Below are 57,671 nucleotides of genomic sequence, written 5' to 3'. Positions count from 1 at the left end.
GTTTACGCTGGTGGGGGCAACCACCCGTGCGGGCTTGCTGACCTCGCCATTACGGGATCGTTTTGGCATCGTGCAGCGGCTGGAGTTTTATAATATCGATGACCTTACCTCTATCGTTGAGCGCTCGGCAAGGTTGTCAGGAAGTGGTGTGGATCGCGAAGGCGCTATTGAGATAGCCCGTCGTTCCCGGGGGACTCCGCGAATTGCAAACCGGCTGTTACGCCGGGCCAGAGATTATGCGGAGGTGAAAGGCGATGGAAGAATTTCTCTGGAGATGGCAGACCTTGCATTGAATATGCTCAATGTTGATGAGCATGGTTTTGATCATATGGATCGACGGCTTCTGCTGGCGATGATAGAAAAATTTGGCGGTGGTCCGGTGGGGGTTGATAGCTTGGCGGCGGCCATCAGTGAAGAACGGGATACCATTGAAGATGTGCTGGAGCCCTATCTGATTCAGCAGGGGTTTATGATGCGTACACCGCGAGGCCGGGTGGTGACCGACAACGCTTATCGCCATTTTGGCCTTGATTTGCCTGACCGGGATCAATAGATAATTGATCAGCCAGTGATAACTGATTTATATCAAAGCAGAGTAATGGTTTAGGGGTTAACTTTTAAGTCGTGAACATAAAACAATAATGTTTAAGGCGCTAAAGTATGAACACTATGAAACTCTGTTGCCTGAATCAGTCGCAACTAAAAGGTCTCAAGCGAGAGTTGCAAATACTGCATGAGCAGTTACAGGCGGATCTGAAAGCGGAGCAGAGCGATCAGCAGGAAGAGCTTAGCCAGATAAGCTGTTCTGAAGTACATGATCGTTGTGAAGCGGCGGCAGCTACCGAACTCAATCAAACCAGCATATCGCATATCAAACAGCTCGAAGAGGAGATTCGCGAGTGTCAGAGTGCTTTGCAGCGGATAGAGAACGGTGGTTATGGATGCTGTGAAAAATGTGGCGAAGAGATCGAACTTAACCGTCTGATGGCTAACCCCGCAGCTGTTTTGTGTGTTGGCTGTCAGTCCAGAGATGAACTGCACCGGGTCCGGGACAGCGGGGCAGCTTTCTGAGTGGTTTTTCTGTTTGTTTTTGGCCGCCTGTTGAGGCGGCTTTTTTATGTCTGCAGCTTGCCCGGGTTGAACTTTTATCGCCTCCCGGCATCCAACCGTCGGCTGCTGTTCAGGTGCGGTTTATCAAACTCAGGATAAAGTACTGAATCAGGGTAAATATGTTTTTTTGTCAGAAAAAGAGCAGATTTTAAACGCTGATCTCGCTACTATCAGAGCCAGTTTTTCAGATTTCTACAGAAGGGGTTATAAACGTGCCGGATAAAATGTCGATCTGGAGTCTGGTAGCTAATGCCAGTTTTGTTGTCCAGTTGGTAATGTTACTGCTACTGCTGGCATCAGTGCTTTCCTGGGTTATGATTTTTCAGCGTCATTTTGTTTTGCGCCAGGCGCAGCGCAAGTTAAGGGCTTTTGAAGATCGCTTCTGGTCCGGGGTGGATCTCAGCCAGCTGTTTCGTGAAGTGAACTCCGATCCGGATAGCAGTAACGGTGCTGAGAATGTTTTCCGTGCAGGACTGAAAGAGTTCAGTCGGCTCAGTCAGCAGTCGGGCGCGGACCGGGATGCCATTATGGATGGGGCGCAACGCAGCATGCGTGTGGCGCTGGCCCGGGAGGAGGAAAAGCTTGAGATGCACCTGCCATTTCTGGCAACGGTGGGGTCAACCAGTCCCTATGTCGGTTTGTTTGGCACTGTTTGGGGCATAATGAACTCATTCCGGGGGCTGGCAAATGTCCATCAGGCGACGCTGGCTTCGGTTGCCCCGGGGATATCTGAAGCGCTGATTGCAACAGCTATCGGCCTGTTTGCCGCGATTCCCGCGGTTATTGCCTACAACCGTTTTTCAGCAAAAACCGAATCGCTGATGAACAGTTATGAAACCTTTGCCGATGAATTCTCCAGTGTATTACATCGCCGTGTGCACACCTCAAGCTGATCTGTAACAGGCTGGTATTATGATTCGCAGAGTGAAAAAAAGACGCAAGCTGAACGCTGAGATCAACGTTGTTCCCTATATTGATGTGATGATGGTGCTGTTGGTTATCTTTATGATTACCGCGCCCATGCTGACTCAGGGGGTTGATGTTCAGTTGCCAAAGGCTGGTTCCGATCCCGTTGATACCGAGGACAGTGAGCCGCTGATTGTGACTGTCGATAAAGAGGGACTTTATTACATTGATGTCGGCGGTGATCCGCTGAAAGCGGTCACGGGTGATGTTGTCGAGGAGCGGGTGAGTAAAGTTCTGAGTAACAATCCGAAGAAGTTGCTGCTGGTGAGAGGAGATAAGGGCGTCGATTACGATCATGTCATACAGCTGATGACGCTGTTGCAGCAGGCCGGTGCTGAAACGGTCGGACTGGTAACAGAGTAGTTTGATTGTGAATTTGAGAAGTTACCTGTTTCCCGCGCTATTGGCCCTGATTCTTCATTCAGTGATTCTCAGTGCGTTGTTTTATAGCTGGTTTGGTTATGCAGAGGATCAAAAACACCTGACGCCCCGGCATGTAAAGGCGCAGATGGTTGATCTTAAGTCCCAGCTGAAAGCTCATCAGCAGGATAAGCAGGCTGAGGCGCGGCGCAAAGAGGAGGCCCGTCGACAAGCTGAGCGTAAAGAGGAAGCCCGTAAAGAACAGGCCCGTAAAGAACAGGCCCGGAAGGAAGAAGCGCGTAAGAAAGCCGCGGAAGCAAAGAAGAAAGAGGCGCTGAAGCAGGCTGAAGCGAAGCGTCAGGCCGAGGAGAAGAGAAAGGCTGACGCGCGTAAGAAGGAAGCACTCAAACAGGAGGCTTTGAAAAAAGAGGCCGCCCGGAAGAAAGCTGAAGCGTTGAAGCAGCAGGCAGCAGAGGCTGCGAAGAAAAAGCAGCAGGAGGAGGCGCGGCGTAAAGCTGAAGCGCAAAAGGAAGCGCAGCGTAAACAGCAGGAACAGCAGCGTCTTGAGCGCGAACGGCAGGAGCAGAAGCGTCGTGAGGCCGAGCTGGCTGCCGCGATGGCCGCCGAAGAGCGTGAGATGCAGGCGCTGGCCGACCAGCAGGCAACTGCGGGTTATCTTGAATATATCGCCTCAGAAATTGAGAATAACTGGAGTCGTCCACCCAGTGCCCGTAACGGTATGAAGGTTATTTTGTCTCTTCATCTGCTGCCTACTGGCGAGGTGGATAATGTTTATGTGGTTCAGAGTAGTGGTGACAGCCATTTTGACGATAGTGCGATCCGCGCTGTTAAGCGGGTAGGGCGTTTCCCCGAACTGCAAAAAATGGACCCGGTCCTGTTTGACAGGAATTTTAGAAAGTTAAATCTTGAATATAAACCGTCAGATCTTCGCAGGTAATCAGTCATGCAGCGTACCTTATGTTTCCTATTTTTATTCTTTTTCAGTGTGCTGGCTCGGGCCGAACTGACGGTTGAAATTACTCAGGGGGTTGATGAGCCCACACCCGTTGCGGTGGTTCCATTTTCCTGGAGTGGCGTTCAGGCATTGCCTGAAGATGTCGCTAAGGTCGTTGGCGATGACCTGTACCGCAGCGGCATGTTCAAAATTATGCCGCGGGAAAATATGCTCAGTTTCCCCTCCGACCGAAGCTCACTCTATTTCCGCGACTGGCGGATCAGCGGCAGCGATTTTATTGTTATTGGCCGGATCAGCGAAGCGGAAGGTCAGCTAACGGTTGCTTTTGAACTCTACGATATCCTCAAAGAGGAGCGCATACTGGGTGAAGAGATCAAAGCAAACCGAACTAACCTGCGAGCAGTGGGGCACTATATCAGTGATAAGGTGTTTGAGGCGCTGACCGGAGTTCGTGGTGCGTTTTCGACCCGAATTGTTTATGTCACCGCTAAACAGCTGGCGCCATCGAAACATCGTTATCGCCTGATGCTGGCAGATTCTGATGGCCATAACCCCCGTACTATTCTTGAATCAAAAGAGCCGATTATGTCTCCGGCCTGGTCCCGTGATGGCAGTAAGCTGGCGTATGTCTCATTTGAATCGGGCCGGCCGGCGGTTTACATCCAGTATCTGGCTACCGGTAAGCGTGAGAAGGTCCAATCATTCCGGGGCTTGAATGGTGCACCGTCCTGGTCGCCGGATGGTCGTCAACTGGCGCTGGTGCTCTCTAAAGATGGTAATCCTGAGATCTATGTGCTGGATCTGCAGCAGCGACGTCTGACCCGCATAACTCACCACTTCGGCATCGATACCGAACCGTCCTGGTCACCGGATGGTCAATCGCTGATCTTTACTTCGGACCGCGGTGGTCAGCCACAGATCTATTCAATCTATCTGCCAACCCGTGATGTCACGCGACTGACATTTGAAGGGCAGTATAATGCCCGCGGACGTCTGACCCAGGATGGTCGTTTTCTGGCCATGGTGCATCAGAGTAATGGATCGTTTCATATTGCGGTGCAGGATCTGCGCACCGGCCGGGTAGATCTTCTGACTGAAACCTTTATGGATGAATCCCCCACGATTGCACCGAATGGCAGTATTATCCTGTATGCCACTCAGGAAGGTGTGCGGGGTGTATTGTCAGCGGTGTCGCTTGATGGTCGGGTGAAGTTCCGTTTGCCGTCATCGGATGGCGATGTCCGTGAACCGGCCTGGTCGCCCTTCCAGTAAGGTTTTTTGCAGGCTTTTTAGTGGCCAGTGACTGCACTGAGTGACAAGTTGACTGCACAAAGGTACAAAGTTAAATCAATTAGTTAGAAAAGTCGCTGGATTGCCTCGCGGCTCTTGCAATCATGCTTAGCAAGCTTTACTTTAGGCAGGATTGAGGTTTTATTCGCACATAATTGGCTAAAAATTAGGAGTGTTCGATGCGTGCTATGAATATTGGCAAAGCGACTGCTTTGGCGTTAACTGTCGTTTGGGCAGCAGGCTGTAGTACAACAAATACAACAGACACTGATACGATGGGCAGTGACACCACTGCTCCGGCGACTACGACTCAGGCTGTTTCTGATTCTTCTATGTCCGGTACTACTATGGCCGATGTGAAGAATCTGGCAACTGTGTTCTACTTTGATTTCGACCAGACTCAGGTTAAGCCTGAAGCGGTTGCAGCTCTGCGTGGTCACGCTAAATACCTGGCAGACAACCCATCTGCTTCTGTTGTTCTGGAAGGTCATGCTGATGAGCGTGGAACCCGTGAATACAACATGGCTCTGGGTGAGCGTCGTGCACAGGCTATCGCTCGTGTTCTGACCGTTAATGGTGTTTCCAGCAGCCAGATTGAACTGGTGAGCTTTGGTGAAGAAAAACCGGTGGTTATGGGTCATAACGAAAGTTCATGGGCTCAGAACCGTCGCGTAGAACTGAAATACTAATCACCTGTCAGGTTGTTAGTTTCAATGCGCAAAGCATATAGTTTGACTGCCGCACTGGTGCTATGCAGCACCGGTGCTTTAGCGGCAGATCCTGTTCAGGTGATTGAGTTGCAGGTCGATGATGGGACTACAAACCGGTCATCGGTTAATAGGCCTGCGGGCCAGTTTGTCGGTAACGGCAGTAACGATACAGTAATGTTGTTACAGCAGTTACAGGATGAGGTCCGCTCCCTTCGGGGGATGGTTGAGCAGCAGCAATATCAGATTCGTCAGATGGAGCAGCAGCAACGGGATCGTTATCGCGATCTTGATCGGCGAATTGTCGCGCTTCAGGGGTCGGGTTCCACCCGGCAGCCTGTCGACGGCTCTGATCAGCCTTCTGCAGCTGTAGCGCCGATGCCTTTACCCGCAGGGGATAGTACGCCTACGGATGCACAGGCCTATCAGCAGGCTTTTGGGTTGGTGCGACAAAAGGATTTTCCAGCGGCACTGGATGCCTTCGATAAGTTTATCGAGCTGTATCCGGACAGTGCGAGATTGCCTAATGCCTACTACTGGGTGGGTGAGGTGAATCTGGCGGAGCAAAAGCTGGAACCAGCTAAAGCCGCATTTGAGAAAGTCCTGCAAACGTTTCCCGAGCACAGAAAAGCGGCAGATGCCTCATACAAGCTTGGTGTGATCTATCATCAGATGGGTGATCAGACTAAAGCAAATGATATGTTTAATGACACTATCTCACGTTATCCTGACAGTTCTGCCGCCGGTCTGGCGCGCGATTACCTGAAAAGATAACGACTGAAACTCCTTAAGGTTGTGTAATGAGTACTCCCTCCAACAATGCTGTTGTATTGTTATCCGGTGGTCTTGATTCGGCTACTGCGCTGGCGATGGCGGTTGAGCGTGGTTTTAACTGCTATGTATTGAGCTTTGATTATGGCCAGCGGTCACAAACGGAGTTGCTGGCAGCTAAAAAAATTACCCGGGATCTGGATGTAAAAGAGCACCGGGTGGTGCGGCTTCATCTTGAGGACTTTGGGGGATCTGCGCTGACCGATAATAGCATTGATGTTCCCGACCATGAGGAAGAGGGCATCCCGGTCACCTATGTGCCTGCACGCAACACCGTTTTTATGTCGCTGGCGCTGGCCTGGGCAGAGGTGCTTCATGCGCAGCATATCTTTATTGGGGTTAACGCTGTCGACTACTCAGGATATCCCGATTGCCGGCCAGAATATATCGCTGCTTTTGAGCAGATGGCCAATCTGGCGACTAAAACCGGCGTGGAGGGGGAACGGCTGACGATTGAGACCCCGCTGATCGATCTGACTAAGGCTGAGATTATCAGAGAGGGTACCCGTCTGGGGGTTAACTATGGTTTGACTGTTTCCTGTTACCAGGCGGATGATGATGGTCGGGCCTGTGGTGTATGTGACAGTTGTCGATTGCGGGCTAAAGGGTTTGAGGATGCGGGTGTGGCCGATCCAACCCGTTATATTACTGCCTGAGGTTTCTGTTATCGTCTGCAGATGGGGCGGTCACCGATGCAAGTATCTTAAACAGGGAGCCGCAAGGCTCCTTTTTCGTTACTTTTGCCTGAGGGAGGCAGAGAATTAGCATTTTCTGCATTGCAGTGGTGGTATAATATTTATAGGTTTAAAATCCGTTACTGTTTAATTACCTAATTAAGAATATTTGTAAATGTTGAATAAACAAGAGCTTTCAGACCGTATTCTGGTTCAGGAACACTTTGCTAAAGAGCATCTTCCCGGTGCACTTGATCTGCAAAAGCAGGAAGAATACAAGAGCCGTATCAGGCAGCTTCTTATCGAGAAGGATGCCTGCCTTGTGGCGCACTACTACACCGATGAAGTACTTCAGCAACTGGCTGATGAGACCGGTGGTTGTGTCTCTGACTCTCTTGAAATGGCGCGTTTTGGTAACAACCATCCTGCCAAAACCCTGATTGTTGCAGGCGTTAAGTTCATGGGCGAGACGGCGAAGATTCTGAATCCTGAAAAACGGGTATTGATGCCAACGCTTGAAGCAACCTGTTCACTGGATATCGGTTGTCCGGCGGATGAGTTTACCGCCTTTTGTGATGCGCATCCCGACCATGAAGTGGTGGTTTACGCGAATACCTCGGCCGCCGTTAAGGCACGCGCTGACTGGGTGGTTACCTCTGGTATCGCACTGAAAGTTGTTGAGCATCTTGCGGATCAGGGTAAGAAGATTATCTGGGCTCCGGATAAGCATCTGGGCGAATATGTGCAGAAGCAAACCGGTATCGAGATGCTGATGTGGGATGCTGCCTGTATCGTCCATGAGGAGTTTAAGGCACAGCGTTTGCTGGATCTTAAAAAAGTCTATCCTGAAGCGGCAGTGCTGGTGCATCCAGAGTCTCCGGATCCGGTGGTAGAGCTGGCCGATGTGGTAGGGTCCACTACTCAGATTATCAATGCTGCCCGTGATCTGCCGAATAAGCAGTTTATTGTTGCTACTGACAGAGCAATATTTTACAAGATGCGTCAGGCAGCGCCGGATAAAGAGTTTATTGAAGCGCCTACCGGCGGATCAGGTGCAGCCTGTCGAAGCTGTGCGCATTGTCCCTGGATGGCGATGAACGGTCTGGAGAATGTGCTTCAGGCGCTGGAGCAGGGCAGTGATGAAATTTTTGTCGATGAGTCGCTGATTGATGATGCCCGGCGACCCCTTCAGCGGATGCTGGATTTCTCTGCACAAAACGGTTGAGTTGCTGCACAACTAAAAAAGCCTGCTCAATTGAGCAGGCTTTTTTGTATTCCGGATAAAGCGATTTGTCATCGTGCAGCTTAAGCCGGACGTTTATCAACCATAAAAATACCATAGCCGGTTGCCACCAGCTTGTCACCCACATGTACGTCGGTACGCATTTTGACCCGACGGCGCTTCGTATCTATCTCTTCAACTGTACCGGTTGCTTTAGCCGTATCGCCAATATACACCGGTGCTTTGAACTGGATCGACTGGTCGATATAGATCGCGCCAGGTCCGGGCAGCCGGGTGCCAGCCACCGTTGAGATCAGTGCTGCTGAGAACATACCGTGAACAATACGGTTTTTGAATTGAGTGGTGGCTGCGTATTCGCTGTTGATGTGAATAGGGTTGTTGTCACCGGAAATGCCTGCAAACATATACACATCGGCCTCGGAGATCGTCTTGGCATAGGACGCGCTCATCCCCACTTCCAGATCTTCCAGGTAGTAACCGTGCAGTTCATCCATTAGTAATTCCTCTCTGTATCGCCATGGCCTGCTGGCCATGGCTGCTTTTCGGGTGGTCGCATAAGCGCCGGGCTGATGCGTGATAATTGTTTACCTGAATAGGCATAAACCCTAACCTAGTCTGGTTGCTGTTTCAATGAAGTATTCGGACAGACACTTAGTAAAACAGGTTTTTGTTGCAGTGCGAAGGCATTCCTTATCGACCCGGCTCTGCAATGCCCTGAAATGGTTGGATTAAAGTGAGAGCAGTCAGAAAGTGGCGCAACTTTATCGCCACAATTACCGCCACAAATAGTGGCCATCGGTACTGTCTGACTATTGCAGTTTAAGCCGGGCTATGGAGAATGGAACCCCTTTGCACAGCGGACAGGCTAACCCGGTTATGGTAACAAAAGTATTACTGACACTGTTGGTGATTGTGGTGGCATATATCTATCTCAGGCGCCGGGTAAACGCCAGTCAGTCGAAGCCCCGGTCTGTGACAGTCACACCTAAAGCGGGGGATGCTCCGATCAGAATGATTGCCGTGCTGTTTCTGCTAATCTCGTTCAGCCTTACCGTGGGATTCTTCGTATACCGCTGGATCGATGGCAATCAGTTGCTCAGGATAACGCTGACCTCGCCGCAAAGCCCTGAGCCGGTCTATTATCAGGTGCACAAATCGGAGCTGCAGGAGCGGAGTTTCACTACCACCGACGGTCAGATAATCCGCATCGGTACTCAGGACCGGTTGGTGATTGAGTCGATCCCTGACTGATTCCGTTTTCGCAGATGCTTTTAAAGTGCAAATCGCTATAATGGCAGCTGCAGCAGCTTACACCTGAATATTGCCAGTTTTGTTCCCCCTTTTTCTGAATCAGACACGCATCGCCGCCGGGTTATCAATATTAAGCTGCGATGATCAGTGTTACAGGGATTTTTTATGTTCCAGCGTACCAGTCTTCATAGCCATAAAACACTACCATCAAGTATCAACAGCGATGGTGCTCACCGACAGCTGGCCAGTTCAGGTTATCAGTTGCCGTTGTGCTGGTTGATGCTGTTTCATGAGAGCGATCTGCAGCAACAGAAAGTGTATAGCCATGAAGGCGAGCAAACCTGCGAATACACCACACTGATCTGTACTAAAGCGGATGCGCTGCAACGCTATCAGCATGCTGCTGAGCGATTTAAAGGCTTGCTGAGAAACCGCTGCGACAGCTATTTTGACTACTGGCAACAGTATCTGGAATATAACGCCGAGGAGTATCTGCACCTTGATGCGACCGCGTTGTGGATGACCGGTGAAGAGCAGGCCTATATTGATAACCTGCGTCTCAGTCTCAGTGGTATCAGTTGGGTCGGCTCAGATAGCTGTCGCTGGCAGCGAAGCCGGTTGGAGTCGCTGCCATTTCTGGGGCGGAAGTTTGACCCCCTTGAGGGGGCACTAAAACATGAAGGGGTACGTCATCTGCTGATCCAGAGCGGGGTGCTGGATGCCGATGGGGGTATCTTTATCGATAAATCGGTGCTGCAGGGAAAAATCTGATCAAGCAGCGGCGTCATAACGCCTGATGAATGATTTCCTGGCGGGTTGAATTAAATCAGTATGATAACGAACGGCTTACAAGGGGATGGTATGAAGCAGATCGAAACTGGACGAACGGACTCATTATGAATATTACTGTTGTTTTACTCTCCCTGTGCCAGGCGTTACTGACCACTGGTAATGTACTGCTTATCTCGGTTAATGCTCTGATAGGCCAGCAGCTGGCGCCTTCTCCGGAGCTGATTACCGTTCCGGTAGCGATGCAGTTTGTCGGTCTGATGTGTGCGACGATCCCAGCCTCGCTGGTGATGGCACGGATAGGCAGAAAAAATGGCTTTTATCTGGGAAACAGTGTCGGTATCAGCGGTGCCCTGTGCTGTATCCTGGCCTTGCAACAGGGGGCTTTTTCGCTGTTCTGTTTCGGTACTTTTTTGCTGGGGATCGGTATAGGCTTTGGTACTCTGTACCGCTTCGCTGCGATTGAAGCCTGCCCAGATGCTCAGAAAAGCCGGGCTATCTCACTGGTGATGGCGGGTGGGGTGTTGGCGGCCGTTCTGGGTCCTAATCTGGCGATCAGTAGCCGCAGCTGGGTGGATGACGGTGTTTTTACTGGCGCCTTTATCGGCCTGTTACTGCTATATATTACCGCCCTGGTGTTGCTCTCTTTCGTGCGTATGCCGGGGCAGGGAGAGGCACTACAGACGCAGCAGAGTAGTCGGCCAGTGTTTCAAATTATGTTACAGCCAGTATTTATTGTCGCTGTGACAATCGGCATGGTGAGCTATGCAGTCATGAATCTGATTATGACAGTAACGCCCGTGGCGATGGCGCGCTGTGGTTTTGATTTCAATACCTCGGCCTGGGTGATTGAGTGGCATGTGCTGGGGATGTTTTTACCCTCATTTATCACTCCCCGACTGATCGGACGCCTGGGCTTGTTGCCGGTGATGTTGCTCGGTGTGGTGCTGATGTTACTCTGCATCGCGCTGAACCTGCACGGAGTCAGTCAGTGGCATTTCTGGGCGGCCCTGGCGCTGTTGGGTGTTGGCTGGAATTTTATGTTTATCGGTGCCACTCAACTGGTGACCTCGGCCTATCTGCCAACTGAAAAAGCCAAGAGTCAGGCAGCCAATGAATTTTTGGTGTTTGGCATGGTGACACTGTCTGCATTCAGTTCAGGCTGGCTTGAATCGACTCTGGGATGGCAGATGTTAAATACCCTGATGATTCCGGTGTTACTCTGGGTCATGCTGGTGGTGTTTGTCTATCGCAAGCCGGTTGGGCGACATCTGGCGACACTATAAAACCGGCCGGGCCTCGCTGGTTAAAGCCGGCTCAGTAAAAAAAAGGGCCACAGACGCTCGCCTGTGGCCCAACATATGTTGATGAATACATGTTGATGAGTTTACTTTACGTTACTGGGGAATCCCCACTATTGAAACGGTCTTCTTTTCAATAAGTTTATAGCAACAACTCTCCCTGACTTGCCAGCACAGGCTAACGGACTAACCTGCTGCATTACTTTCCAAAGGGTGCTTCATTAGCAGGGAGTTTCAGTATTGGTCCGGATTCTGAATCCGTCAAGAAAATTTCTGCATATTCGGGCAGATCGGTTTGTGGGGCTTGTGTCCGTCAGCAAAGTGTAGTGCAATGCACCCCATAACGGATGTTGGATAAAGTCGATGAAAAGTTACCTCTTTACAACTGATACGGATCGCGGTGGCGTGATGCTGTGCGAAATTGATGACTTTGATACGGCGGTTGAATATCTTTGCAACCGCTTTGATGGAGTTGTGAAAATCGAGTCCTCCGAACAGGTATGGCAGCTACCAGAAGCAGATAAACCGGCCTCAGAGGCTGTTGAGACGGAACCTCAGTCAGACCTGTCTGCAGTTGCTACAGCGCCCCAGCCGGTCGTCAGTGAGTCCGCTGATCTGTTTGGCTGAGTGTTACCGCCGCTTCATCCTCATCCCCGCATGAGGTATTCTTATAGTCCGTAAAATCAATGGATTACACAGGGCGGGCTGAATGTTTCAGATCTACCATTCCAATAAGCTTGATCTGCAAAAGGATCTGTTGGTCCAGCTGATTAGCCGACACCCGCTACACGATCCCTTTCAACCGGAAACGATTCTGGTACAAAGCCCGGGCATGGCGCAATGGCTCAAACTGGAGCTGGCTGAAACCCTGCAGATCGCCGCGAATATCGACTTCCCATTGCCAGCCAGTTTTCTCTGGAGCAGTTTTACGGCTGTGCTGGATAATGTTCCAACCCGTTCTGCGTTTAATAAAGAGGCGCTCACCTGGGGGTTGATGGAGCTGCTGCCCCAGCAACTGAGTCTGCCGGAGTTTGCCCCCTTGCAGCGTTATCTGGACCAGGATGTGGGCCAGTATAAGCTGTATCAGCTTTGCGGCAAGATTGCCGATATTTTTGACCAGTATCTGGTATACCGGCCGGAGTGGATTGCCAGTTGGGAAGCGGGCGATGATCTGCCGGAAATCAGCCGGTCTCAACCCTGGCAACCGATCCTCTGGCGTACCCTGCAGCAACATATTCTCGGGCTTGGTTTATCCCACTGGCACCGCGGCAATATGTTTAACGGTTTTGTCGCAGCGCTGAACGCTGGCCGGTTTGATCTTTCTCAGCTACCGGCCCGCTTGTTTGTCTTTGGTATCTCAGCGCTGCCGCAAAATTTCGTCGAAGCGTTACAGGCGCTGGGGCAGCGGATCGATGTGCATCTGATGGTATGCAACCCCTGCCGATATTACTGGGGGGATATTGTCGATCCAAAATACCTCGCCCGGATCAATCAGCGCTGGTTAGCCAAGCCAGGTATGAGTGTTGAAAGCCTGACAGAGAACTATCACTCTCATGGTAATCCGTTGCTGGCATCGATGGGGAAGCTGGGGCGGGATTATCTGCATCAGATACAGGATCTGGGGGCTCCCGAGATCGAACTGTTTGAAGACAATCACCGCTTATCCCTGCTGCAATCGGTGCAGCAGGATATTCTCGAACTGGATGACCCCTCATCTGCAGGAGTACTGGAAGCTGAGCAGAAAAGGCTGCTGCCAGGTGCCGACCGGTCGCTTCAGTTACACAGTACTCACAGCCCACTGCGGGAGGTTGAGGTGCTCTATGATCAGCTGTTGGCGATGCTGGATGAGCAAAGCGATCTGTCCCCCCGGGATATTATTATCATGATGCCCGATGTGGCGGCTTATGCGCCCTATATTGAGGCGGTGTTTGGTAATGCCCCAACTGATCGTTATATCCCTTTCTCTATCTCAGACCGTACCCTGCAGCAGGAGAGTCCGCTGCTGCAGAGTTTTCTGCGTTTGCTGGGGCTGCCGGAAAGCCGGGTAACGGTGTCAGAGGTTCTGGAGATTCTTGAGGTACCTGCCGTATTGCGACAGTTCAGTCTGGACGGTGACCGTTTTGAACGTATCTGTCGCTGGATCGAAGCCTGTCAGATCCGCTGGGGGATCGATGCCCAGCAACGGGTTAATCAGGGGTTGCCTGAATTTGAACAGAACAGCTGGCGCTTTGGTCTGCGTCGCATGCTGGCCGGGTTCGCCATGGGCCAGAGTGATAGCCTGTGGCATGGTATAGACCCCTATGCCGAAATTGAGGGGCTGGAGGCTGAGGATCTGGGACAACTGGCGGAGTTTGTCGAACTGCTCGAAAGCTGTTGTGACCGGTTGCAGCAGGAGAAGCCGGTGTCCGCTTGGTTTGAGGTGATCAATGATATTCTGCTGCGGGCCTATCAGCCGGACGAGCAGGATGAAATTCTGCTCAGCCAGATCCGTCAGGTGTTGGAGCAGCTACAGCAGCAACTCAGCGATAGCCATTATCAGCAGCCGCTCAGCTGGGCAATTATACGGGACTATCTGACCGTTGAACTGGGTAACAGCCGCGCTGGCCAGCGCTTTATGGTTGGTGCGGTTAATTTTTGTACCCTGATGCCGATGCGGTCAATTCCATTCCGGGTAGTCTGTTTACTGGGGATGAATGATGGCGTATATCCCCGCACCATCCCCCCGATGGGGTTCGACCTGATGGCGGAACACCCCCGCCGGGGTGACCGCTCCCGCAGGGATGACGACCGCTATCTGTTTCTGGAAGCCCTGTTGTCCGCCCGGCAGACCCTGTATATCAGCTATGTCGGGCGCAGTGTGCAGGACAATAGCCCGAAAGTGCCCTCGGTGCTGGTGAGCGAACTGATCGAATACTGTCAGCAAAACTATCGCTTCGAGACCGGCGAGCTGAAACAGCAGTTGCTGACAGAGCATCCGTTGCAACCCTTCAGCTCACACTATTTTACTTCGCAATCGACACTGTTCAGTTATGCTGATGAGTGGTTGCCACTGTTGCGCCGGCAGGGTAATACAGAACAGAGCTTCATCGCCCGGCCACTGGCTGCCGAACCCCTGGAGGAACTCGAACTGGCAGACCTGCTCGCGTTCGCCCGCAATCCGGTCAGGCACTTCTTCCAGCGACGTCTGAAAGTTTTTTTCAATAGCTCTTCGGTTGAGTTGCAGGATGAAGAGCCATTCCAGCTTGATGGTCTGACCCTCTATCAGTTGAAACAGCGCTTGCTGGATGCCGCTATCAATGAGCAGCAGAGTCAATATTTTGAACGGATCAGCGCGTCCGGACTGTTGCCGGTGGGTATTGCGGCTGAGTTGCAAACCCGAAAACTGCGCCAGGACTGCCAGGAGATGGCGGATAAAATCCGGCCCCATATCGATCAGCCCGGTCGGATTGAGTGCCAGCTGGATATCGCTGGTGTCGCACTGAATGGCTGGCTAACGGCAGTGCACTCAGGCGGTCTGGTGCGTTACCGGGCGGCGAACGCCAAGGGGCGCGATATCGTGCAGTTATGGCTTGAGCATCTGGTGTTATCGGCCAGCGGCTATCCGCTGCAATCATACTTTTTCGGACTTAATGGTCGCCACTGGTTTGATCCTCTTGATCAGGGGAACGCACTGGATTATCTGCAGGAGTGGCTGAACGCCTATCGTCAGGGGTTTTGTGAGCCTTTGCCACTGCCCGCGGATACTTCCTGGATACTGGAGTCGAAGCGTCTGGAAAAGGATGAGGAGCGCGCTGTGATGGAAGCGCAGAAGTGTTTCAATATCGACCCTTATACGCAGATGGGGGAATCCCGTGACCTCTATATTAACCGGGTCTACCCCGATTACAGCGCACTGGGGCCCCGTTTTGTGGCGCTGGCAGAGTTACTCTACCAGCCAGTAGCACAGGCTTTACAGCAGGGTGACAGGGAGGCTGATGATGAGTGAGGTGACGATTCTTGATCCTATCCGCTTCCCGCTGTCGGGGCGGCGTCTCATCGAGGCCAGCGCGGGTACCGGTAAAACCTATACCATTACCGCGCTATATCTGCGCTTACTGCTGGGCAGTGATGAGGCAGAATCGGCGCTGCGGGTTGATCAGATCCTGGTGGTAACTTTTACCGAAGCGGCAACTGAGGAGTTACGGGACCGGATTCGCAGCCGTATCCAGGAGGCTTATCTGGTGTTCCGCGGCGCAGAAACCCGCGATCCTTTTTTACAGCAGTTGGCTGAGCAGCAGAGCGATCTGCAGCGTTCCGCCCGGTTGCTAGAGTATGCCAGCCGACAGATGGATGAAGCGGCTATCTTTACCATCCATGGTTTTTGTCAGCGGATGCTGCGCCAGCATGCATTTGAGAGTGGCAGTCTGTTTGAAACTGAACTGATCACCGACACCGGCCCATTGTTGCGCCAGGCACTGCTGGATTGCTGGCGTGAGCTGATCTACCCCGCAGATAATGAACTGAGTGAAGCGATTCAGCAGCTCTGGCCCGGGCCGGATAAACTGCAGGGCGAGCTCCGGCCGCTGTTAGGACGGCCGGAACTGCAACTGATCCCCGTGCTTGATACCGCTAACCTGCAGCAGCAATGGCAGCAAAGTCAGCGCTGGCTAGCGGATTTCCGTCAGCAGTGGCTGGACCATCTGGAACGTGCTGATGTCGATCTGGCGGAGCTGATTCAGGCCTCCGGGGTTAATAAAAACAGCTATCGCAAAGCCTCAGTGCCCAACTGGCTTGATGCGATCTATAGCTATGCCCGCGGCGAAACCCGCAATGTGCCGGAAACCGAGATCAGTAAGTTTTGTCAATCGCGTCTGGCGGAAAAAACAGCGGCGGGTAAAGCGGTCCCTGAACACCCTCTGTTCGCCCTGTGTGACGCGTTTTTTGAACACCGTCTGCCGCTGCGAGAGCTACTGCTAACCTTTATCCGGCAACAGATAGAGACCCGGTTTCATAAGCTCAAGCAGGATTACCGGCTGCTCTCATTTGACGATCTGCTGAGTCAGCTGGATGCCGCTTTACAGCAGGACCATAGCGGTCTGTTGGCGGCCGCGATCAGCAAACAGTTTCCGGTAGCGATGATCGATGAGTTTCAGGATACCGATCTGCTGCAGTACCGTATTTTCAGCACGCTCTATCCGCCGGGCCCGGACAATGGCTTGTTTATGATTGGTGATCCTAAACAGGCGATCTATGGTTTCCGCGGGGCTGATATTTTCACCTATATTAAAGCACGCAGAGAAGTGGCAGATCACTACACACTGGAGACCAACTGGCGTTCATCCAAAGCGATGATCGCCTCGGTCAATCAGCTGTTCAGCCACTGTGATTCCCCCTTTATCTATAACGATGATATCCCCTTTCTGCCGGTTAAAGAGGCGGGCAGGGCGGATAAAACCCCTTTCACTCTCCATGGCCGACAACCGGCGGCGTTGCAGTTCTGGTATTCCGGCGAAGCCTTTGTCTCCAGGCAGGACTATCTGCAACAGATGGCGCAAGGCTGTGCCTGCGATGTTGATGATAAATTGCGGGCCGCCGCAGAGGGGGCTGCACTGATTGGGGATCAACCTCTGCAAGCCCGCGATATCGCTATTCTGGTGCGTAACCGGGGTGAGGCGTCGGCGGTTATGGAGGCGTTGTCAGACCGGGGTATCAACAGTGTCTATCTGAGTGGCCGGGACAGTGTATTCAGCAGCCGTGAAGCGTTTGATCTGCTACTGCTGTTACAAGCGGTGGCAGAACCACAGGATGAGAGCTGTTTACGCGCTGCGCTGGCGACTTCGTTGCTCAACTATCCGGCCAGTTGGCTGGACCAGTTAAGTACCGATGAACAGCAGTGGGAGCAACTGATCGACGAGTTCAGCGATTACCGTGACAAGTGGTTGCAACTGGGTGTGTTGCCGATGTTGCGGCGCCTGATGCGTCAGCGTCAACTGGCTGAAACCCTGCAGCAGCAACCTCAGGGAGAGCGCCGTCTGACCGATCTTCTGCATCTGGGGGAGATTCTGCAGCGGGCGAGTATGGAGCAGGAAGGTATCGCGGCATTGTTGCGCTGGTACAGTGATCAGTTGAGCAACCCCAACGGTGAAAGTGAGGAGCAGCGGCTGCGACTGGAAAGTGATTCGGGGCTGGTGACAGTGATTACGGTGCACAAAAGTAAGGGGTTGGAATACCCGCTGGTCTATCTGCCCTTTGCCTGCACCTTTAAGAAAGCCCGTGAGCCTCTGTTCCATGATCAGAATGATCGCCTCTGTTTCAATCTGCAGCCAAAAGACCCGGATAGCCTGGCGCTGGCGGATAAGGAGAGGCTGGCTGAAGATCTGCGGTTACTCTATGTCGCCCTGACCCGTTCGGTGTATGGCTGCTATATCGGACTGGCCAGTATTGCTGATGGACAGTCCCGCAAAAGTGGTTTGCACCGCACGGCGCTGGGGTATCTGTTACTCAGGGGGGCGGATAACGATAATGATCTGCAGGAACGGTTGCAACAGCTCTGTAATGATAAGCAGATCAGTGTTGCTACGCCTCCGGATGGTGAGCAGCAGCGGGGACTGTTCGATCTGCCCGAGGCGCCTGTACCTCATTGTGAGGCGCGCCGTTTTTCACGTCGTCTCAAACGGGACTGGCGGATCTCCAGTTACTCCGCGCTGGTGAGTCATCATAGCAGTGCACCGCCGCTGCCCGGACTGGATCTGGAGGTGATCGATGAGAAAAATGTTCCCGAAGCTGAGCCGGTTGAAGCGGTTGATGATATTTTCAGTTTTCCCAAAGGCGCGCAGGCGGGTACCTTCCTGCACGAGCTGTTTGAATCGATCGATTTTACCGACCACCGCAACGGTTTAGAGGCACTGCTGGAACAGAAGTGCCAGATAGCCGGGTATGAGCAGCGCTGGATACCGGTGTTACAACAGTTGCTGGATGATGTGCTCTACACACCACTGGCAGATAGCGATCTGAATAGTGATCAGCCTGCGCCCCGGCTGGCCGATATTGGCAACCGCCAGCGGCTGGTGGAGATGGAGTTTATGCTGCCCAGCAAAGGTCTGGATGCGGTCCGGCTGAATCAGATTATCCGGGAGTATGATCCACTCTCCCGCCAGGCGGGCGCTTTAGCATTTGAAACCCTTCAGGGGATGCTGAAAGGCTTTATCGATCTGGTCTTTGAATATCAGGGGCGCTATTACATTCTTGATTATAAATCCAACCATCTGGGAAACCGGCCAGAACTGTACAGTGGTCAGGCATTGGGCAGCGCGATGATCGATCACCGTTACGATCTGCAATACCAGCTCTATACGCTGGCGCTGCACCGCCTGTTGCAAAGCCGCAAACCCGACTACCGTTACGAGCAGCATTTTGGCGGGGTGTTTTATCTGTTTTTGCGGGGTATGCGAGCGGGAACTCCCGACAGTGGCGTATTTCATTGTCGTCCAGCGGTTGAGCTGGTGGAACAGTTGGACCGGTTGTTCAGGGAGGGCCTGTGATGGCGTTGTTACAGCAGTTACGTCAGTTACAGTTAATCAGACCGCTGGATCTTCAGTTTGGGCGTTTCATCCGGGATGAAGAACGGCAGGATAATCCTGACAGTCATAGTAGTGAACAGCTGGCGCTGCTGGCTGTTCTGGTCAGTCTTCAATTAGGGCGGGGCGAAGTCTGTCTGCCTCTGGATAACTGTGCCACGCTGACAGAGAGCTGGCCGGTTTCCTTAAGGGAGCACGCCAAAGGGCTGTTAGGGGATTTGTCGGCAGAACATTTACTGTCGTTTGCGGTGATCTCCGATGGTCAGAATGAAACGCCACTGGTGTACAACAACGGTCGTCTCTATCTGTATCGCTACTGGCACTATGAGACCCAGGTGGCCAGACGGATTCAAACACTGACGCAGCCGGTTACTTTCGACCGCGTTGCAATCGATACCATCAGCACCGCTTTGCAGCGATTGTTCAATGCCTCCGCGGCGGGTGAGACCGACTGGCAGCAGGTTGCCGTTGCTGTAGCGCTGAGCCGTCGATTCAGTGTTATCAGCGGTGGCCCTGGAACCGGCAAAACGACAACGGTAGCGCGTTTACTCTGTCTCTATGCAGAGCTATTCAGTGCCCGGCAGGGGCGTGCTCCCCTGATTCGCCTGGCGGCACCCACCGGAAAAGCCGCGGCGCGGCTGAGTGAGTCTCTTGGGCGTGCCCAGCAGGGGTTACCTGTCACTGAGGCGGTGCGGGCGATGCTCCCGGATCAGGCGGTTACGCTGCATCGCCTGCTGGGGTCGCGGCCTGACAGTAAAAATTTCCGTCATAACCGGGACAACCCGTTGCATCTTGATCTGCTGGTGGTGGATGAGGCGTCAATGATCGATCTGCCGATGATCTATCGTCTGCTGGATGCGCTGCCTGAGCACGCTCAACTGGTTATGATCGGTGACCGGGATCAGTTGGCATCGGTCGAGGCGGGCAGTGTGCTGGGAGATATCTGTGCCTGGCAACAGCAGGAGGGGTCTAGTGAGCTCTGCTACAGCCCGGTGCAACTGAGCTATCTGCAACAGGTGTGCTCGCTCTCCACGCCTCCCTCCGCTGCGGGAAACAATCCGGTTGCCGATGCGCTGGCGCTGCTGCGAAAAAGTTATCGTTTTGATGAACACAGCGGTATTGGTCAGCTAGCCCGGGCCGTTAACCGCGGAGAAGCAGAGGCGGCGGTCCGTTTGTTCAGTGAAAACTGGCAGGATATCGGCTTTGTACCTCTGTCTGAAGATGGTTATCAGCAGATGGTGGCTGAGGTTGCCAGTGGCTACTCCGATTATCTGAAACGAATGCAGGGTGGTGAACCGCCGCAGCAACTGCTGCAAGCGTTTAATCAGATCCAGTTGCTGGCGGTGGTGCGTCAGGGAGTATACGGTGTGGAGGGGCTCAACCAGGCGATAGAAGCGCAACTGCAGCGACAGAACCTGATCAGCGTGACGGGAGCCTGGTACGCTGGGCGTCCGGTGATGATCAGCCGTAATGACTATCAACTGGGGCTGTATAATGGTGATATTGGTATTACCGTTGCAGACCCGGATGGCAAACTCAGAGTCTGGTTTGAGCTGCCTGATGGGTCGATGAAGGGGGTACTTCCCGGACGCTTACCCAAGCATGAGACGGTATATGCTATGACCGTACATAAGAGTCAGGGGTCAGAGTTCGAAACGGTGGTAATGATACTGCCTGCGGAGGAAACGCCGTTATTAACCCGCGAGCTGATCTATACGGGTATTACCAGGGCTAAAGCGAAGTTTGTGTTACATGCGACAACGGACGCGCTGATGAAGGGAAGTCACCGGCGGACAGAGAGAGCCAGCGGTTTAAGCTGGCGTCTTTGGCGGTCCCCCGGGACTTACGGGTGCTAGTTTCAGGCCTTGGCTTCCTGCTCATCAACGAACGCTGCAAACTCGGTAAAACCACCGATATGCTCCTGGCCATGAAAGATCTGTGGGACGGTATCAACCGGTTTGCCGACAGTTTTTTCCAGATCCTGCTTGGTGATACCCTCTTCGTGGATATCGATGTAGCGGTGATCCAGATTTTTCATTTCACATAGTTGTTTCGCACGGGTACAAAAGCCACAGCCTTTACGGCCAAATATAGTAATTCGTTGCATATCCTGCTCTCCTTAAATCTGTTTGAATGTATTTGAACAGTTTACCAAGTGCAACACCAATTGCCTTTTTTAATGTTTTAGATAGACAGAGGTTATCGTTGGAGCAATCTTGGTTTAAAATGATAGATACAACGAGATGAACGGGTAACACTGTGCCAGAAAATATTCCGATCCACCGGCTTAAAGATATGCCGGTATTTGGTGGATTGCGTGAAGATATCGTTAAGCTGATCCTTGAAGGTAGTCATTACGTTGAGCGTGAGGCAGGCGAACCGTTTTTTCTTGAGGGTGAACGGGGGGATTCCTCGTTTATTGTCGAGTCTGGTAGTGCGGCCCTGTTCAAGGTAAGCAGCTCAGGTGAACAGTATAAGATCCGCGCTTTTTTACCGGGTGAGTGCTTTGGTGCCATGGCCCTGCTGGGGGTTTATCCCCGCAGCGGTATAGTGAAGGCGATGGAACCCTGTCGTGCAGTAGAGATTAAGGCGGATCAACTGTTTTCAGTCTATCAGGCCGATCCGGAACAGTATGTTCTGATATTCATGAATATGGCGCGGGACCTCAGCCGGCGTCTCAGGGATACCGATGATCAGTTAGTCGAGTGCCTCGAAGAGCGATTGCAGAGCGGCTTGAAGACGATCCCTTAGACGCTTCAGCTTAGCTTTATACAAATTTAGCTTCATACCGGTTTAGCTTTAAATAAAAAAGGGTGGCCTGAAGCCACCCTTTTTTGATCCTGATCCTGTTATCGCTGAATCATTATAACCCCGCAGTTAACGGGGTTGTAAAATAGCTGTTACCAGGTGTCATGCCGCTTCCGGCGTTTTGGCAGATAAGGGATCATCAGCCCCAACAGTAAACCACCAAACGCAACCAGTCCGCCATAGGTGAACCAGCGCATCAGATTGCTTTCATCCATACCGTTGATGGTTCTGTTAAGACCGACAATCTCCTCTTCCAGGGCGGACACTTTGCCGGCATTTCCGGCATTCTCACCCGCAAGTGTCTGGTTTTGTTGCTTCAGTGCCGCAATCTCTTCAGCCTGAGCGGCCAGATCGGCTTCGTTCTGTTTCAGTTGTTCCTGCAACTTGGGAAAACGGTCTGCAAGGCTGGTACCCGATGAGATTTTATCCGCAGGCATCCAGCCCACCTTGCCGCTGGGTGTTTTAATCTGAATAAAATCGGTTTTCTCGTTGCGGCTTAACACTGTTACCGGGGTACCGCTGCGGATCCTGCCGGTAATCCGGTATTCTGTTCCCGGCCCTCCGTGATAGAAGGTATAGACGTCGTCACTGATATAGTTAGCAGCGTGAGACGATGTTGTCAGTGCCATCGCGAAAAGTCCCGCGACCAATGTTTTCTTCGGGAGTCGGTTTAACGAATTCATGTTCTTCCTGTTTGTATAGACGTTCAGCTTTCCCCCCCCTAAAACCGAAACCTGGTTTTCAGGTAAAGCTGGACAGGGTAGACCTGCAAGCGAAAGATAAGTTCAGCGAATTGTAGTAATAATTTAACATTATACAATCAATATGATGCTATTTAAGCCCTGTTTTTTATAGGGAAATAATTTTCAAAGGTAGTGGTATAATCTGGCCCGAATTAATGGGTTGTCATCAGACCCGTATTTAGGAGTTATTAAAGTGTCATTTATTCGTTGGTTTCTGGGCAGAATTATCCTGCTGTTGAACTTCATTTTCAGTCCCCGTCCGTTTAAACGAGCACCAGAGGAGCAGCGTGCACTTGACCTGCGCACAACTAACCTCTCCCTCTATCAGTACGAAGCATGCCCTTTCTGCGTTAAAGTGCGTCGTTCACTACGTCGTAATAGCCTCAACATTGAGTTGCGTGATGCTAAAAATGTTGAGCAGTATCGCAATGAGCTACTTGAGGGGGGCGGTAAGTTAAAAGTGCCCTGTCTGAGAATTGATGAAGGTGAAGGCAACGTCAGCTGGATGTACGAGTCCTCAGATATAATCCACTATCTCGAACAGACTTATCTCGAGTCAAACCAACAAAAAGCAGCTTAGCTGCTTTTTTTTATCCCTGGAGTCTGGTGTCTCTGTGAATATTGAGATAACGTATCTGTATATTTAACCAGTATTTCTTCCGACATGATCCTATACATTGCAGAGAAGCCCAGCCTCGCCCGGGCGATCGCTGATGTTTTACCCAAGCCCCATAAAAAACACGAAGGCTATATCGAGCTGGGCAACGGCGACTGTGTCAGTTGGTGCCTTGGGCATCTGCTGGAGCAGGCTGATCCTGCGGACTACAATCCCGATTTTAAACCCTGGCGCTTTGAACACCTGCCGATTATTCCCGATGAGTGGAAGTTAAAGCCCCGCAGCCAGACCCGTTCACAGCTCGCGGTGTTGCGTAAACTGATTCGGCAGTCGAAACAGCTTATACATGCGGGCGACCCTGACCGGGAAGGGCAACTGCTGGTGGATGAGGTGATCAACTATCTGGGGGCCAGTGAAACCAAGAAACGAACTGCACAGCGGCTATTAATTAGTGATCTCAACCCTAAGGCGGTGAGCGCTGCGCTGGGGAGCCTTAAATCTAATGCTGAATTTATACCGTTATCTGTATCGGCGCTGGCGCGCTCTCGCGCGGACTGGATCTACGGCATTAATCTGACCCGGGCATACAGTATTCAGGGGCGCAAGGCTGGCTATAACGGCGTGTTGTCGGTTGGCCGGGTGCAGACGCCACTTCTGGGTCTGGTTGTCCGGCGAGATAAAGAGATCGAGAACTTTGTTTCAAAGCCGTTTTATGAGGTGCAGGCGGTGATTGAGACTGAGGCGGGGGAACAGTTCAAAGCGCGCTGGAAGCCCAGTGAAAATTGCCAGCCCTATCAGGATGAAGAGGGGCGGGTATTAAACCGCAAACTCGCTGAAAATGTGATTTCGCGGATCAAAGGGCAGCCCGCAGAGCTGGTAAAACTTACCCAGAAGCGTAAGAAGGAAAATGCGCCCCTGCCTTTTAATCTGTCGGCGTTGCAGATAGAGGCAGCGAAGCGTTTCGGTATGAGCGCTAAAGCTGTACTGGACACCTGTCAGTCGCTGTATGAACGGCATAAACTGCTGACCTATCCCCGTTCAGATTGCCGCTATCTCCCTGAGGAACATCACCGGCAGGCGGGGGAAGTGATCAGCGCGATTGGCGCTAATCTGCAGACACTGACTGAGTTTTTGCCTCAAATCGATGCCGCCCGCCGTTCATCGGCCTGGAACGATAAGAAAGTCAGTGCCCATCACGCGATTATACCGACCACCCGGCAGGCAAATCTTGCCTCGCTGAGTCAGCAGGAACGCCAGTTATATGAGCTGGTGAGCCGCTACTATCTGGCCCAGTTTATGGCGCCCTATGAGTATGACGATACCCGGGTTGATCTGACGATTGCAGGGGGGCAGTTTATAGCAACCGCCCATCAGACGTTGCACTCTGGTTGGAAATTACTGCTGTCCACATCTGAAGCAAAACATAGTCTGCTGCCAGTATTAGCAGAAGGACAACCGTTACAATGCGTTGATGGTCTGCTGGAAGAGAAAAATACGCAACCACCCAAGTATTTCACCGATGCAACTCTGTTGGCCGCGATGACCGGTATCAGCCGTTATGTTGCCGACCCGGAAGTCCGTAAAGTGTTGAAAGAGACCGATGGACTGGGCACCGAAGCAACCCGGGCAGGTATCATCGAGTTGCTGTTTACCCGTGGTTTTTTTGTCAGAGAGGGGAAAACAATCCGTTCCACCACGGTGGGACGTGCATTGGTTGATTGTCTGCCAGAGAGCGCCACCACGCCGGATATGACCGCGCTCTGGGAATCCGAACTGAGCAGGATCAGTCAGCAGGAAAGCAGTTACAGCAGCTTTATGGAGCCGCTGACCCAGCGGTTACATGGATTAATTGCTCAGTCGGCAGAGGTGGTGATTCCTGATACGCTGAAAGCCTTAAGTCCTGCGCCTAAGAAACGGAGAACCAGTCGAACCCGCACGGGCTCTGCGGCGAAAAAGCCTGCCGCTAAGAAAACTGCTGCTAAGCAAACGACCACTGGCAAGAAACGGACACCTGTCAGACGTAAAAAGTCGGCTTAACCACACTGGTCAGTTATATATTCCGACGCTTATTTCAGAGATAAAAAAACGGTGCATAGGTGCACCGTTTTTGGCTGTTTAAAGCATCGCCCTAACTGAATAAGCGCTATCTGCTGCGCTCTTCAGTCAGGCTGCTTTATACTGGTTGCTTATATATGGCTTATACAAGCTTTGGCTCGTGCCAGTTGATGCATTTAAGAAACTTATGGGCAGGGTAGAACTTGCCATCTTTGCCGGTCTGATCTTCAGATGACTTGATAAAGGCTTTAGGCAGTTCACCGCCGCTGTATACATTCAGACCGATCTCCGTACGGTAATAGGCCAGGGTTTCCTCGATCTCCGCTTCGGTTTTACAGAGTTTAGACAGGTTGCTTTCCTGAACCGCGGCCATATCTTTATCGGCATCAATACCCAGCACATGGGCCATGCCGTAAGTGACAACCAGTATGTCAGCAACTGCATCCCGCACTTCAGACATATCTTTGTTCTGAATCCCCTCAACCAGTTCCGCCAGTTCCTCCTGGATCAGGTGCAGCTGTTTACCGGCCTTTTCCCAATCCGGATTATTCATGTTGCCCAGTTGATTGCCAAAAACAGTGTTCAGAAAGGAAACGTCGGTGAAATTACTCATGGTTGCATCTATACCGTCAACAGTTAAAAACGGCCTATATGATGAACGTTTCGACGTCGAATCGCAATTTGAAATCTGTTGATTTTGAATCATCAGGGATCCACTGCGTATGGTGAGTCAGATCGGTGTGTGGGAACTGCCCGAATATCTTCATGATCAAGTAAATCTGACAACTCAGGTCTGAATGGATACAATCAATTTTTTTGCACCGTGATGAGGGAGCTTGTGAGCAACAGACCACGCTACCAGCAGATCAAAGGCTATATTCTGGATGGCATCAAGCAGGGGACCTATACCTCTGGCAGTAAAATCCCTGCAGAAGTTGAGCTGGCGAAACAGTTTGAGGTCAGCCGGATGACGGTGAACAAAGCGATCAGGGACCTGGTGCAGGAAAACCTGTTAGTGCGCTATCCGGGCATGGGTACTTTTGTCACCGATGCTAAAGCGGAATCACCGCTGGTGGATATCCGCAATATCGCTGAAGAGGTGGTACAGCGGGGTCATCGTTACAGTTGTTCGGTCATCAAACTGCAGGACGCAGTTGCGGATGAGGTGATCGCGATGCAGATGGGCGTTCCGGTGGGTACCTCTTTGTATCGCTCAGTGATCGTGCATCGGGAAAACGATCTGCCCATTCAACTGGAAAACCGTTTTGTTATTGCACGCCTGCTGCCGGATTATCTGAATCAGGATTTCACCGCCGGTACGCCCCACGAATATTTGTCAAAAATGTATCCGGTCTCCAATGTCGAGCATATCGTTGAAGCGATTCTGCCAGATTCGAATGTACAGCAATTGCTGGAGATCGACGCCAATACCCCCTGTCTGCTGGTCAACCGTCGCACCTGGTCCGATGATCGTCTGGTCAGTTTCGCCTGCCTGACCTATCCTGGCACCCGTTATAAGCTACGTTCGCTGGCATCACCGGGTATCTGAGTTTTCTGTTGCGGCTGGCGATCCCTTTCATTTGTTAGCCTGAAGCACCGATCAGCGATTACCGCATTGTTCATCCCTCCATGCGGTATCTCTCTTTATCGTTATCCCTATTGTTTACATTGGGGCCTATATCAGAGATTCACAAAGCTTTGCTTCTTATGTCTATACATAGGCTCAGACCTATGCAGCGCTCTGTCATGCAATTTTTTTGTGTCTGATTCAGGCGGGGCAGCAAGAATTTTGTAGTCATGTTTAGTTAATTAAAAATCATATTTTTCAGTTGTTTATAAGAAATTATTCCGTCATATCAATTTTTATTCAGGATTAATCTCAGGAGTATTAATAAAAATAGTTTGGCTCTCAGATTTTGTAATGGTATATATATGTATATACAAAGTATGTCTGAGGTGTTTTTGTGTTCAATCGCTGTGAAAAAATCTGGATCAACGTCAACTGTGCAACGATGGATCCAAACATCGAAGCGCCCTATGGCGGCCTGAAAGATCAGGCGGTCGGAGTCCGGGACGGGCAGATCGTGGCCATTGCACCGATGTCTGGGCTGGATCTGAAGGCTGTGACCGCTGAGCTGATCGATGCCCGGGGCGGCTGGATGACACCAGGCCTGATCGATGCGCATACCCATCTTGTCTATGCCGGCAATCGTGCTGAGGAGTTTGAACAGCGCCTGTTGGGTGTGAGTTATGCCGAGATTGCCCGTCAGGGCGGCGGTATTTTGTCCACGGTTAACGCCACCCGTAACGCGACGGTTGAAGAGCTGGTTGAGCTGTCGCAGCCCCGCCTGCAAGCATTGATGGCGGAAGGGGTGACCACGGTCGAGATTAAGTCTGGCTACGGTCTCAGCCTTGCGGCTGAACTCAATATGCTGCGGGCGGCTAAACAGCTGGCTGAGCAAAACCCGGTCAGGGTGTCGACAACGTTGCTGGGTGCCCATGCGCTGCCACCAGAGTTTCGCGATGATGCCGAGGGCTATATCGATCTGGTGTGTCATGAATTGATTCCTGCCGCGGCCCGTGAAGGGCTGGCTGATGCGGTGGATGTGTTCTGCGAAAGCATCGCCTTTACGCCGGCCCAGTGTGATCGGGTGTTCCGGGCTGCCTGCGAGCACGGCTTGGGTATTCATGCCCATGCAGAGCAATTAAGTAATCTGCACGGGGCAGAACTGGCGGCCCGTTATGGTGCCTGGTCGGCTGATCATCTGGAGTGGTTAGATGAGGCGGGGGTTAAAGCGATGGCCGGGCAGGGCACCGTCGCAACTCTCCTGCCCGGTGCCTTTTATTTCTTGCGCGAAACAAAGCTGCCGCCAATCGAACTGTTGCGTAACTATCGGGTACCGATGGCCATTGCCACCGACCTGAATCCCGGCTCCTCACCGCTGGCATCTCTGCAGCTGATGATGAATATGGCCTGCACACTGTTTCGCCTGACGCCGGAAGAGGCGCTCAACGGGGTTACCCGTCATGGGGCGCAGGCTCTCGGTTCAGCTGCGGATATTGGCATGCTCCGTGAGGGGATGCTGGCGGATATGGTGCTCTGGGATATCGCTCATCCGGCTGAGCTGGCCTGTCAGTTTGGCGTCAATCCGATCCGCCAGCGAATTGTCGCCGGGGAGGTAACCCATGTCTGAATACTCAACGGCGTTTGATGCTATCTGGAAAGGCCGTATCGATACGGAAGAGCTGCCAGAACTGGCCAATCGTCTGCATCAGCAGATTCAACCGCTGACTGCCGGAACTGCGGCTGAGACCGCTGACAGTGTGGCGATTATCGGTTTTTGCAGCGATGCAGGAGTGCGCCGAAACCGGGGCCGTGTTGGCGCTCGCCGGGCACCGGATCTGCTGCGTAGTGCGCTGGCCAGTCTGCCCTGGCCTGTCTCCCGACCGGCCTGGGATGCCGGTAATGTGGTATGCGAGGGCGATGAGTTAGAAGCGGCCCATCAGGCGCTGGCTGATCAGGTGCAGGATTGTCTGAGCGCAGGTCACTTTCCGTTTGTACTGGGCGGGGGGCATGAGGTTGCTTATGGCAGCTGGAGCGGATTGAACCACTATCTGCAGCGGCAGAGTGAAACATCCGGCAGCAGGCCTAATATCGGCATTATCAACTTTGATGCTCACTTCGATCTGCGTCCGGATAGCAACGGCTGTAGCTCTGGCACGCCGTTTTATCAGATTGCGCAACAGTGTCAGGCGAATAACTGGCCGTTTAAGTACTGCTGTCTCGGTGTCAGTGAGATGTCGAACACCGCCGCGCTGTTTCAGCGGGCTGATCAGTTGAATGTGACTTACCGTAAGGACAGCGAGCTGGATATTACTCGGCTGACTGAAACTACCCATTTGCTGCAACAGTTTATGGCTGATTGCGATCAGCTCTATCTGACAATTGATCTGGATGTGCTGCCTGCAGCGGTCGCTCCCGGTGTCAGTGCTCCCGCCGCCCGGGGGGTAGGGCTGGAGATACTGGAGCCCCTGATCGCAACGATTGTCGCAACCGGCAAACTGAAACTGGCCGATGTTGCCGAATACAACCCTGAATTTGATATCGATAACCGGACCGCACGCGTTTCTGCGCGTCTGTTCCACTGTATTGTTAAACGAGGATAAGAAAAATGAATGATAGCCGTCACGACGCCAATCGCCTTATTAAAGCGCCGACCGGAACTGAGCTGAGTTGTAAAAGCTGGCTGACCGAAGCGCCGATGCGGATGCTGATGAACAACCTGCATCCGGATGTTGCCGAGAAGCCGGAGGATCTGGTGGTTTACGGCGGTATCGGTCGTGCAGCACGCAACTGGGCGTGTTATGACAAAATTATTGAAGTGCTGCAGCGACTGGAAGAGGATGAAACGCTGCTGATTCAGTCCGGTAAACCGGTGGGGGTGTTTAAAACCCATGCGGATGCTCCCCGGGTACTGATCGCCAACTCCAATCTGGTGCCCCATTGGGCGACCTGGGAACACTTCAATGAACTGGATAAGCAGGGCCTGATGATGTACGGCCAGATGACCGCGGGATCATGGGTCTATATCGGTTCGCAGGGGATTGTGCAGGGGACCTACGAGACCTTTGCCGCAATGGCGAAAAAGCACTTTGGGGGTGATGCCTCTGGCCGCTGGGTACTGACCGGTGGTCTGGGGGGAATGGGGGGGGCTCAGCCCCTGGCGGCAACCATGGCCGGGTTCTCCTGTATTACGGTTGAATGTGATGAGACCCGCATCGATTTCCGTCTGCGAACCCGCTATGTCGACAAAAAAGCCTATACCCTGGATGAAGCGCTGGATATGATCGCCAGCGCTAAAGCGAAGGGCGAAGTGGTTTCGGTGGGATTGCTGGGCAACTGCGCGGATATCTTCCCGGAGATTGTTGAACGGGGTATCACACCCGACGTGGTGACGGACCAGACCAGTGCCCATGATCCGTTGAACGGCTATCTGCCGAAGGGCTGGACGCTGGAGTACGCAGCGCAGATGCGCCTGAAAGATGAAGCGGCGGTGGTCGATGCGGCAAAAGAGTCGATGGCGGTTCAGGTGCGGGCGATGCTGGCTCTGCAAAGTCAGGGGGCGGCGACGACGGACTATGGTAACAATATCCGTCAGATGGCCTTTGAAAAAGGCGTTGAGAACGCCTTCGACTTCCCCGGATTTGTACCCGCCTATATCCGGCCGCTGTTTTGTGAGGGGATCGGTCCTTTCCGCTGGGTAGCGTTGTCCGGTGATCCGGAAGATATCTATAAAACTGATCAGAAAGTGAAAGAGCTGATTCCGGATGATCCGCATCTGCATAACTGGCTGGATATGGCCCGTGAACGGATCGCTTTTCAGGGGCTGCCGGCGCGGATCTGCTGGGTAGGGTTGAAGGATCGTCAGCGCCTGGCGCTGGCATTTAACGAGATGGTCAGAAATGGAGAGTTGAAAGCGCCGGTGGTAATCGGCAGGGATCACCTTGATTCAGGTTCGGTAGCCAGTCCCAACCGGGAAACCGAAGCGATGCTGGATGGCTCCGATGCGGTGTCCGACTGGCCGTTGCTGAATGCCCTGTTGAATACTGCGGGTGGAGCCACCTGGGTGTCGCTGCATCATGGCGGAGGTGTAGGCATGGGCTTTAGTCAGCACGCGGGCGTGGTCATTGTTGCGGATGGTACTGAGGCTGCGGAAAAACGCCTGGCGCGGGTGCTGCGCAATGATCCGGGCACCGGCGTGATGCGTCATGCGGATGCCGGTTATGATATTGCCATCGATTGCGCCCGGGAGCAGGGGCTGGATCTGCCGATGCTGAACAGATAAAAAATCAACTATAACTGATAGTGTATTGCTCATTGGGCCTGATCGACGTCGGGCCTGATGTGATGCAGTCGATAAATATTTTTTAGGAACTATCCTGATGTATCAACTTACTGTTAACCCGGGGCATCTCTCCCTGGCTGAATTACGCCGAATTAACCATGAGCCGGTGTCGCTGTCTCTCGATCCTGCCTGTCATGAAAGGATTCATGCCAGTAGTGCGGCGGTTGAACGGGTCATCGAAGCGGGGCGGGTTGTCTATGGGATCAACACCGGCTTTGGTCTGCTGGCAAATACCCGTATCGCCATTGAAGATCTGGCGCTGTTACAGCGCAGTATTGTTCTGTCCCATGCTGCGGGTGTAGGTGAACTCATGGCAGAATCGACTGTACGGCTGATGATGACCCTGAAGATCAACTCGCTGGCACGGGGTTTTTCCGGGATCCGTCTGGAAATTATAGAAGCGCTGATCAAACTGGTTAATGCTGAAGTTTACCCCTGTGTCCCGCAGAAAGGTTCGGTAGGAGCCTCCGGCGATCTGGCGCCACTGGCACATATGAGCACCGTACTGCTGGGTGAAGGTGAAGTGACTTACAAAGGTGAGCGCATGTCTGGCGCCGAGGGCCTGCGGATCGCCGGACTTGAGCCGATCGCTCTGGCACCTAAAGAGGGATTGGCATTGTTGAATGGTACGCAGGCGTCTACCGCATTTGCACTGCAGGGGCTGTTTGCCGCCGAAGATCTGTTTGCCGCGGCGATTATATCCGGATCCCTGTCTGTGGAAGCGGCACTGGGTAGCCGTCGGCCGTTTGATCCCCGGGTACATGAAGTGCGCGGGCAACAGGGGCAGATCGATGCAGCTACCGCCTACCGTCATCTGCTGGGGGAGCGTTCCGACATTGGCGATTCCCATGAAGGGTGTGAGAAAGTTCAGGACCCCTATTCACTTCGCTGTCAGCCTCAGGTCATGGGGGCTTGTCTGCAACAGATTCGTCAGGCGTCAGAAGTCCTGCTGGTAGAAGCCAATGCGGTGTCTGATAATCCGTTGGTGTTTATCGAAACCGACGAGTTTATCTCTGCCGGTAATTTTCATGCCGAACCGGTTGCCATGGTGGCCGATAATCTGGCGCTGGCCATCGCTGAGATAGGTTCACTGTCTGAACGGCGCATGGCGCTGTTGATCGACTCCAATCTGAGTAAGTTGCCACCGTTTCTGGTAAATAATGGCGGCGTTAACTCTGGTTTTATGATCGCCCAGGTGACCGGTGCAGCACTGGCCTCTGAGAACAAGTCACTGGCACATCCCGCCAGCGTTGACAGTCTGCCAACCTCCGCCAATCAGGAAGATCATGTGTCGATGGCCACTTACGCCGCTCGCCGGTTAAAGGATATGGCGGATAACACCGCGGGTATTCTGGCGGTGGAACTGCTGGCGGCTTGTCAGGGTGTCGATTTCCGGGCACCGCTGAAGTCATCAGAGCGGGTCGAAGCCGCTAAGGCACAGCTGCGTGAAGTAGTGCCTTTCTATGATAAGGACCGTTACTTCTCACCGGATATCGAAAATGCCAAGCAGCTGATTCAGAGTGGGGTTTATAACGCGTACATGCCGGAGCAACTGCTACCGAGCGTATAAACAGCGCGACGATTGCAAACGAAGCCATGACGCTACGGGATTCACCCGATAGCGTCGTGGCTGCGTTGTTACAGATCATCCTGATCAGAAAAGATAGCGTCTATTGCCACTTGTTTGTCTTCTTCTACTTTTGATCGCTATGGCCAGCATAATTCCCTTGCTGCCGTTTGTTGTTCTTTCTACTCATAAGCTTTCTACTTACAAGCTTTCTATTTTCCAAACTCTCTATTTCAGCATTGCTACTTTCTATTAGCTCCTGCACCGCGCGTTATATTTACTCATCGCTTTAATATGAGGTGAACCTGAAGGTCTGCGTTTTAACATGTAAATTCTTCAGGTAAAAGTCACAGAAACCGAGGGTAAATTGACAGCTGATGTTTTATTATATATAAACTGATTCATAAATAATAAAAATAGAGAAGTTATGATGTTTAACGAAGTGCTGCAGGGGAGCGCCATTTATCAGGCGCAGGATCCCCAGGTTATATCCGATTACGTCAACAAACATATTGGAACACATCGGATATCTGTAAAGGGTGAGTGCGATCAGAAAGCGTCTATCTGGCATCGGAATCTATCCGATGTGGCGCTGTCGCGGATAACCTATGGTGGCAATGTCAGGGTTCAGTCAGCCGATCTGGAAGATATCTATCATCTGCAAATTGTTACTAATGGGGTTTGTGACTGGAGTCTGGCGGATAAAGATCTGAGAGTCCGTGCTGGCGAGGTTCTGCTGCTTAACCCTAATGACAGGGTTGATCTTAACTACTCTGCCGACTGTGAGAAAGTGATTGTTAAGATCCCTAAAAGCGTCATGATCTCGGCGTTGGCGGAGAAGGTCGCTTATCTGCCAAAGGATGGGGTTAAGTTTGATCATGCGGTACGTAAAACCTCTGACCATCGTTCTCTGATCCACCTGCTCGAACTGATCTTTATGGAAGCGGAAGCGGCGCAATCAGACTTCTCTCAACTGGCGCCCTACAGCAGTTTGCTGGCGGTTAAACTGCTGGACTGCTTTTCCAATAATATTCAGATTCCCGCGGAGGAGCAGGCACCTCACTGCTTCTCGGCAATTGACAGCTATATAGCGGATCATATTAAAGATGACCTTTCGGTCGATGATCTGGCCAGTCTCAGCCGGGTGAGTCAGCGGACGCTCTATAATATCTTCGCGCGGCATAAATCAGTCACCCCGATGCACTATATTAAGCAGCAGAAGCTGATGCACGTGCACAAAATGTTGCAGGATGGCGAGGGTGGCTGTCGCAATGTCACCGAAGTAGCTCTAGATTTTGGCTTTATGCATCTGGGGCGTTTTTCCAGCGAATATCGCAAGATGTTTGGCGAACTGCCATCTGAAACGTTGAAGAAGAGGGGGCACTAGCTCATCAAGGTCGGGTGAGCGACCGTTCAGTCGCTTACATCAGGCAGCTTATTCAGGCACTTTGTTCAGGCACCTTATTCAGGCACCTTATTTGGGTGCCTTTTTTGATGCAAACTCAGCTATAACCTCTCAGTTGTTGTGTTGCTGTCTGGCAGGCGTGGAGTACCGCCTGCTCATAGATGCTGCCTTTTTCTACCGGCGTATCACTGGTCTGGCCGAGTAGGTTGATGATCGAGCTGATATTGTTATCGACATCAAAGATGGGGGCACTGACGACGTTGATATCCGGCAGATAGTCCTGCATGAAGCGACAGACTTTCTCCTCCCTGATCTCCTCAAGCAGTTTCATAAACTCACTTTTATTCAGCGGCTGTCCCATATGCCTGGGCAGGGCAGGAGGGTTTGCGAAAAATTCATCGACGATCTCCTGACGTCGTTGATCCGGCAGAAACGCCAGGAATATGCGTCCGGAAGCCGAGGTAAAGGGGGATAGTTGCGACCCGAGACGGATATTAACGTTAAGGGAGCGGCTGGAATCCAGCCATTTGATCACCAGCGGGTAGTTGCCGTTCCAGATGGCGACGGTAATGGTCCGGTCGTATTCCCGGTGCAGCTTTTCTGCACATAAAAATGCGCTCTGAATAGGATCGATGAGGCGCAGTGCTGAGATACCGATTTTCAGACTGCTGGTGGCCAGGGTATATTTTGAGTCACTCTGCTGACTGATGTAACCCAGTTTTACCAGACTCACCAGATATTTATGTAACCGGCTGGGAGACATCTCTGATAGTTCAGCCAGTGCTTTTAATGTGATGGGTTTTCCATATTCGGCGATATGTTCCAGGATTTTTAAACCCAGTTCCAGTGAACTGATACCCTGTTTCTGATCTTTGGGAATCGTAATCGTGGTGTCGATCATACAGTGCTTTATTCCTTATAGCGGGAGACCTTTATTATCAGGCAGGCCTCCCGCTATCGTATTAGACTGCCAGGCTTTGTTCAATAAACGCTTTATTGTCATCAAGTGATCGGGAATCCCCCTGAAACATCACTTTTCCTTTTACAATCAGGATATGTTTCTCGCACAGTTCATTGAGTACTTTAATGTTTTTATCCACGATGATGGTGGATACACCAGAGTCTTTAATCTGTCTGATCACCTGCCAGATCTCTTTACGAATCAGTGGTGCCAGCCCCTCGGTTGCTTCGTCAAGGATCAGCAGGTCCGGGTTGGTCAGCAGGGCACGACCGATGGCCAGCATCTGCTGTTCGCCGCCAGACAGTTGAGTGCCCTTATTGGTCAGTCGTTCGGTCAGACGGGGAAACACCTCCAGCACCTGATCGTAGGTCCAGTTAGCGTCACCCCTGGAGTTTTTCCGCGCTGCTATCTGCAGATGCTCTTTTACCGTCAGGTTGTGAAACATCCCCCGTCCCTCGGGAACATAGGCGATATCCCGGCGCATCCGTTTCCAGGTAGGCAGACGGGTAATATCCTCCCCTTTGTAAATCACTGAACCGCTGCGGGGTGGTGCGATCCCCAGAATCGATTTCAGGGTGGTGGATTTTCCCATGCCGTTGCGGCCCATAATACTGACCGTTTCTCCACTTTTAATATCAAAGGAGACGCCATGCAGGATATGGCTCTCGCCGTAGAGTGTCTGCAGGCCGTGAACTTCAAGAATATTCTGCATGGTTAAAATACCTCATCATCGTTACCGAGATAAGCATCCTGAACAAGCGGGTTGTTGCGGATATTGTCTACGGTATCGGTTATTAAGTGTTGGCCATCGACCATCACCGTCATCAGATCTGACAGTTCAAACACTGCATCCATATCGTGTTCGACGAGGACAATGCAGTATTGCTGCTTCAGCTCTTTTAGCAGACTGATAATGGTTTGTGATTCTTCATGGCCCATCCCCGCCATCGGCTCGTCCAGTAACAGGACTTTCGGTGAGGTGGCGAGTACCATGGCGATCTCCAGCTGGCGCTGCTCACCATAGCTGACCTCGGTTGCCCGGGTATCCGCCCGCGCAGTTAAGCCGACCTGTTGCAATGCCTTCCGGGCTATCTCGGTGATCTGACGGTTTTTGCTGCGTTTTCTGAACAGGTTAAAGCTGCCGCCGATGCGTTGCTGGGCGGCGATACAGCAGTTTTCCAGACAGGTCGCGTTATGGAAAATATTGGTTTTCTGAAAGCTGCGGCCAATCCCCTCGCGGCAAAACTCATACCCCTTCAGGTGGGTGATCGGTTTGCCGTGATAAAGGATCACGCCGCTGGTGGCGGGGTAGGCACCACAGAGGGTGTTCAACAGGGTGCTTTTGCCTGCGCCGTTGGGGCCGACAATGCTGTGTAGTTGCTTATCTTTAAACTGAATATTCAGTTCATTCAGTGCCTTCAGTCCACCCCAGAATTTACACAGGTTTTCCGCTTCAAGGATTGTCTGATTCATGAACGTTTACCTCCCAGAGCATTAAGGAATCCCGCGATACCGTGTTTGAGGGTGAGCACCAGTGCAATGATCAGCACACCCATAAAGAACATCCAGTACTCAGTCAGGTGCTCGATATAGTAGTGCAGCCCCTCATACATAAAGCTGCCGATAATGGCGCCAAAAACCGAACCAAGCCCTCCCAGTAACGCCATCACCAGCGCCGTTGCTGATATGTCCCAGGACATCATGCTGGGGTTGACGAAGCCAAACTGCAGGGCAAACAGATAACCGGCATAGGCCGCCAGAGATGAGGAGAGCACGTAGGCGATCAGGCGGAAGTGGAAGATGTTATAACCCAGTGCAATGGCCCGGTCGGGGTTCTCTTTCAGGGCGTCGATGACCCGTCCGAATGAGGAGTTCATGATAACTTTAAAGAACACAAAACAGTTGAACAGCGACAGCAGGCAGAGGTAGTAAAAGTGGGTTTCATTGTCGAGATCGAGAAAACTCAATCCGAAGATGCTGGTTTCCGGTTTGATGTAAACGAACAGACCGTCAAGCCCGCCGTATTCAACTGAATCGGCAAAGAAGTAGAAGGTCATCTGCGCCAGTGCCAGGGTGATCATAATCATATAGATGCCACTGGTGCGCAGCACAATCAGACCAACAATCAGGGCGATAAAACCGCTGATCAGCATCACATAGAAGGTATAAACCCAGAAGTTAACCGCTTCATATTCGGGGGCAAGAATGGTGAAAATATAACCACCCAGGCCGTAAAACATCGCGTGCCCCAACGTGATCAGGCCGGTGCGTCCCACCAGATAATCCAGCGACATGACAAAAATGGAGAGGATGATAATTGTTGAGAACTTATTGATATAAAAGGTGTTGCCCTCCAGAAACAGTGGAATGAACAAACCGATTGCGAAAAACAGATAGATAAATATCTTTTCAGATTTACTGGAAAATATAGACATAGTCTTGCCCCTCAGTTTTTAAACAAGCCCTGGGGCTTTGCTAAAAGGATCAGTGCCATCAACAGATAGATCGACATGCTGGAGGCTTGGGGTACCAGCACTGAGGCATAGGTATCAACGATGCCGACAATCAGTGCCGCGACAAAAGCGCCTTTAATCGACCCAAGGCCACCAATCACAACCACAACAAAGCAGGAGATCAGCACATGTTCGCCCATGCCGGGCACCAGGCTGACAATCGGCGCTGAAACGATACCCGCGAGGGATGCCAGGAAAACCCCAATGGCAAACACAATGGTGAACAGTTTGCTGATATCGACACCCAGGTTTTCCACCATGGCACGATCTGATTCCCCGGCACGGATCATCATCCCCAGGCGGGTTTTATTGATGGTGAAATACATGGTGGCGGCAACCAGCAGGCAGAGCAGCGAGATAAACAGACGATAAACCGGATATTCGACGATATCGGTCAGTTTGATAGAACCCGACAGTAGTTCCGGAACTTCAACCCCCAGCGGGTCGTTGCCCCAGACAAAGCTCTGGGTGGCGTTAAAGATAAAGATCAGCCCCACGGTCAGCAGCACCTGGTCCAGGTGGTCTCGCTTATAGAGGTGGATAATCAGAAATCGTTCGATGATGATGCCGATCACCAGCGCCATCGTACCGCTGATAAGAAAGGCCAGTAGAAAACTGTCGGTCAGGGTGGTGAAATAGTATGCAAGGTATGCCCCAATCATATACATAGAGCCATGTGCCAGATTGAGAATACCCATGACGCCAAACACCAGTGTGAGTCCTGACGCTATCAGAAACAGTAATAGCCCGTACTGTACTCCGTTGAGGAGTTGTACCAGGAAAAGTGACGTATCCATAATATCTGCCTAAAGATGAATCTTGGAAAATCCGATGAAGGGCCTCCGCGAAGACCCTTAATTGAGCTCCTGAACGGAGCTCCTGATCAGAGTGTTATAGTTTGCAGCCGCGGGCAGGGTCCTCCAGATGATCCTGAGCAACTTTAACCACCGTGTTCTGGCCATCAACCACCTTGCGCAGGTAGATGGTCTGAATCGGGTTATGGGCTTTTGAAAAGTGGAATGCACCCCGTGGGCTGTCTATTTCCAGTTTCTCCATCTGCTGAATCAGTGCGGCTTTATCGGTGGTATTGCCACCCGTCGCGCTTACCGCCTGTGCGATCAGCTGACCCGCATCATAACCCTGCACGGCGAACAGGTCGGCGGGCTTGCCGTAGAGGGTTTCATAATCCTGACGGAAGCGTTGGTTCTTAGGGATATCCAGCGCATCGGCGTAGTGCAGGGTGGTAATCACCCCTTCAGCCGCAGGCCCCTGCGCAGTGGTGGTGCCTTCGGTGAGGAAGCCTGAACCCAGCAACGGTATCTTGCCTTTTAACCCCATGGCGTCGTAATCCTTAACAAACTTAACCGCACCGCCGCCCGCGAAGAAGACAAATACCGCATCAGGATTGATGGAGGCTATCTCGGTCAGATAGGACTGAAACTCTGTTTTCGGGAATGGCACCAGCATCTCTTTAATCACTTCACCCCCGGCTTTGGTGAAGGATTCGTTGAACGCCTCCAGAGACTCTTTACCGAAACCGTAGTTCCAGCTCATGGTGACGATCTTTTTATAGCCCATGTCATAGGCTTCTTTTCCCATCGGGAACGCGGTCTGCCATGAGGAGAATGATGTGCGGAAGACGTTGGGCTGGCAGAAGGCTCCGGTGGCCGCATTAGCACCGGCATTGGGAATGATCATGATGGAGTCTTTACCTTTGATGGTTTTGATCATCCCCATTGCGACCCCGGAATGTACCGGGCCAATGACGAAATCAGCTTTCTGGTTGTCAACCAGCGAGGAGGTGATTTCGGGCGCGCGTGCAGGTTTGGCTTCGGTGTCCATCTCGATAAATTCAACCGGGCGGCCAGCGATGCTGTTGCCTTGCTCTTTCAGTGCCTGTTTCAAACCATTGCGGGTCGATTCCCCCAGGCCGGCATAAACACCACTGAAGGGCAGCATGACACCCACTTTAATCGGATCACTGTCCGCAGCCATTGAGCCGGAACTCATTGTGATCATGGTGGCGGCAATGCTGGCAGATAGAACTGACGGGAATATCTTCTTTTTATTGTTCATCACTAATGTCTCAAAGTTAGAGGATTAAGTCGAACCCAGCCTATGTCCGAAGCGGGCTTTCCAATAGCCACTGATTGCAAGCTTTGTCCATCTAGCGCATGGCATTCGCTTCGCTGCAGAAAATGGATAGAGAGTTTCGCTGAACGGATTTTTTTACCTCTTGCGTGCACCGATAGTAGAGATATGAAAGATGCCCTGGCGAATGTTCTGTCAGTAATAAACCGGAACAACAGTAGTCAGAAGGGCGCAGGACTACAGATCGCCAGCACAAGGTGAATGCTGTAACCCTATGTCGTCAGTGATCGACTCCCGCTATAAGGATTTTAAGTTCGGTCTGAAGAGTGTTATCGCGGATAACTCCGGTTCCAGCCGGGTTATTACCGGTGGGCGTATGGCACCTTCATCATGATCGGTGCGATCACTGCGGCGGCACAGGTCAATAAAGGCGACGGCTTCAGTGTCCGTTATCAGGATGCGGTCAGTTTATTTAGTGGCTCAGATCGGATGATCCAGGGCAAGGAGTAAGAGAAATTATGCCGATTATTCATGTGAACATCATTGAAGGCAGAACGGATCAGCAGAAAGAGTTGCTGATTCATGAGATTACTGAGGCGGTCAATAGAGCCATCAATGCCCCGAAGGAGTCGGTGCGGGTGTTGATCAGTGATGTGCCTGCGCAACACTGGGGCATTGGGGGGCAGTCAGCAAAAACACTGGGCCGATAAACCCATATCCGCGAACGTCAGGCTGAAGGGGGATATCTGCTGGCTGGTCGGGTTTACCCTCTTTCCGATATGCGGACTGAGGTTGTCAAACAACTACAGGTTGAAACGGCCTGATTAAAATAACAACAGAGGATTAACAAAATGAAAAAGGGTGTAATGCGTCCCGGTCATGTGCAGCTCCGGGTGTTGGATATCGATGAAGCGCTGGCTCATTATCGGGATCTGCTGGGACTGATTGAGGTGGAGCGTGATGATCAGGGGCGCGCCTATCTGAAAGGCTGGACCGAAGTGGATAAGTTTTCGGTTGTTCTGCGTCAGGCCGATGAGCCGGGTATGGACTTTATGGGCTTTAAGGTGCTCAACAACAGCGTGTTAGAACAGCTGGAGAGCGACCTGATAGCGTACGGCTGTGCGGTGGAGCATATTGCAGCGGGTGAGCTGAGTGGCTGCGGTCGTCGCATCCGTTTTGAAGCACCGACAGGTCACCGCTTTGAACTCTATGCGGAAAAAGAGCAGCCCGGTAAATGGGGGGTATCCAACGTTAATCCGGAAGCCTGGCCGATGGATCTGAAGGGGATGAAAGCCACCCGTTTTGATCACTGCTTGTTGTATGGGCCGAATGTTGAAGATACTTATGCGCTGTTCCGAGATGTGCTGGGCTTTGATCTGGCCGAACAGGTGGTTGATCCGGAAGGTAATCGTGTTGCGGCGTTCCTGACCGCCAGTATGAAAGCCCATGACGTGGCGTTTATCGACTGCCCAGAGCCGGGTAAATTCCACCATGCCTCGTTCTTTCTGGAAACCTGGGAGTCGGTGCTGCGTGCGGCGGATCTGATCTCCATGACCAACACCTCCATCGATATCGGCCCGACCCGCCACGGCCTGACCCATGGTCAGACCATCTACTTCTTCGACCCATCAGGCAACCGTAACGAAGTGTTCTGTGGTGGCGATTATCACTACCCCGATCATGAGCCGGTCACCTGGAAGGCAGAGGATCTGGGTAAGGCGATCTTCTATCATGACCGGGTTCTGAATGAACGCTTCCTGTCAGTACTCACCTGATCGGCAACGTTGCCCGGAAGAGGGCTTTTTCGGGCAACGCTGCCGGATATCTTGAGTTTCATATGGCGCTTGTGTCACCGCGTTTTCACGCTTGCTTTGCTCCCTTTCGCAATGTGTTTGGCCTCCTTCTGGAGGTCTTTTTTTGGTTTATCGCAGGTTATGGGAGATAAAGAAAATCCGCTGTTTTGAGTCTGGATGTTATAAAGGTTTTACCACAGTACCCAGAGGGCATACTAAGTGCACAGAGGATAAGTAGACGTGCTGTTTAGCGGTTCCTCTGTGCTCTCTGTGTCCTCTGTGGTGAGTCTGTTTTAGATGATGGCTCCCGTGTTTTATCACGGCAGACGTCGCGCCAAAAACCGCAGGCTTGAGTCTGGATAAGGTTTTACCACAGCCCCAGAGTGCATGGAGAAGTGCTGTTTAGCGGTTTCTCTGTGCGCTCTGTGTCCTCTGTGGTGCGTCTGTTTTAGATGATGGCACCCGTGTTTTATCACGGCAGAAGTCGCGCCAAAAACCGCTGGCTTGAGTCTGGATAAAGGTTTTGCCACAGCGCGCACAGGGGACACGGAGAAGTACTGTTTAGCGGTTTCTCTGTGCTCTCTGTGCCCTCTGTGGTGAGCCTGTTTTAGATTATGAAGCCGCCTTCTATGGCGGCAGACTGCCGTTCTATTAGTCACTACTAGTCACTACCCCGATACCCCTTTCCTGGTCGACAAAGAAGCATTATCCCGTTTCTGCACTGTAGGTGCATAAATAGGATATAGGTCGGCATAAAGCGGATATTGAGTCACCCCTCTGTTGAGTATCTTTGAGGAAAACAATAGAGGTGGACCGAATGAACACAGCACTGTTTAATAAAATTGATTCAATGATGGAAGAGAAACCCGAAGAGGGTATCTATCGCTGCAAGCGGGATATGTTTACCGATCCGGAACTGTTCGAACTGGAGATGAAGCATATCTTTGAAGGTAACTGGATCTATCTTGCTCACGAAAGCCAGATTCCTAACAAGAATGACTTTTTTACCTACACCATGGGTCGCCAGCCGATCTTTATTACCCGCAACAAAGATAATGAGCTGAAAGCCTTTATCAACGCCTGTAGTCACCGTGGGGCGATGTTGTGCCGGACCAAAAAAGGCAATCGTGCGGCCCACACCTGTCCGTTTCATGGCTGGGTTTTCAACAACGATGGCAAGCTGCTCAAGGTTAAAGACCCTGATGATGCCGGTTATCCGGAATCGTTTAACTGCGAAGGGTCGCACAACCTGAAAGAGGTGCCCCGTTTTGCCAGCTACAAGGGCTTTCTGTTTGGCAGTCTGAACCCTGATGTTGTCTCTCTGGAAGAGTATCTGGGAGAAGCGGCGAAAATTATCGACATGATCGTGGATCAGTCACCGGAAGGTCTGGAAGTACTGCGTGGCAGCTCAACCTACGTGTATGACGGCAACTGGAAGGTTCAGGCTGAAAATGGCGCGGATGGTTATCACGTCAGTGCGGTGCACTGGAACTATGTGGCAACCACCGGTCGTCGGGATAAAGAAACCGATAAAACCAAAGCGATGGACGCCAGCACCTGGGCGAAGCAGAAGGGTGGTTTCTATGCCTTCGATCACGGCCATATCTGCCTGTGGATGCAGTGGCCAAACCCGAAAGACCGGCCAATCTACCAGCGCCGTGACGAGCTGATCGCCAGCAGTGGTGAGGCACGAGCGGACTGGATGATCGGTAATCTGCGTAACCTGTGCGTCTATCCGAACGTCTTCCTGATGGATCAGTTCAGCTCGCAGATCCGCCAGTTCCGTCCTATCGATGTCAATAAAACGGAAGTCACTATCTACTGTATCGCGCCGAAGGGCGAAAGTGCCGAGGCACGTGCTCAGCGGATTCGTCAGTATGAAGATTTCTTCAATGCCAGTGGTATGGCAACCCCGGATGACCTGGAAGAGTTTCGTTCATGCCAGAAAGGCTTTATGGCCAGCAGCCTGGAATGGAACGATATGTGCCGGGGGGCGGAACACTGGATTAAAGGGCCGGATGAAGAGGCGAAAAAGCTGGGTATGAATCCCGTGATGAGCGGTGCTAAAACCGAAGATGAGGGGCTGTACACCGTGCAACATCGTTACTGGGTTGATGTGATGAAGAAAGCGGCAGCCGAACAGGAGGAGAAATAATCATGGCTATCTCAATCGAGCAGGTAAATAAGTTTCTCTATGAAGAGACCCGCTATCTTGATGACAAAGACTGGGATAGCTGGCTGGAGATGTATGCCGAAGATGCAACCTACTGGGTGCCCTCCTGGGATGATACCGGCGAGCTGACCGAAGACCCTCAGTCTGAGATTTCGCTGATGTATTACGCCTCACGCAGCGGACTGGAAGACCGGGTGTTCCGTATCAATACAGATAAATCCAGCGCCACCAGTCTGCCACAGCCGCGCACTTCGCATAATCTGAGTAACATTGAGATTATCGAAGCGTCAGATGATCAGTGTCAGGTGCGTTTCAACTGGGTTAACTATGCCTATCGTTATGAGCACGTCTACACCTACTTCGGCACCAGCTTTTATACCCTGGATACCTCCTCTGAGCGACCGAAGATCAAAGCGAAAAAAGTCGTGCTGAAAAACGACTATATCCATCATGTGGTCGATATCTATCATCTTTAATAATAACAATAAGGCCCCCGGTTTAACGGGGGCCGGGATCGATTATGTCTTATAAAATTGCATTAAACTTTGAAGACGGTGTCACTCGTTTTATCGAGTGCAACGAGGGTGAACTGGTCGCTGATGCCGCCTATCGTCAGCGGGTTAATATTCCACTGGATTGCCGCGATGGTGCCTGTGGTACCTGTAAGTGCCATGCCGAATCCGGCAAATATACACTGGAAGATTACATCGAGGATGCGCTTTCTGAAGAAGAGGCAGAGCAGGGGCAGGTGCTTACCTGTCGCATGGTGCCCACCTCCGACTGCGTCGTCTCAGTACCGGTGTCCTCTAAGGTATGCAAAACCGTTACCGAGACCTATCCGGTTGAACTGTCAGCGATTAATCGTCATTCAGACACCGCAATCAGCTTTTCGGTGAAAGGTGAGAAACTGGCGAAGCTGCACTTTCTGCCAGGACAGTATGTCAATATTAAAGTGCCGGGTAGCGATGAAACCCGGGCTTACTCCTTCAGTTCACTGGTGAGTGATGCCAACGAAGTCTCCTTTCTGATCCGGGTGATTCCCGATGGCAAGATGAGTGGTTATATGCGTGACAGCGCTCAGGTGGGAGAACCGCTGGAGATCTCTGGTCCGTTTGGCAGCTTCTATCTGCGGGATATGAACCGCCGGGCACTGTTTCTGGCAGGCGGTACCGGTCTGGCCCCGTTCACGGCGATGCTGGAAAAGATGCAACGGGATGGTCTGGAATACCCGGTACACCTTATCTACGGTGTAACCAACGATATCGATCTGGTCGAGGTTGACCGGCTGGAACGTCTGGCGGCAGCGCTGCCACTGTTCAGCTTCGCCACCTGTGTTGCCTCACCCGAGAGCGAACACCCAACCAAAGGCTATGTCACCCAGTACATCGAAGCCGAACACCTCTGTGATGGTGATGTTGATATCTATCTCTGCGGTCCGCCGCCGATGGTCGATGCGGTCAACCACTACTTCTCAGAAAAAGGCATGACACCCGCCAGCTTCCATTACGAAAAATTTGCCTGAGGTAACCTCTATGTCTGTACGTCGTTTTGAAGAAAAGGTTGTCGTCGTCACAGGGGCCGCTCAGGGTATTGGCCGGGAGGTAGCGTTTCGGGCGGCGGCGGAAGGTGCGCTGTTAGTACTGGTCGATTTCTCGCCTCTGGTGGAGGAGGTTTCCGCTGAGATCACCGGGCTGGGCTTTCCAGAGCCACTGGTGGTGCTCGCCAATCTGGAGCAATATGCCGAGTGTTGTAAGGTGATGGATGCCGCCGTGGACAAATATGGGCGTATCGATAGCCTGATCAACAATGTCGGTGGCACCATCTGGGTTAAACCCTATGAGCATTATGAAGAGGCGCAGGTAGAAGCGGAGATACGCCGTTCACTGTTTCCAACCCTCTGGTGTTGTCATGCGGTGCTGCCTGTGATGCAGCAGCAAAACGCAGGCGCAATCGTCAATGTCTCATCCATCGCCACCAAAGGACTCAACCGGGTTCCCTACGCCGCCGCCAAGGGGGGCGTTAACGCCCTGACAGCTTGTCTCGCCTGGGAGAATGGCAACCGCGGAATCCGTGTCAATGCGGTAGCACCCGGTGGCACCGATGTCGGTGAGCGGAAAATCCCCCGCAACACCCAGCCGATGAGCGATGATGAAAAGGTGTGGTATCAACAGATCGTAGACCAGACCATCGATTCAACAGTGATGGGCCGTTATTGCACCCCCGATGAGCAGGCCAGCGCGATCCTCTTTCTTGCCTCCAATGACGCCTCTTATATCACCGGAACAATCCTCCCTGTAGGTGGGGGAGATCAGGGGTGATTTGAACTTCACTTAACAGGCAGCCAGTTGGCTGCCTTTTTTTATGATTGGGGGGCGTTGTCAGATCGCCGCTTCGCGGCTGGCTAGAAAAAGCAAAGAAAACAGCAGTTGTAGTCATTGGTAAGGCTGGGATATAGTGAAACCTGGTGGGTAACTGGAGTACCCGTATCGTAGTCTGTGGTTTTGATGGATCTGTGTCGCTCAGTCAGGGATTAAAGGCAGTTCAGACGGATATTCAGGATGAATACCAGTAATCCTTTTTTCCTCTCTGGCAGTTTTTACCTTCGCATATTGAGTCATATTTTCCTGACGATGTCGGCTTTCGCGATACATTCATATGTACCTTACAAGGTAGCAAAGCTTGCAAGCTATAGAACCTTGCATGGGCGCAATAATAAAATGTTAGAAGTTTTGAAGCCCACGCGGTTTCCGAAGGAGTGATAGTTATGTCTATGGATTGGTATGAGGCAGAACAGGAACAAGCATACTCTGAGTTCATAGATTCGCTTGCTGCTGAACTATATGATGAGCACAAAGAACAGGCTATAGCCGAATTTGTATCAGAGCGCCTCGCGTCATATTATAAAACCCATGCTCATATGGCAGAAGATGCAATAACCTTCTTAAAGAAATCTCAGTCACTTCAAGATAGCGAACCTACAGCATCGCTAATATTTTCATCAACGGTAACAGAAGTTTTATTAAAATCTGTTCTGCTAAAACCGATCGTGTATGGACTTGTTCACACGGAATCGTTAGCTGAGCTAATTTCAACTGTGCTTGTTAAGCAAGCAGGTATTGATCGCTTTAAGGAACTAGTTTTCGGCATTCTAGAGCACCATATCCATTTTGAGAGTGGAATTAGCAACTATTGCCGTGAGGGTGCTGATGTTCCTCTCTGGAAAGAAAGGGAAGGCATTCAAGTCTTGAGAAATAAAGTTCTTCATCAAGCTAAAACCTGCAATAAATATGATGCAGAGCGGTCTCTTGGTGTTGCTATGGCGTTTATAAATCTTACAAATCTTTTGCTGAGCAGCATTGGTTTAAAGTTTTCGAAAGGGGGCTTGTTGGTTAGTGAGTAACTGTAATGCCGCTCCTAACAATCACAAGCAAGGGACCAAACTACGCTCCGTAAATTTGTGGTTCGCTACGCTCACTCTACCACAAATTGGCTCCGCTTCGTTTGGCCCCTGTTGTGGGCGTTATTAGAGCTACTCAAGGAATTGAACATGCCTGTCTATTTCATAGCTGAGAACGAAAATGGAAATTATGGCGATCTCAGAGTGAAGATTGGGATGAGCATTAATGTCCAAAGACGTATTAGGCAGTTGCAAACGGGAAGTCCCTACGCGCTTAAGCTAATGGGATGGATAGAATCGAATAACGATAGGGCATTGGAAAAACAGCTGCATCAAAAATATTCTTCAGTGAACACTCATCGGGAGTGGTTCGCATTGGATGCAAGTGATGTATTTGAAGAGCTTAAACAGCACTCGATAAGCAGTTTCATTGCAACAAACGATAACGCGTTTGAAATCGTTTCACATGATCGAGATGGCGTGCCGGAATATCTCGGCGCTTGGCAGTGGGGTGATTCAGAAATAGATGAGTTTTGTCCTTCTTGTGGGTGGGGAGGCGGAATGGATTACAACGAAAATTACGGTGGCATGAGGTGTCTAAATTGCGGTCTTATGGAGTCGTCTATGTAGCCCTCTCTAACAAACGGCTGCACCGGACAAATTTTCGCGGTCACTTTTTTTGCAACAGCACGCACAAAAGCCGTCATCAAAAAACTGCTGGTAAGCCGGGTGATAAATAGTATGACAATATATTCGATATATAAAAAATGTTTAAAGCGCATTGGGGGGATTTCAAATCCTGATGTACATTGGTATTTGAATGAACGCCCAAAAATCATCACGAGAAAGTCATTTATCGAGGCAGTGATCTTTGCTGTTTGGGCATCTGGCATGAGTCGCGTGTCTGCTAGTTCTTTCTTAGAGAGAGCAGATGACAATGGATTTTCATGGAACTATGAAGATATTTCTTCCTCTTCCAAGAAAGAGTGGAGTTCTTTTCTCGTTTCCATGCACGGGAAATCAGTACCACCTAAAGCACGTGAAAAGTGGAACGCTATTCAGTCTATAGCAGAATTGGTTTCCACGTTTGATTCAGAAAAGGACTTCAGGAAGTTAATGTTTCAGGGAAAGTATAAGAGCATTAAATTAGACAAAACAGATGTAATGGCTTTGAGAAAAATGAAATTGCCATATATTGGACCAGCTAATTGTCAATTTGTAATAAGAAATATGGGTGGTGAAGCAATAAAGTGTGATCGATGGGTTAAGGCATTTATGGAATATCACGATCTGACGCACAGTTATTTAATTAGTTATTTAAAGAAAAAAAAACTGCCGGAAGGTTTGTTTGATCTGGTTATTTGGGCATATTGTGAGATGTTCGTTAAGGAAGTGAAAAATTTTAACGAGCATTTTTCAGAAAATTTTGCTTAACAAATCGCTAACAAAAGCAATGGAGAGGGACAAACCTCACGGCGCAAATTTTTGTGGGCTTTCGAGTTTTGGCATGAATTAGAGTGCCAATACAATCCTCTGCAAGAATGCCTGTCATTTATCTCAAGCTAAGTGAGTTTCGACATCATTGAAAGCAACAAGCACCACGCTAAAGTGCTCAGGCCATAACGACTATGGCCTGAGAACAACACAAACGTGATGTGTTAATCGTAAGACCGGTTATTCCGGTTTTAAAACCAGATGGCCCACTGCGGTGTTAGAGCCGGGTACATGATAGTGACGGTGCAGCGGTTTAACATGGTCTCCCAGTGCGCCACGCATAATCAGCCACATCACCAGTTCTATACCTTCAGAGCCTGCTTCGCGCAGATATTCGATGTGGGGCATCTCCCGCAGACGCTGAGGATTGGCGGTCAGGTCATCGAGAAATGCATTGTCGAATGGCTGGTTGATCAGTCCTGCACGTGGGCCTTGTAGCTGATGGCTCATACCACCGGTGCCCCAGATCTGTACATTGAGGTCTTCAGGGAAGCTTTCTACGGCGCGGGCAATCGCTTCACCCAGCATCCAGCAACGGTTGCCTGTGGGTGGTGGATATTGCACCACGTTGACGGCAATCGGTACTACTTTGACCGGCCAGGCGTCGGGCTGACCAAACATCAGCGACATCGGTACGGTCAGACCGTGGTCAACATCCATTTTGTTAATAATGGTCAGATCAAACTCATCCAGGATGCAGGACTGGGCGATGTGCCAGGCCAGATCAGGCTCGCCAACAACGGGTGGTACCGGCCTTGGTCCCCAGCCTTCATCCGCTGACTGATACTCTTCAGCACAGCCAATGGCAAAGGTTGGGATAATATCCATCGAGAAGGCGGAGGCATGATCGTTATAGACCAGAATAACGACATCGGGCTTCTCTTCTTTGAGCCACTGTTGGGTCCACTCATAACCTTCGAAAATCGGTTTCCAATAGGCATCTTCGGTCTTGCCATTATCAATCGCTGCACCAATGGCGGGTACATGGCTACTGGCGATGGCTGCTGTAATTCGTGCCATGATTAATTCCCATCCTTTATTGAACGCAGGCCTTCAGGAGAGCGACCACCGGCGATCATCATTGCCTGGTAGTCTTCCGGGGTCATACCGGTCATGGTGCCGACCGCTTGCAGGAAGCTTAAACCATCGGTTGAAAACACTTTCGCTAAAAAGTAGATATTGCCGCCCTCATCAAGGGCAGCATTGTAGTCGCGATCGAGAATGGTCTGCTTCTGCGCTTCGGTCATCGGCCACTCGTCGAGATAGGCCCGCTCATCGGCTTTAAAACGTTCGCGGTTTTCCGGTTTCATCAGGCTCATGCAAAACTGGTTTAACCAGTAACCTTTTCTGCCCCGCTGGGCGGTATACACCCGGGTACCCGGAATATCTTCGAACTCGGCGAGATACTCATGAATTGATTGTTTCATTATATTTTTCTCATTTTTTTCACAGCTATAGAACGTGCATCGCTTGTCCCGACGTCAGTCACAGAGTTAAACGATGAATGGAAATAGTATAGGGGATCGATCAGGCTAACCCAATCGACGGGAGGCCGTATACGGCCTGTCAATCATTCAATTTTTGCGTCTCGCTATAAGTATTCAGCTCCGCCTGAACCAGGCCTGCATATTTTCCCGTTTCTGATACAACACAGCGTAGCTTAGCAAGCCGATAATCACTCCCCAGAACGCGGCACCAATGCCCAGATAATTCATCCCTGACGCGGTGACGACAAAGGTGATCAGCGAAGCTTCAAAGTGAGAACTCTCCTGTGCCGCCCCCAGCAGATTACTGGAGATAGCCCCCAGCAGCGCAAGCCCTGCCAGCACCTCAACAAAGTGTTCCGGCAGTGCCGCCAGCAGCGCAATGATAGTGCCAGAAAAGGTAGCGCCAATCAGATAGAACACACCATTAGAGATGCCTGCGATGTATCGTTTGTCGGGATTTGGATGGGCATCCTTACCGGTGCAGAGTGCCGCTGTAATCGCAGCAATCACCGTGGTGATCCCCCCAAAGAATGCGGTAATTACGGATATGGCACCGGTACAGATAAATATGGGCCGGGCCGGGGTGTTGAACCCTGAGGCTTTGAGAATGGCAAAGCCCGGTAGAAACTGGCCACTCAGGCTGACAATGACCAGCGGAATGGCAAGACTGAGGGTGGCGTTAAAGCTGAATTCTGGCGCGATAAACACCGGAGAAGTGAAGCTTAGTTCTACCGATTGCAGATTGGTTTCTCCTAACAGCATCGCCCCCGCGAGACCGGTGATCAATAGCAACAACAGACAGTATTTGGGTAGCAGGCGTCTGAATATCAGGTAGCTGGCGATCATCAGAATACTCAGCTCAGGCATAAACTGGATCGCCAGAAATGCTTTAATCCCGAATTGAAACAGAATTCCGGCCAGCATCCCGTGGGCGATCCCTCTGGGGATAGCGCTCATGATGCGGTCAAAGTAACCCGAGAACCCCAGCAGAATAAGCAGAAACGCGGCTGTAATATAAGCGCCAACGGCTTCATTCAGGGATAGCTCGGGAAAGAGGGTAATCAGCAGCGCCGTTCCGGGGGCAGACCAGGCCGTAATGATGGGGGCCTTAAACCAGATGCTCAGGAATATGCCTGAAACAGCCGCACCGATAGAGATAGCCCAGACCCAGGAAGCCATCATTTCGTTGCTGACATCCGCACTTTGCGCCGCCTGATAGAAAATCACCAGCGGGCCGGAATAGGAGATCAGTACGGCCAGCAGTCCGGCGGTAATCGCCGATAATGAGAGATCTTTATGCATGATTGGAGCTATCCCGATTTAGTGGATTATTGTTTAGTATACCTAGTATATATTCTGGATAAATCGAGATAATCAGCGGTTTTAGAGATAAACTGTTTGGAAAAGCTGAATAATAGACTGTTGTTGAAACATAAAGGGGTGAGAATTGGACAGACTGTTTGCTATGCAGATTTTTACCCGCATTGTCGATAGCGGCAGTTTTACCCAGGCGGCAAAGGAGCTGAATATCTCCAGGGCTTCGGCAACATCGATGCTGAAACAGCTGGAACAAAGCCTTGGCGTCAGGTTGCTTCACCGCACGACCCGCCGGGTGAATCCTACCGTCGATGGCCGGTTTTATTATCAGCGCTGTCGCAACATACTCGAACAGGTGAGCGAAACAGAGGAACTTCTCTCCCAGGTAGCCGCTATGCCTCGGGGGCCTCTGCGTGTGGATCTACCCAATAGCTTCTCCCGTCTGGAAGTGATTCCCCGGCTACCTGAGTTTTGCGCCAGCTATCCCGATGTTGAGTTGTTGCTGAGTGCCGGTGACCGGGTGATCAATCTGGTAGAGGAGTCGGTCGATTGTGCCATCAGGATCGGCACGCTGACAGATACCCCTTCGAATATTTCCCGACCACTGACACCACTGCGGCAGGTCACCTGCGCCAGTCCGCTCTATCTTAATCGGTTTGGTTTACCGCAGAGATTCAGTGATTTTGAAAGACATCAATGCGTTGAGTACCGCTCGACCTCCAGTGGAGAGGTGGAACCGCTGGAGTTTCTGCTGGATGGACAGCTGCAACAGCAAACCCTGCCCGCGCTGATCTCTGTGAGCAATGGTGACTCCTATGTGGCGGCCTGTGAAGCGGGCATGGGGATTATTCAGATACCGGAATACCATATCCGGCGTCAGCTTGAAGCAGGCACACTGGTTGAGATTCTGCCCGACATTCGCCCCCCTTCATTACCGCTCTCAGTGCTCTACAGCCATCACTCGCATATGAAACCAGCTTTAAGAGTGTTTATCGACTGGATGGTGAAGCATTTTTAAAGATATTCGTGTTTCTACATAGCTCATAGCGTCGATAGAGCTTCTGGCGTTAAGTGCAGTCATTAAGCAGGAAAGTACTGAGTTTCTACAAATTATTGCTGACCTTCAGAGCACAGCTTAGTAGTATCATGGTTAACCGCCTGATAATTAAGCAACTCAGCTGTGCTTCGAGGGAACGATGGCTTTGATGACACCTGAAACACCACACAGCAACTTTGCCTTCCTGGCAGAGTATGATCCGATCTTTCAACAGCTGGCTAACGCAGCGGAAAGGTCTTTTTCCAGAGACCCCAACACCACGCTGATCAAGCTACGTCAATTAGCCGAAGCCTTAAACTTGTGCATCCATGCACTCGGGGCTTCGCCCCAGCCTGCGGCTGCCCAAATTCGATCCCGTCGAATTTGTCGCGGCGAACTCACCGCCGACTGGCGCGCATAGAACCTAGATCTGATCAGTCGTAAAAATTCAGCCGAAGCCCTGCTTGAACGTATCAAAGCCCTGCTTGAACGTATCAAAGCCGAGCGCGGGGCGATGCAACTGAAGAAGAGGGCCTGAACCCGGAAACCTGCTTAACTCTGTCACAACGTTATTTGGTTTAGCTTGTAGGTTTTAGTCATACTTAAAGTATGAATAATTTATTTTTAATAAACTATTTAATGCGCTATGGTTTACTATAATGATTATATTAATACCTTAGGTGTGATTATGTCATATAAATTAAACTGGCTGGTTAGCAATACGTCTCCTGGTTCTCTGGTGTTGCAGCAATGGCTATCGGAGAATGGTATCAGCTACTCCCTGGCGCAAAAGTATTGGGAAAGCGGCTGGCTGAAGAAACTGGGTGCCGGTGTTTATTATCGTCCCGGGCCGGGGGATCAGCCTAAGCCTGATTGGACCGAGGCGCTGAAAGCGCTCATCCAGCAGCTGCACCTGCCCGTTCACTTGGCTGGTCTGAGCAGTCTTAACCATCAGGGGCTGAGTCACTATTTACAGATAAACTCAGAGACGGTTTGGGTTGGCACTAAAGAAAAACAAGCCTTGCCCAAGTGGTTTCGTGAGTTTGGTCAGGACTGGCAGTATTGTGGCAATCACAAACTCAGCGAGCAGGTCGAAAAAGATTTTATTACGCGCTCTGTTAATGGCCGGGAGCTAAGGTTGAGTAGCCCGGAGTTGGCGGCTTACGAGGTTGTTGATGCTATAGGTAAACATATCAGCTTCGAACATGCGGCTGAGCTGTTCCAGGGGTTAGTCAGCCTGAGTCCTCGAAAAGTACAGTCAATTCTAAGTCGAAGCCGCTCAGTTAAGACTAACCGGGTCTTCCTCTATCTGAGTCATTATTATGATCATCCATGGGTGAAGCGTCTTGATGAATCCGTGATAGCGCTTGGTGCAGGAAAACGTCAGGTGGTATCGCTGGGCAGATATGATGAGCGTTACCAGATCACGGTACCTGTATCGTTTAGTCGTAACAGTGGACACCATGATGATTAATAAGAGTTCTGTTTATTATCAACAAGTGTCTCTGGTGATAAAGATGTTGTCAGTCGTCGCTGGCGAAAATGTTTTTGCCTTGAAAGGTGGCACGGCCATCAATCTGTTTATCCGAGATTTCCCGCGTTTGTCTGTCGATATTGATTTAGCTTAGCTGCCTTTAGACATAAGGGATGACGCTCTGACAAATGCTCGTGCCGCATTGATGAGGATGAAAGCGGAGATTAATGCCCAGCCAGTATTGACTGCAACGCTTCAGGACAATAAGCCTGATGAACTGCGGGTTATTGTGACCAGTGGTACAGCCACTATCAAAATTGAAGTCTCTCCTGTTGCAAGAGGCACACTGCATGATCCTGTATCGCTTCCAGTGGTTGCATTGGTAGAGGATGAGTTTGGTTATGCAGAAATTCCGGTTGTGAGCCTGCCTGATCTTTATGGTGGCAAGTTGTGTGCGGCAATGGATCGGCAGCATCCGAGAGATCTGTTTGATGTGCAGATGTTATTAGCCCATGAGGGCATTTCCCGAGAGATATTTATTGGTTTTCTGGCTTATGTTCTAAGTCATCCAAGGCCCATCCATGAGGTTCTGGCGCCAAACTGGAAGCCTCTGGATGACGCCTATCGAACTGAATTCTCAGGCATGACGAGTGAACCTGTTGCTCTGGATATGCTATCAGCTTCAAGGGCGGAAATGATGAATTCATTACAAGCCCAAATGACAGAGCAGGATAAGATGTTTTTGTTATCGTTTAAGCGCGGAGAGCCAGACTGGTCTTTGTTCGAAGAACCTTCCGCTGCTGAGCTACCAGCAGTGCGTTGGAAGTTAAATAATATTCAGCGTTTAGCTAAAAATAAAATCAAACATAAAGAACAGCTTGAAAGGCTGGAAAGCGTATTAGACAGCTGGTTAGCTAAGGTGAATCTTGGTCCTGGCAATGATGAGTAATTGCAAGGCTTCCAAGTAACTTTGGAAAAGTCTGATGAGTGCTTTAGGTACGATCAGCTTGCGAATGTCTATAAGGGTTTATTTATAGGATAGAAAGGACCAGATCTATCACCAATCAGTCACTGATTGATTAAAAAGATCTAATCCTTTCTTTTTATTTCAGAGCTCTTTATCTCAGAACTCTTTATCTCAGAACTCTATTTAAGTACTTAAAGCCCCAATTTATCCGCCACATAATCGGCGTCTTTATCGCCCCGGCCGGACAGGTTGATCAGAATGCTCTTATCCTTGCCCAGCTTCGGCGCTTCGCGCATCGCCCAGGCGACGGCGTGGGCGCTTTCCAGTGCCGGGATAATCCCCTCTACCTGAGACAGGGTCATAAAGGCGTTGAGACACTCTTCGTCGGTGACCGATTCATACTCAACCCGCTCAATATCTTTCAGATAGCAGTGCTGTGGGCCGACGCCCGGGTAATCCAGGCCGGAGGCGATGGAGTGAACCGGCAGTGGCTCGCCATCTTCATCCTGCAGTACATAGCATTTGAAGCCGTGAATTGCGCCCGGTGTTCCTTTTGTCAGGGTGGCGGAGTGATCTTTGGTGTCCAGACCTTTGCCTGCTGGCTCTACACCGACGATCTTCACATCTTCATCTTCAAGGAAGGCGGTAAACAGTCCCATTGCGTTGGAGCCACCACCGACACAGGCGGTGATGATGTCCGGGTTTTTACCATGCCGGTCGTTGAACTGTTGACGGGCTTCACGGCCGACAATGCTCTGGAAGTCACGCACCATTTTCGGGAAGGGGTGGGGGCCTACCACAGAACCGATGGCGTAGATAAACTCTGCCGGGTTTTTCAGATACTCTTCGAAGGCGCTATCGACGGCGTCTTTCAGGGTGGCGGTGCCCCGGGTGACCGGTACCAGTTTGCAGCCCAGAATCTTCATCTTGGTGACGTTGGGATGCTCTTTCTCGATATCCACCTGGCCCATATGGATCTCACAGGGGATGCCCACCAGGGCGCAGGCAGTGGCCAGAGCGACACCGTGCTGACCGGCACCGGTTTCCGCCAGCACTTTCTTTTTACCCATAAATTTTGCCAGCAGGGCTTCACCCAGACAGTGGTTAATTTTGTGGGCACCGGTGTGGTTCAGATCTTCCCGTTTCAGGTAGATCTGTGCGCCGCCAAGTTTTTCACTCAGACGTTTGGCATGGTAGATCGGGCTGGGGCGGCCAACATAGTCCTGATTCAGTTGCATCAGTTCGTTCTGGAACGCTTCAGTGTTGCGGATCTCTTCATAAGCCTGATCGATCTCGTCCATCACCTGCTTGAGTTCCGGGGGGATAATCTGGCCACCGTAATTACCGAAATAGCCCTCTTTGTCTGGCATCGGGGCAAAATCAAACTTACTCATAAGACCTCTCTTAGCTCATATCTGACGGCCAGTGTTGTGATACCGTCGGCAACGATTATTTGAAATTATTGTATTATGTAGAGAGGAATATATCGCTGCGGTGCGCAGATGCCAACCGTTGAGTCTAATTAATTACAGGGTTGTTGCGCCGGCGCAGGTTAACCGAAATCCAGTTCGATCTGCTGCTCTTTGGAAACGGTTTTTTTAAACCCAAGGGATTTCTGCTTTCGGCTGATCTCCCGGAGCTGTGCCCGGGCTTCGTGGTAACAGTGAAAGATAGTGTGATGCACAGACCCTTTGTTATTCAGGGTATTGCCCCAGGATTCACTCAGCACCCAGTCCCCCATCAGATCCTGATAGAGTCGGACAATGAAATAATCCTGTTGTCTGCGCCAGCGAATAATCAAAAAACTACCCGAGTAAATTTGTCCGGAAATGATGTCAAACCGTAAGGCGGGCAATTATAATCGGCGTTTCGCCCCTTAACCAGCTGATTTTATAACCTTTGGAGTGATCATTGAAACCATCCCGACTGAACATCGTGGCAGATGAAAATATTCCTGCACTGGCGCGTTTATTTGGCCATCTGGGCGAGATTCATACGTTGCCGGGCAGAACCATTCAGAACAGCGATCTGCAACACGCTGACATGCTGTTGGTGCGTTCAGTCACCCGGGTAGATCCGCAGTTGCTGGAGAATACCCCGGTCAGATTTGTCGGAACCGCGACTATCGGTACGGACCATATCGATACCGACTGGCTACAGGCGCATAGCATCGGCTTTTCCAGCGCACCGGGCTGTAATGCCGATGCGGTGGCTGAGTATGTTATCAGTAATCTCCTGCTGGTTGCCGCAGAACAGGGCTTTAAGCTGACAGAGCGTGTTGTTGGTATTGTCGGGGTGGGTAATGTTGGCCGGCGTTTGCAGCAGCGGCTGACCGATCTGGGGGTGACATTAGTATTGAATGATCCTCCCCGTGCAGCTGCGGGCGAAACCGGGTTTATCGCGCTTTCTGCGCTATTAGCGCAGGCCGATATTATCTGTCTGCATACGCCACTGACTAAAACAGGAGATCATCCCAGCTTTCATCTGCTGAATGCGGATAATCTCGAACATATTAAGCCTGGGGCGGTATTACTGAACGCCGGACGGGGACCGGTCATCGACAATAAGGCGCTGCTCAACTGGCACCGGGGGCGTTCAGATGTGACACTGTTACTGGATGTCTGGGAGGAGGAACCAGTGGTGGACTCGCAGTTGGCACAACGGGTGCGCATTGGCACACCCCATATCGCCGGTTATAGCCTCGATGGTAAAATTCGCGGCACCTGGATGCTATATCGGGCGTTTTGCCAGCAACAGGGGATAGCCCCGGCTATTGAGCTGGCGGATTGTCTGGCCAGTGCCGGGTCGGCACCC

General features: G+C 51.4%; 53 protein-coding genes and 1 pseudogene (2 of these 54 running past the window's edge). 39 read left to right on the top strand and 15 right to left on the bottom strand.

The genetic code is table 11. The features are described from left to right. The 10 genes from ruvB to nadA form a co-directional block, all read left to right on the top strand. Window positions 1-553: the 3' portion of a Holliday junction branch migration DNA helicase RuvB gene (ruvB, locus tag BMY09_RS06980; RefSeq protein WP_091355824.1), read on the top strand. It extends 464 nt beyond the left edge of the window; 553 of the gene's 1,017 nt are visible here — the last part of the coding sequence; its start codon lies beyond the left edge, outside the window; the stop codon is at window positions 551-553. Between the two features lie 107 nt (window positions 554-660). After that, window positions 661-1,071, top strand: coding sequence for a TraR/DksA family transcriptional regulator (locus BMY09_RS06975; protein ID WP_091355822.1), 411 nt, complete (start codon window positions 661-663; stop codon window positions 1,069-1,071). Window positions 1,072-1,322: 251 nt separating this feature from the next. Beyond that, window positions 1,323-2,003, top strand: a complete 681-nt coding sequence (gene tolQ, locus BMY09_RS06970) for a protein TolQ (RefSeq protein WP_245756519.1) — start codon at window positions 1,323-1,325, stop codon at window positions 2,001-2,003. 19 nt (window positions 2,004-2,022) lie between these two features. Beyond that, entirely contained in the window at window positions 2,023-2,439 is a 417-nt protein-coding gene (gene tolR, locus BMY09_RS06965; protein ID WP_091355817.1) for a protein TolR, read from the top strand. Between the two features lie 7 nt (window positions 2,440-2,446). Continuing rightward, window positions 2,447-3,394: a cell envelope integrity protein TolA gene (gene tolA / locus BMY09_RS06960; RefSeq protein WP_139203145.1), complete on the top strand. Its 948-nt coding sequence runs from the start codon at window positions 2,447-2,449 to the stop codon at window positions 3,392-3,394. Between the two features lie 6 nt (window positions 3,395-3,400). Beyond that, window positions 3,401-4,684, top strand: coding sequence for a Tol-Pal system beta propeller repeat protein TolB (tolB, locus tag BMY09_RS06955; RefSeq protein ID WP_091355812.1), 1,284 nt, complete (start codon window positions 3,401-3,403; stop codon window positions 4,682-4,684). A gap of 197 nt (window positions 4,685-4,881) precedes the next feature. Beyond that, a complete protein-coding gene (gene pal / locus BMY09_RS06950) occupies window positions 4,882-5,391 on the top strand; it encodes a peptidoglycan-associated lipoprotein Pal (RefSeq protein WP_091355810.1) in 510 nt (169 codons plus the stop codon). Between the two features lie 24 nt (window positions 5,392-5,415). Continuing rightward, window positions 5,416-6,183, top strand: a complete 768-nt coding sequence (gene ybgF / locus BMY09_RS06945) for a tol-pal system protein YbgF (RefSeq protein ID WP_091355808.1) — start codon at window positions 5,416-5,418, stop codon at window positions 6,181-6,183. 26 nt (window positions 6,184-6,209) lie between these two features. Then, the gene (gene queC / locus BMY09_RS06940; RefSeq protein WP_091355806.1) at window positions 6,210-6,896 is read left to right on the top strand and encodes a 7-cyano-7-deazaguanine synthase QueC; all 687 of its coding nucleotides are present in this window, start codon (window positions 6,210-6,212) and stop codon (window positions 6,894-6,896) included. Between the two features lie 193 nt (window positions 6,897-7,089). Then, window positions 7,090-8,139 carry a quinolinate synthase NadA gene (nadA, locus tag BMY09_RS06935; RefSeq protein WP_091355803.1) on the top strand — a complete coding sequence of 350 codons (1,050 nt, stop codon included), beginning with the start codon at window positions 7,090-7,092 and terminating at the stop codon, window positions 8,137-8,139. An 80-nt stretch (window positions 8,140-8,219) separates the two neighbouring features. Here nadA and BMY09_RS06930 read toward each other — a convergent pair whose 3' ends face one another. Next, window positions 8,220-8,651 (bottom strand): MaoC family dehydratase, encoded by a 432-nt coding sequence (locus BMY09_RS06930; protein WP_091355800.1) that lies wholly within the window; start codon window positions 8,649-8,651, stop codon window positions 8,220-8,222. Between the two features lie 382 nt (window positions 8,652-9,033). On the opposite strand from BMY09_RS06930, the gene BMY09_RS06925 reads away from it, so the two are divergent. The 7 genes from BMY09_RS06925 to recD all read left to right on the top strand — a co-directional run bounded on the left by BMY09_RS06925 (window position 9,034) and on the right by recD (window position 20,910). Then, window positions 9,034-9,408 carry a hypothetical protein gene (locus BMY09_RS06925; protein ID WP_139203144.1) on the top strand — a complete coding sequence of 125 codons (375 nt, stop codon included), beginning with the start codon at window positions 9,034-9,036 and terminating at the stop codon, window positions 9,406-9,408. A 165-nt stretch (window positions 9,409-9,573) separates the two neighbouring features. Further along, window positions 9,574-10,179, top strand: coding sequence for a hypothetical protein (locus BMY09_RS06920; protein WP_091355795.1), 606 nt, complete (start codon window positions 9,574-9,576; stop codon window positions 10,177-10,179). Window positions 10,180-10,304: 125 nt separating this feature from the next. Then, entirely contained in the window at window positions 10,305-11,483 is a 1,179-nt protein-coding gene (locus BMY09_RS06915; RefSeq protein WP_091355792.1) for an MFS transporter, read from the top strand. Window positions 11,484-11,861: 378 nt separating this feature from the next. Continuing rightward, the gene (locus BMY09_RS06910) at window positions 11,862-12,125 is read left to right on the top strand and encodes a hypothetical protein (protein WP_091355789.1); all 264 of its coding nucleotides are present in this window, start codon (window positions 11,862-11,864) and stop codon (window positions 12,123-12,125) included. An 82-nt stretch (window positions 12,126-12,207) separates the two neighbouring features. Then, window positions 12,208-15,483, top strand: coding sequence for an exodeoxyribonuclease V subunit gamma (recC, locus tag BMY09_RS06905; protein ID WP_091355786.1), 3,276 nt, complete (start codon window positions 12,208-12,210; stop codon window positions 15,481-15,483). After that, window positions 15,473-19,018, top strand: coding sequence for an exodeoxyribonuclease V subunit beta (gene recB / locus BMY09_RS06900; protein WP_245756518.1), 3,546 nt, complete (start codon window positions 15,473-15,475; stop codon window positions 19,016-19,018). Before recC ends, recB begins: the two co-directional genes overlap by 11 nt. Beyond that, complete coding sequence (recD, locus tag BMY09_RS06895; RefSeq protein ID WP_175483460.1) at window positions 19,018-20,910, top strand: exodeoxyribonuclease V subunit alpha; 1,893 nt, start codon at window positions 19,018-19,020, stop codon at window positions 20,908-20,910. Before recB ends, recD begins: the two co-directional genes overlap by 1 nt. Before the next feature lie 2 nt (window positions 20,911-20,912). Here recD and BMY09_RS06890 read toward each other — a convergent pair whose 3' ends face one another. Beyond that, a complete protein-coding gene (locus BMY09_RS06890; protein WP_091355779.1) occupies window positions 20,913-21,161 on the bottom strand; it encodes a GrxA family glutaredoxin in 249 nt (82 codons plus the stop codon). A 152-nt stretch (window positions 21,162-21,313) separates the two neighbouring features. On the opposite strand from BMY09_RS06890, the gene BMY09_RS06885 reads away from it, so the two are divergent. Continuing rightward, the gene (locus BMY09_RS06885; RefSeq protein WP_139203143.1) at window positions 21,314-21,805 is read left to right on the top strand and encodes a Crp/Fnr family transcriptional regulator; all 492 of its coding nucleotides are present in this window, start codon (window positions 21,314-21,316) and stop codon (window positions 21,803-21,805) included. A 149-nt stretch (window positions 21,806-21,954) separates the two neighbouring features. Here the strand turns inward: BMY09_RS06885 and BMY09_RS06880 are convergent, their stop codons facing one another. Beyond that, on the bottom strand, window positions 21,955-22,545 hold the full coding sequence (locus tag BMY09_RS06880) for a TIGR04211 family SH3 domain-containing protein (RefSeq protein WP_091355775.1): 591 nt from the start codon (window positions 22,543-22,545) through the stop codon (window positions 21,955-21,957). A gap of 253 nt (window positions 22,546-22,798) precedes the next feature. On the opposite strand from BMY09_RS06880, the gene BMY09_RS06875 reads away from it, so the two are divergent. Then, a complete protein-coding gene (locus BMY09_RS06875) occupies window positions 22,799-23,185 on the top strand; it encodes a glutathione S-transferase N-terminal domain-containing protein (protein WP_091355774.1) in 387 nt (128 codons plus the stop codon). A gap of 84 nt (window positions 23,186-23,269) precedes the next feature. After that, on the top strand, window positions 23,270-25,258 hold the full coding sequence (locus BMY09_RS06870) for a DNA topoisomerase III (protein WP_091355771.1): 1,989 nt from the start codon (window positions 23,270-23,272) through the stop codon (window positions 25,256-25,258). 160 nt (window positions 25,259-25,418) lie between these two features. Here BMY09_RS06870 and BMY09_RS06865 read toward each other — a convergent pair whose 3' ends face one another. Further along, window positions 25,419-25,889, bottom strand: coding sequence for a nucleoside triphosphate pyrophosphohydrolase family protein (locus BMY09_RS06865; protein ID WP_091355769.1), 471 nt, complete (start codon window positions 25,887-25,889; stop codon window positions 25,419-25,421). A gap of 225 nt (window positions 25,890-26,114) precedes the next feature. On the opposite strand from BMY09_RS06865, the gene hutC reads away from it, so the two are divergent. The 6 genes from hutC (at window position 26,115) to BMY09_RS06835 (ending at window position 34,136) form a co-directional block, all read left to right on the top strand. Next, a complete protein-coding gene (gene hutC / locus BMY09_RS06860; RefSeq protein ID WP_091356251.1) occupies window positions 26,115-26,825 on the top strand; it encodes a histidine utilization transcriptional repressor HutC in 711 nt (236 codons plus the stop codon). Between the two features lie 463 nt (window positions 26,826-27,288). Next, a complete protein-coding gene (gene hutI / locus BMY09_RS06855) occupies window positions 27,289-28,470 on the top strand; it encodes an imidazolonepropionase (protein ID WP_217647404.1) in 1,182 nt (393 codons plus the stop codon). Continuing rightward, window positions 28,463-29,443, top strand: a complete 981-nt coding sequence (gene hutG / locus BMY09_RS06850) for a formimidoylglutamase (RefSeq protein WP_091355764.1) — start codon at window positions 28,463-28,465, stop codon at window positions 29,441-29,443. The genes hutI and hutG overlap by 8 nt, the downstream gene beginning before the upstream one ends. A 5-nt stretch (window positions 29,444-29,448) precedes the next feature. Continuing rightward, window positions 29,449-31,122: a urocanate hydratase gene (gene hutU / locus BMY09_RS06845; RefSeq protein WP_091355761.1), complete on the top strand. Its 1,674-nt coding sequence runs from the start codon at window positions 29,449-29,451 to the stop codon at window positions 31,120-31,122. Window positions 31,123-31,219: 97 nt separating this feature from the next. Continuing rightward, window positions 31,220-32,752, top strand: a complete 1,533-nt coding sequence (gene hutH / locus BMY09_RS06840) for a histidine ammonia-lyase (protein WP_091355758.1) — start codon at window positions 31,220-31,222, stop codon at window positions 32,750-32,752. Window positions 32,753-33,176: 424 nt separating this feature from the next. Then, the gene (locus BMY09_RS06835; protein WP_091355755.1) at window positions 33,177-34,136 is read left to right on the top strand and encodes an AraC family transcriptional regulator; all 960 of its coding nucleotides are present in this window, start codon (window positions 33,177-33,179) and stop codon (window positions 34,134-34,136) included. A gap of 115 nt (window positions 34,137-34,251) precedes the next feature. On the opposite strand, the gene BMY09_RS06830 is transcribed toward BMY09_RS06835, so the two are convergent. The 6 genes from BMY09_RS06830 to BMY09_RS06805 form a co-directional block, all read right to left on the bottom strand. Then, window positions 34,252-35,055 (bottom strand): IclR family transcriptional regulator, encoded by an 804-nt coding sequence (locus tag BMY09_RS06830; RefSeq protein WP_091355753.1) that lies wholly within the window; start codon window positions 35,053-35,055, stop codon window positions 34,252-34,254. Window positions 35,056-35,116: 61 nt separating this feature from the next. Beyond that, window positions 35,117-35,827 carry an ABC transporter ATP-binding protein gene (locus tag BMY09_RS06825; protein WP_091355750.1) on the bottom strand — a complete coding sequence of 237 codons (711 nt, stop codon included), beginning with the start codon at window positions 35,825-35,827 and terminating at the stop codon, window positions 35,117-35,119. A gap of 2 nt (window positions 35,828-35,829) precedes the next feature. After that, complete coding sequence (locus tag BMY09_RS06820) at window positions 35,830-36,588, bottom strand: ABC transporter ATP-binding protein (protein WP_091355748.1); 759 nt, start codon at window positions 36,586-36,588, stop codon at window positions 35,830-35,832. Then, window positions 36,585-37,550, bottom strand: coding sequence for a branched-chain amino acid ABC transporter permease (locus BMY09_RS06815; protein ID WP_091355745.1), 966 nt, complete (start codon window positions 37,548-37,550; stop codon window positions 36,585-36,587). Before BMY09_RS06815 ends, BMY09_RS06820 begins: the two co-directional genes overlap by 4 nt. 11 nt (window positions 37,551-37,561) lie before the next feature. Continuing rightward, window positions 37,562-38,425 (bottom strand): branched-chain amino acid ABC transporter permease, encoded by an 864-nt coding sequence (locus BMY09_RS06810; RefSeq protein WP_091355742.1) that lies wholly within the window; start codon window positions 38,423-38,425, stop codon window positions 37,562-37,564. A 94-nt stretch (window positions 38,426-38,519) separates the two neighbouring features. Further along, a complete protein-coding gene (locus BMY09_RS06805) occupies window positions 38,520-39,704 on the bottom strand; it encodes an ABC transporter substrate-binding protein (RefSeq protein ID WP_091355740.1) in 1,185 nt (394 codons plus the stop codon). A gap of 533 nt (window positions 39,705-40,237) precedes the next feature. Between BMY09_RS06805 and BMY09_RS06795 the strand changes: the two genes are divergently transcribed. The 9 genes from BMY09_RS06795 to BMY09_RS06755 all read left to right on the top strand — a co-directional run bounded on the left by BMY09_RS06795 (window position 40,238) and on the right by BMY09_RS06755 (window position 48,516). Then, window positions 40,238-40,429, top strand: a complete 192-nt coding sequence (locus BMY09_RS06795) for a 4-oxalocrotonate tautomerase (protein WP_091355737.1) — start codon at window positions 40,238-40,240, stop codon at window positions 40,427-40,429. Window positions 40,430-40,570: 141 nt separating this feature from the next. Beyond that, complete coding sequence (locus tag BMY09_RS06790) at window positions 40,571-41,494, top strand: catechol 2,3-dioxygenase (RefSeq protein ID WP_091355735.1); 924 nt, start codon at window positions 40,571-40,573, stop codon at window positions 41,492-41,494. An 835-nt stretch (window positions 41,495-42,329) separates the two neighbouring features. Continuing rightward, the gene (gene benA, locus BMY09_RS06785; RefSeq protein WP_091355732.1) at window positions 42,330-43,667 is read left to right on the top strand and encodes a benzoate 1,2-dioxygenase large subunit; all 1,338 of its coding nucleotides are present in this window, start codon (window positions 42,330-42,332) and stop codon (window positions 43,665-43,667) included. Window positions 43,668-43,669: 2 nt separating this feature from the next. Beyond that, entirely contained in the window at window positions 43,670-44,161 is a 492-nt protein-coding gene (gene benB, locus BMY09_RS06780) for a benzoate 1,2-dioxygenase small subunit (protein ID WP_091355729.1), read from the top strand. 44 nt (window positions 44,162-44,205) lie between these two features. Continuing rightward, window positions 44,206-45,207 carry a benzoate 1,2-dioxygenase electron transfer component BenC gene (gene benC, locus BMY09_RS06775; RefSeq protein WP_091355727.1) on the top strand — a complete coding sequence of 334 codons (1,002 nt, stop codon included), beginning with the start codon at window positions 44,206-44,208 and terminating at the stop codon, window positions 45,205-45,207. A 10-nt stretch (window positions 45,208-45,217) separates the two neighbouring features. Next, window positions 45,218-46,003: a 1,6-dihydroxycyclohexa-2,4-diene-1-carboxylate dehydrogenase gene (locus BMY09_RS06770; protein ID WP_091355725.1), complete on the top strand. Its 786-nt coding sequence runs from the start codon at window positions 45,218-45,220 to the stop codon at window positions 46,001-46,003. 446 nt (window positions 46,004-46,449) lie between these two features. Next, entirely contained in the window at window positions 46,450-47,085 is a 636-nt protein-coding gene (locus BMY09_RS06765) for a hypothetical protein (protein WP_091355722.1), read from the top strand. Between the two features lie 147 nt (window positions 47,086-47,232). Then, on the top strand, window positions 47,233-47,712 hold the full coding sequence (locus BMY09_RS06760) for a GIY-YIG nuclease family protein (RefSeq protein WP_091355719.1): 480 nt from the start codon (window positions 47,233-47,235) through the stop codon (window positions 47,710-47,712). A gap of 111 nt (window positions 47,713-47,823) precedes the next feature. After that, a complete protein-coding gene (locus BMY09_RS06755) occupies window positions 47,824-48,516 on the top strand; it encodes a hypothetical protein (RefSeq protein ID WP_091355716.1) in 693 nt (230 codons plus the stop codon). Window positions 48,517-48,756: 240 nt separating this feature from the next. Here the strand turns inward: BMY09_RS06755 and BMY09_RS06750 are convergent, their stop codons facing one another. The 3 genes from BMY09_RS06750 to BMY09_RS06740 form a co-directional block, all read right to left on the bottom strand. After that, window positions 48,757-49,596, bottom strand: a complete 840-nt coding sequence (locus BMY09_RS06750) for a class III extradiol dioxygenase subunit beta (protein WP_091355714.1) — start codon at window positions 49,594-49,596, stop codon at window positions 48,757-48,759. Between the two features lie 2 nt (window positions 49,597-49,598). Continuing rightward, window positions 49,599-50,003 (bottom strand): protocatechuate 4,5-dioxygenase subunit alpha, encoded by a 405-nt coding sequence (gene ligA / locus BMY09_RS06745; RefSeq protein WP_091355712.1) that lies wholly within the window; start codon window positions 50,001-50,003, stop codon window positions 49,599-49,601. Window positions 50,004-50,177: 174 nt separating this feature from the next. Further along, window positions 50,178-51,365 (bottom strand): benzoate/H(+) symporter BenE family transporter, encoded by a 1,188-nt coding sequence (locus BMY09_RS06740; protein WP_175483458.1) that lies wholly within the window; start codon window positions 51,363-51,365, stop codon window positions 50,178-50,180. 145 nt (window positions 51,366-51,510) lie between these two features. Here BMY09_RS06740 and BMY09_RS06735 point away from each other — a divergent pair, with 145 nt between their 5' ends. From BMY09_RS06735 to BMY09_RS06720, 3 genes and pseudogenes are all read left to right on the top strand, one after another. Beyond that, window positions 51,511-52,398, top strand: coding sequence for a LysR family transcriptional regulator (locus BMY09_RS06735; protein ID WP_091355705.1), 888 nt, complete (start codon window positions 51,511-51,513; stop codon window positions 52,396-52,398). A gap of 706 nt (window positions 52,399-53,104) precedes the next feature. Further along, a complete protein-coding gene (locus tag BMY09_RS06725) occupies window positions 53,105-53,890 on the top strand; it encodes a type IV toxin-antitoxin system AbiEi family antitoxin (protein ID WP_091356248.1) in 786 nt (261 codons plus the stop codon). Further along, window positions 53,823-54,839, top strand: a pseudogene (locus BMY09_RS06720) (nucleotidyl transferase AbiEii/AbiGii toxin family protein). The gene BMY09_RS06725 and the pseudogene BMY09_RS06720 overlap by 68 nt, the downstream one beginning before the upstream one ends. Window positions 54,840-55,048: 209 nt before the next feature. Here BMY09_RS06720 and trpB read toward each other — a convergent pair. Then, a complete protein-coding gene (gene trpB / locus BMY09_RS06715; protein WP_091355699.1) occupies window positions 55,049-56,251 on the bottom strand; it encodes a tryptophan synthase subunit beta in 1,203 nt (400 codons plus the stop codon). A gap of 158 nt (window positions 56,252-56,409) precedes the next feature. After that, entirely contained in the window at window positions 56,410-56,658 is a 249-nt protein-coding gene (locus BMY09_RS06710) for a hypothetical protein (RefSeq protein WP_139203141.1), read from the bottom strand. A 110-nt stretch (window positions 56,659-56,768) separates the two neighbouring features. Here BMY09_RS06710 and pdxB point away from each other — a divergent pair, with 110 nt between their 5' ends. After that, window positions 56,769-57,671, top strand: the 5' portion of a protein-coding gene (pdxB, locus tag BMY09_RS06705) for a 4-phosphoerythronate dehydrogenase PdxB (protein WP_091355694.1). It continues 243 nt past the right edge of the window; 903 of the gene's 1,146 nt are visible here — the first part of the coding sequence; it begins with the start codon at window positions 56,769-56,771; the stop codon falls past the right edge of the window.

The organism is Amphritea atlantica (genome assembly GCF_900111095.1).
Classification (GTDB): domain Bacteria; phylum Pseudomonadota; class Gammaproteobacteria; order Pseudomonadales; family Balneatricaceae; genus Amphritea; species Amphritea atlantica.
This window is presented reverse-complemented; position numbering and strand designations above follow the sequence as displayed.

Excerpts from the sequence above, each read along its gene's own strand:
- BMY09_RS06975 (WP_091355822.1), top strand. The coding sequence starts at position 661 with ATGAACACTATGAAACTCTGTTGCCTGAATCAGTCGCAACTAAAAGGT.
- tolR (WP_091355817.1), top strand. The coding sequence starts at position 2,023 with ATGATTCGCAGAGTGAAAAAAAGACGCAAGCTGAACGCTGAGATCAAC.
- tolB (WP_091355812.1), top strand. The coding sequence starts at position 3,401 with ATGCAGCGTACCTTATGTTTCCTATTTTTATTCTTTTTCAGTGTGCTG.
- pal (WP_091355810.1), top strand. The coding sequence starts at position 4,882 with ATGCGTGCTATGAATATTGGCAAAGCGACTGCTTTGGCGTTAACTGTC.
- ybgF (WP_091355808.1), top strand. The coding sequence starts at position 5,416 with ATGCGCAAAGCATATAGTTTGACTGCCGCACTGGTGCTATGCAGCACC.
- queC (WP_091355806.1), top strand. The coding sequence starts at position 6,210 with ATGAGTACTCCCTCCAACAATGCTGTTGTATTGTTATCCGGTGGTCTT.
- nadA (WP_091355803.1), top strand. The coding sequence starts at position 7,090 with ATGTTGAATAAACAAGAGCTTTCAGACCGTATTCTGGTTCAGGAACAC.
- BMY09_RS06930 (WP_091355800.1), bottom strand. The coding sequence starts at position 8,651 with ATGGATGAACTGCACGGTTACTACCTGGAAGATCTGGAAGTGGGGATG.
- BMY09_RS06925 (WP_139203144.1), top strand. The coding sequence starts at position 9,034 with ATGGTAACAAAAGTATTACTGACACTGTTGGTGATTGTGGTGGCATAT.
- BMY09_RS06920 (WP_091355795.1), top strand. The coding sequence starts at position 9,574 with ATGTTCCAGCGTACCAGTCTTCATAGCCATAAAACACTACCATCAAGT.
- BMY09_RS06915 (WP_091355792.1), top strand. The coding sequence starts at position 10,305 with ATGAATATTACTGTTGTTTTACTCTCCCTGTGCCAGGCGTTACTGACC.
- BMY09_RS06910 (WP_091355789.1), top strand. The coding sequence starts at position 11,862 with ATGAAAAGTTACCTCTTTACAACTGATACGGATCGCGGTGGCGTGATG.
- recC (WP_091355786.1), top strand. The coding sequence starts at position 12,208 with ATGTTTCAGATCTACCATTCCAATAAGCTTGATCTGCAAAAGGATCTG.
- recB (WP_245756518.1), top strand. The coding sequence starts at position 15,473 with ATGATGAGTGAGGTGACGATTCTTGATCCTATCCGCTTCCCGCTGTCG.
- recD (WP_175483460.1), top strand. The coding sequence starts at position 19,018 with ATGGCGTTGTTACAGCAGTTACGTCAGTTACAGTTAATCAGACCGCTG.
- BMY09_RS06890 (WP_091355779.1), bottom strand. The coding sequence starts at position 21,161 with ATGCAACGAATTACTATATTTGGCCGTAAAGGCTGTGGCTTTTGTACC.
- BMY09_RS06880 (WP_091355775.1), bottom strand. The coding sequence starts at position 22,545 with ATGAATTCGTTAAACCGACTCCCGAAGAAAACATTGGTCGCGGGACTT.
- BMY09_RS06870 (WP_091355771.1), top strand. The coding sequence starts at position 23,270 with ATGATCCTATACATTGCAGAGAAGCCCAGCCTCGCCCGGGCGATCGCT.
- BMY09_RS06865 (WP_091355769.1), bottom strand. The coding sequence starts at position 25,889 with ATGAGTAATTTCACCGACGTTTCCTTTCTGAACACTGTTTTTGGCAAT.
- hutI (WP_217647404.1), top strand. The coding sequence starts at position 27,289 with ATGGATCCAAACATCGAAGCGCCCTATGGCGGCCTGAAAGATCAGGCG.
- hutG (WP_091355764.1), top strand. The coding sequence starts at position 28,463 with ATGTCTGAATACTCAACGGCGTTTGATGCTATCTGGAAAGGCCGTATC.
- hutU (WP_091355761.1), top strand. The coding sequence starts at position 29,449 with ATGAATGATAGCCGTCACGACGCCAATCGCCTTATTAAAGCGCCGACC.
- hutH (WP_091355758.1), top strand. The coding sequence starts at position 31,220 with ATGTATCAACTTACTGTTAACCCGGGGCATCTCTCCCTGGCTGAATTA.
- BMY09_RS06835 (WP_091355755.1), top strand. The coding sequence starts at position 33,177 with ATGATGTTTAACGAAGTGCTGCAGGGGAGCGCCATTTATCAGGCGCAG.
- BMY09_RS06830 (WP_091355753.1), bottom strand. The coding sequence starts at position 35,055 with ATGATCGACACCACGATTACGATTCCCAAAGATCAGAAACAGGGTATC.
- BMY09_RS06825 (WP_091355750.1), bottom strand. The coding sequence starts at position 35,827 with ATGCAGAATATTCTTGAAGTTCACGGCCTGCAGACACTCTACGGCGAG.
- BMY09_RS06820 (WP_091355748.1), bottom strand. The coding sequence starts at position 36,588 with ATGAATCAGACAATCCTTGAAGCGGAAAACCTGTGTAAATTCTGGGGT.
- BMY09_RS06815 (WP_091355745.1), bottom strand. The coding sequence starts at position 37,550 with ATGTCTATATTTTCCAGTAAATCTGAAAAGATATTTATCTATCTGTTT.
- BMY09_RS06810 (WP_091355742.1), bottom strand. The coding sequence starts at position 38,425 with ATGGATACGTCACTTTTCCTGGTACAACTCCTCAACGGAGTACAGTAC.
- BMY09_RS06805 (WP_091355740.1), bottom strand. The coding sequence starts at position 39,704 with ATGAACAATAAAAAGAAGATATTCCCGTCAGTTCTATCTGCCAGCATT.
- BMY09_RS06795 (WP_091355737.1), top strand. The coding sequence starts at position 40,238 with ATGCCGATTATTCATGTGAACATCATTGAAGGCAGAACGGATCAGCAG.
- BMY09_RS06790 (WP_091355735.1), top strand. The coding sequence starts at position 40,571 with ATGAAAAAGGGTGTAATGCGTCCCGGTCATGTGCAGCTCCGGGTGTTG.
- benA (WP_091355732.1), top strand. The coding sequence starts at position 42,330 with ATGAACACAGCACTGTTTAATAAAATTGATTCAATGATGGAAGAGAAA.
- benB (WP_091355729.1), top strand. The coding sequence starts at position 43,670 with ATGGCTATCTCAATCGAGCAGGTAAATAAGTTTCTCTATGAAGAGACC.
- benC (WP_091355727.1), top strand. The coding sequence starts at position 44,206 with ATGTCTTATAAAATTGCATTAAACTTTGAAGACGGTGTCACTCGTTTT.
- BMY09_RS06770 (WP_091355725.1), top strand. The coding sequence starts at position 45,218 with ATGTCTGTACGTCGTTTTGAAGAAAAGGTTGTCGTCGTCACAGGGGCC.
- BMY09_RS06765 (WP_091355722.1), top strand. The coding sequence starts at position 46,450 with ATGTCTATGGATTGGTATGAGGCAGAACAGGAACAAGCATACTCTGAG.
- BMY09_RS06760 (WP_091355719.1), top strand. The coding sequence starts at position 47,233 with ATGCCTGTCTATTTCATAGCTGAGAACGAAAATGGAAATTATGGCGAT.
- BMY09_RS06755 (WP_091355716.1), top strand. The coding sequence starts at position 47,824 with ATGACAATATATTCGATATATAAAAAATGTTTAAAGCGCATTGGGGGG.
- BMY09_RS06750 (WP_091355714.1), bottom strand. The coding sequence starts at position 49,596 with ATGGCACGAATTACAGCAGCCATCGCCAGTAGCCATGTACCCGCCATT.
- ligA (WP_091355712.1), bottom strand. The coding sequence starts at position 50,003 with ATGAAACAATCAATTCATGAGTATCTCGCCGAGTTCGAAGATATTCCG.
- BMY09_RS06740 (WP_175483458.1), bottom strand. The coding sequence starts at position 51,365 with ATGCATAAAGATCTCTCATTATCGGCGATTACCGCCGGACTGCTGGCC.
- BMY09_RS06725 (WP_091356248.1), top strand. The coding sequence starts at position 53,105 with ATGTCATATAAATTAAACTGGCTGGTTAGCAATACGTCTCCTGGTTCT.
- trpB (WP_091355699.1), bottom strand. The coding sequence starts at position 56,251 with ATGAGTAAGTTTGATTTTGCCCCGATGCCAGACAAAGAGGGCTATTTC.